The sequence below is a fragment of the Pseudomonas sp. S3_B11 genome, from assembly GCF_054667715.1.
The window spans coordinates 1,428,210-1,485,880 of the sequence record NZ_CP162749.1 but is presented as its reverse complement, the minus strand read 5'-3'; the positions used below and the strand labels follow the sequence as shown (position 1 = coordinate 1,485,880).

Below are 57,671 nucleotides of genomic sequence, written 5' to 3'. Positions count from 1 at the left end.
GCCGATTCGCCGGAGCAACCGCCCAACATGAACAAAATGATCAAGCACACCAGGATGGCGGCGGTCACCAGGGATTTGGCGAATAATTTGGTCGACATAAATGCCTCTGCAGGACGGATGGTTCAAGCCAGGCGCCATACTGCGAGGCAAATGTGCAGGAAAATTGAAGATTGCCCGCCACCCTTGAATCTTCATCGCACCAGGGCCTAAATGGTCGGGCCATTCATCGAACTGCCCGAGCCCATGAAACTGAGCATCTCCACCAAACTGTTTATTGCCGTCATGGCCAGCGTGCTGTTTGTCATCCTGAGCATGGGGGTGGCCAACGGCTGGAGCTTTGGCAACGGTTTTCTCGACTACCTCAACGAACAGGCACTGTTGCGCATGAAGCCGGTGCTACCCCGCCTGGCCAGTGCCTACGAACGCGAAGGCAACTGGGAGTTCCTGCGCAACCAGCCGGATCGCTGGTTCGAACTCCTGCGTCCGGAGCCGGGGGAAAACACCACCTACCCGGAACGGCCGCCCATGTCGATGTCCGACCTGACCGGGGCTGTGTTTCGCATCGCCCTGCTCGACCAACAAAAGCAATTGGTCATGGGCTACTCGGCGATTGCCGACGACGCGCTGATGCGCCCGATCGAGGTTGCCGGCAAAACCGTCGGCTGGCTGGCAGTGACGCCGTTCCAGAACGTGACCGAAGCTGGCGGTGAACGCTTTCGTCAGTATTTGGTGCGCACCAGCCTGGCCGTGGGCGTGCTCTCGTTGCTGTTGGCGATGCTGATTGCCTGGTGGATCGCCCGTACCCTGCTTGACCCGGTCAAGCGGGTGGCCGCCGCCACGCACCGCTTGGCCGCTGGGGAATACAGCAACCGCGTGTCGGTGGCCTCCAATGACGAAGTCGGTCAGTTGGCCCGAGACTTCAACCAACTGGCGTATACCCTGGAACGCAACGAAAAAATGCGCCGGGAATTCATGGCCGATGTGTCCCACGAACTGCGCACCCCGTTGTCGGTATTGCGCGGCGAGCTGGAAGCCATCGAAGACGGCGTGCGCACCCTCGACCCTTCCTCGATGAAATCGCTGCAAGGCGAAGTCAGCATGCTCAGCAAACTGGTGGATGATCTCTACGAACTGTCCCTGGCCGATGTCGGCGCGCTGACCTACCGCAAGAGCGAATGCGACCTCAACGACTTGCTGGACGGTTGCGTGGCGATGTTCCAGGAGCGCTGCAATGCCCGGCATCTGCGTTTGGAGCTGGAACTGCCGACAACACCGCTGCAGGTCGAAGCCGACCCCAAGCGTTTGCAACAACTGTTCAGCAATCTGTTGGAAAACGCGGTGCGCTATACCGATGAAGGCGGTGTGCTGCGCATTCGTGCCGCCAGCGAGGACGACGTCGTGCGCATCGACTTTCTCGACTCCGGCCCCGGGGTCGATGCGGATCAACTGCCGCGACTGTTCGAGCGCTTTTACCGCGGCGAAACCTCACGCAATCGCGCCAGTGGCGGCGCCGGCCTGGGACTGGCCATCTGTCACAGCATCGCCCTGGCCCATGGCGGCAGCCTCAGCGCCGATCACTCGCCGCTGGGCGGCCTTTGGCTGACCCTGCGCCTGCCACGGAATGCCTGAACATGACCCCTGACAGCCCAATCCTTATTGTCGAAGACGAACCCAAACTGGCTGCTTTGATGCGCGACTACCTGATTGCCGCCGGCTACGCGACCCAATGCCTGGACAATGGCCTTCAAGTGGTGCCGGCGGTACGGGCCAGCGAGCCACGGTTGATCCTGCTCGACCTCATGCTGCCGGGGCGCGACGGCCTGCAAGTCTGCCAGGAGCTGCGCAGCTTCAGTGCCGTGCCAATCATCATGATCACTGCCCGCGTGGAGGAAGTGGATCGCCTGCTCGGGTTGGACCTGGGGGCCGACGACTACATCTGCAAGCCCTTCAGCCCGCGTGAAGTGGTGGCCAGGGTCAAGGCGATCCTGCGGCGCAGCCCGCAACTACTCGTCACCGCGCCAGCCCGCCTGCTGATTGATGAAGACCGCTACCAGGCGTCACTCGATGGCGTCGCCCTGGACCTGACGCCCTTGGAACTGCGCCTGCTCAGCACGCTGGCCCAGTCCCCCGGGCGGGTGTTTTCCCGGGATCAGTTGCTCGACCGGATCTATTCCGATCATCGGGTGGTTACCGATCGTACGGTTGACAGCCATATCCGTAATCTGCGGCGCAAGCTTGAGCAGGCCTGCCCGGCGGAGAATCCTATCGAGTCGTTGTATGGGGTGGGTTATCGGTTTCAGCTTGCTGACGTTTGAAGCGTGGCTAAAACGGTGCGTCATGGTGAAAGGGAGGATGGGTACATATCCGTTTTTTCGGTAACGGCGGCTTAGGGTTCCGCCGAATAGATAATGGTTTGCGCACTACCCCCCGCAGCAGGCCGGCGAGTGAAATAGGTGTCGCCTTCGTCTGTCTGGATCTCGTAGTCGGCCTTGCTGGCGACCCGGCTCGCTGCATCGGTGTGCTTGATGATTTTCAGCACCCGCTGGAACTTCACGCCTTGCGTGCCGTTCTGGGCGGGGCCGGTGAGTACATTGACTTTCTGGAACCAACCTTCCTGCTTTTTGTTCGACACCAAGGTGCCGCTCAGTGCTTCAAAACGCTCAAGACGGGTAAATCCCCAGAGTGTCTGTTCCTCGACCACCTTGCCCGGGGTGGCGGAACCGGTGAAGACGAACAGGTTAAGGCTCGGATTGTCTTCGCAGAAGAAGTCATAAGGCACCAGACCGTCGACCATTCTCTTGCCGGGAACGAAACCCTTCTTATGAACCAGAAACATGAGCACCTCCACGCTGAAACACCAGCAAACGCTGAGTAAGTTTGAGCGCAAAGTCTACTGAGGCGGGGCGTACAGGGCCGTCAAGCCAATGTAATATCGTGTAAAGATCACGCCCTACGAGGCAAGCTGATTTCCACGGTCAGCCCACCGGACGGCTCGTTGTGCGCCAGGATGGAGCCGCCGTGTATTTCCACGGCCCTTGAGGCAATGGCCAGGCCCAGGCCGAAGCCGGCACTGGCTTCGTTCAAGCCACGTTCGAACGGGTTGAAGATGCTCTGTAGCCGCGAATGTTCAACACCCGGGCCCTGATCGCGGATCTGCACCGTCAGGCCGTCTGCGGCGCCATTGACCTCGGCCACGACCATCACCGTGGTGTTTGGCCGGGTATGGCGCACCGCGTTTCGAATGACGTTCTCGAAACACCGATACAACAGCTCACCGCTGACCCGACTGACAAACGCCGGGCATGCCTGCAAGGTGACCTGGCAGCCTTTCATTTGTGCTTCGAATCGGGCGTCCTCGACGATCACCGACAGCAACTCGACGACATCGATTGGCTCGCGCTCGATACTCTCCGGTCGCCCCTGCAGGCGTGCCAGGGTCAACAGCGCTTCGATCAGCGTGTCCATGCGCACCGACTCACGGTCGATGCGTTCCACCATTTCCAGGCGAGCCGGATCTTGCTGCAGCAGCCCGATGGCCGCTTGCATGCGGGTCAGCGGTGAGCGCAGTTCGTGGGAGATGTCGTGCAACAAGTGTTGCTGGGCGTCTACCAACAGCTTCAACTGGTTGGCCATTCGATCGCAGTCTTCGGCCAGATCGACGATTTCATCACGTCGCGCGCCCATGATCGGCTTGACCCGGGTCTCGAAGCGCCCCTGGGCCACGTCACTCATGGCGCGCCGAAGATAGGCCAGCGGCCATGCCAGGTAGAACGCCATGTAGCCGCTGAACAGCGCACTCATGACCGTGCCAATGATCAACGGCGTCCAGTGGCTGGGCCCTCTGTCGCCTTTCTTGCCCAGGGGATGGGTTGACTTGAGCGACAGCACGATGCCGTCCTTGCCGATGATCGATCGCTCGTAGGCCGGTTGCCGCACCGGCGTGCCGGCCAACAGCTGACCGGCGCTGTCATAGACGCCAACGGCCTGGTCATCCGGGTGTTCCCACACCGCCAGCAGTTGCCGGCCCGACTCGATGCCAAACTGTCGCAATAGCTGCTCTTCCGTGGCAAGGATCGTTTCCAGATGAGGATCACCAGGCCTGGAACTGCCCATGACGAAGAGACCCAACCCCACCAGAAACGTCAAGCTGGTGGCGAGCCAGAACGCCAGGAACAGTTTCCAGAACAGTCGGCTAGGCTTCATCATTCGGCGATCAACAGGTAACCGAGGCCCCGCACGCTCTGGATCCAGGCCTTGGCATCGGGGCGCGGTCCCAGCTTGTGGCGAATGCTGCTGATGTGCACATCGATGCGCCGGTCATAGCGAGTCAAGGGGCAGCCCAGGGCATTGAGCGACAGGTTCTGTTTACTCACCACCTGCCCGGCACAGCGGGCCAGTTCCTCGAGCAAACTGAACTCGGTGCTGGTCACCCCCAGTTCGCGCCCCTGCCAGAGCGCCTGGCGCTTGCCGGGCCACAGGACCAGCGGCCCGGTCCTGATTACTTCACTGGTGGACTGATCCACTGGCTGCACCCGGCGCATGATCGCCCGCAAACGCGCCACCAGCTCCCCCGGCGAACTGGGCTTGGGCACATAGTCATCGGCGCCCAGCTCCAGGCCGGTGATCTTGTCGATGTTGTCGCCACGAGCCGTCAGCAACACCACCGGCACCTGGCTCACGGCCCGAATGCGCCTGAGCACCTCGATACCCGACAATCGCGGCAGCATCACGTCCAGCACCACGATGCTGTAGCGACCGGACAGCGCTTGCACTTCGCCCTCCTCCCCCGTGTGCACGGCAGTCGCCTCAAAGCCTTCGCGCTCCAGGTATTGGCTGAGCATTCCCGTCAGTTCCTGGTCATCGTCGACTAGCAATACAGAGATCATGGGGCGCTCTTGAGTAGGTGTCGGTCCATTATCGCCCGTGCGCCGCGCACCGTCATCGCCGCAGGCCAACCTTTACCTAACTTGACATTGGGTTAACCGCACCAAACGCAGCGAACTTTTATGCTTGCTCGCCACCAGCCCGCTCGCTCCCGCGGTGACTCGTCTTGCGGTGAGATATCCGCGTCCACCTACACCACCTGTCGATGTGTCCTGGATAAGATCTTGATGAATTTTTCGCGCCTGCTCTGCTCGGCTGCACTGCTGCTCAATGTCACACTTGCCCACGCCCAAGGCTTCAAGATTTCCGATATTCGTATCAACGGCCTCCAGCGCGTTTCCGCAGGCAGTGTCTTCGGTGCCTTGCCATTGAACGTCGGTGATAACGCGGATGAGCGGCGCCTGGTGGAGTCCACGCGTGCGCTGTTCAAGACCGGTTTTTTCCAGGATATCCAACTGGGACACGACGGTGATGTGCTGGTCATTACCGTTGTCGAGCGTCCCTCTATCGCCAGTATCGAGATCGAAGGCAACAAGGCGATCTCCACTGAAGACCTGATGAAAGGCCTCAAGCAATCCGGCCTGGCCGAAGGCGAGATCTTCCAGCGCGCCACCCTCGAAGGTGTACGTAACGAGCTGCAACGCCAGTACGTTGCCCAGGGCCGCTACTCGGCCACCGTCGACACCGAAGTGGTGCCGCAGCCGCGCAACCGCGTCGGCCTGAAGGTCAACATCAACGAAGGCACCGTGGCAGCCATCCAGCACATCAACGTGGTGGGCAACACGGTTTTCCCTGATGAAGACCTGATCGACCTGTTCGAGCTCAAGACCACCAACTGGCTGTCGTTCTTCAAGAACGACGACAAGTACGCCCGTGAAAAACTCTCCGGTGACCTGGAGCGCCTGCGTTCCTACTACCTGGACCGCGGCTACATCAACATGGACATCGCCTCGACCCAGGTGTCCATCACCCCGGACAAGAAGCACGTCTACATCACCGTCAACGTCAACGAAGGCGAGAAGTACACCGTTCGTGACGTCAAGCTCAGCGGCGACCTGAAAGTGCCTGAAGACCAGGTCAAGTCGCTGCTGCTGGTGCAGAAGGGCCAGGTGTTCTCGCGCAAGCTGATGACCACCACGTCCGAGCTGATCACCCGTCGCCTGGGTAACGAGGGCTACACTTTCGCCAACGTCAACGGCGTGCCACAGCCGCACGATGAAGACCACACCGTCGACATCACCTTCGCCGTGGACCCGGGCAAGCGTGCCTACGTCAACCGCATCAACTTCCGTGGCAACACCAAGTCCGAAGACGAAGTGCTGCGCCGTGAAATGCGCCAGATGGAAGGTGGCTGGGCCTCGACCTACCTGATCGACCAGTCCAAGACCCGCCTGGAGCGCCTGGGCTTCTTCAAGGAAGTCAACGTCGAGACCCCGGCCGTACCGGGCGTCGATGACCAGGTCGATGTGAACTACAGCGTCGAAGAGCAGGCTTCCGGCTCGATCAGCGCCAGCGTCGGTTTCTCGCAAAGCGCCGGTCTGATCCTGGGCGGCTCGATCACCCAGAACAACTTTCTCGGCACCGGCAACTACGCCAGCCTGGGCCTGACCCGCTCGTCCTACCAAAGCAAGTACAACATCGGCTTTACCGACCCCTACTTCACGCCGGACGGCGTGAGCCTGGGTTACAACGCGTTCTATAACGCCACCGACTACAACGAATACTACGATGACGATAATTCGTACTATTCCATCAACAGCTACGGCGCCGGCACCTCCCTCGGCTACCCGATCAATGAAACCTCACGATTGAATTTCGGCGTGACGGTGCAACATGACAGCATCGAACCGGGGACCTACAGCGCCGATGAGATCTACGATTTCATCGAGCGTGAAGGCAAGGACTTCACCAACTTCAAGGCCAACCTCGGCTGGTCGGAATCGACCCTGAACAAGGGCGTGCTGGCCACCCGTGGGCATTCGCAAAGCCTGAACCTGATGGCGACGGTGCCCGGCAGCGACCTGAGCTTCTACAAGATCGACTACACCGGGCAGACGTTCCTGCCGGTCAGCGACGCGACCTCGCTGCGCTTGCACACCAAGCTCGGCTACGGCAACAGCTACGGTTCGACCGACGGCCTGCCGTTCTATGAAAACTACACCGCCGGTGGCGAAGGCTCGGTGCGTGGTTTTGAAAGCGGCACTCTCGGCCCGCGCAACACACCGGCCACCGGCACCTATGCCAGTGCCGGCCAAGCGTACTACTCCGACCGGGACACCGAGTCACTGGGCGGCAACATACTCATCACCGGCGGCGTGGAATACCTGTTCCCACTGCCCTTCATCAAAGACAACAAATCACTGCGCACCTCGGTGTTCTGGGACGTGGGCAGCGTCTATTCCGACAAGTGCTATCTGAGCACCACCCAGGGATGCGACGGGGTCGATCTCAGCCAGATGGCCAGCTCGGTGGGGGTCGGGGTGACCTGGTATAGCCCGCTGGGCCCATTGAGCGCCAACGTGGCCTTTCCGGTCCGAACGCCGGATAACGCTGATACGCAGGTGTTTCAGTTTTCCTTGGGACAAACGTTCTGAAAGCGCTGGCCGGAACTGGTCGTAGGGCACGGATCTGCTATCTTGGATACAGACCTGAGTAGTTGCGATCCCATACGTATCCAGGTTTGAGCAATGGAGTGATGAAGTTGGAAGCAGTGGAACTGCTCGTTATTGATGAATGGGGCACATCATCTCTACGTGGCGAGTGTGATGTGATCATCGTCAATTACAATGCCGGTGAACTTTTGTTGGCGTGTGTAAGGTCGGCGTTTGCCGCCGGCGCTTCCAGCGTGATCGTGGTGGACAACGATTCCCACGACGATAGCCTGATGCTGGTGGAGCGAACCCACGCTGTCGGCGACTCGCTTCAAATCGTACGCAATGCCGCCAACCTCGGCTTCGCCGTGGCGTGCAACCAAGGTGCCCGCCTGTCAGCGGCTCCCAATTTATTTTTCTTGAACCCGGACACCGTACTGGCCGCCGATGCCATAGACCGCTTGCTGCTGGCGCTGCATAGCGCACCGGAGATCGGCATGGTCGGAGGGTTCCTGTGCAACCCGGACGGCAGCGAGCAAGCCGGTGGGCGCCGGGTATTTCCAACGCCCAGACGCGCCTTCATGCGGGCTTTCGGACTTTCGCGGCTCTCAGCACTTTTCCCATCACTGTTGTCCGACTTTTTATTGCACAAGGAGCCGCTACCCGGCACCCCCATTGTCGTTGAGGCCATTTCCGGGGCTTGCATGCTGGTCAAGCGCGAAGCGATCGAGAGTGTCGGGTTATGGGACGAAGACTATTTCCTTCATTGCGAGGACCTGGACTGGTGCATGCGCTTCCATCAGGCCGGCTGGCGCGTGCTGTTCGTGCCAGATGCCCAGGTGATGCATGTATTCGGTGGCTGCAGTCACCAGCGTCCCTATTTCGTCGAATGGCACAAACACCTGGGGATCCTGCGTTTCTATCGCAAGTTTTTCCGCCGCAAATACCCTGCCGTGCTATGGGTCAGCGTGGTGATCGGGGTCTGGTTTCGATTCAGCCTGATGGTCCTTCGTCACGCGGCTACCCGGTTTAAACATGCATGGAACCTACGATAAGAGACCCCAATTGCGGATAGGAATATTGGGCGGCTCCAGCCTCTTGGGCGAGCACGCCTTGCCATTGCTGGCACAAACCGGTCTCCCGACAAACGCCTTCACTCGAAGCCTGCCCACGGTGTCCTGCCCCGGTGTGACGTGGCGAAATGCTGACGACTGGCACGGACTGACGCTGGACACCTTCCTGTCATTCGCCCCTGTCTGGGTGTTACCCGACTATCTGGAACGCCTGGCCAGCACCCACGTCAAACGCGTTGTCGTGCTGTCCTCCACAAGCCGTTTTGCCAAGCAAACATCGCCCGATGCTCGGGAACGGGACGTGGCGCAACGCTTGATACGCGCAGAAGAACAGCTCGAGCAGTGGGCGATCGAACGGCAAGTCGAATGGGTGATCCTGCGGCCGACCATGATCTATGGCTTTGGTCGCGACAAGAACATCTCGCAAATAGCACGTTTCATTCAACGCTTCGGATTTTTCCCGCTTATCGGGGGCGGAACCGGACTGCGCCAGCCGGTGCATGCTGGTGACGTGATCCAGGCGTGCCTGTCCGCCATGAGCACGCCTGGCCTGCCCAGTGGCGGCTATAACCTCTCAGGGGGGAAGTCTTGCCGTATCACACGATGGTGAGGCGAATATTCCAGGCCATGGGGCGTCCGGAGCGAACGCTGCCCCTCCCTGCCCAGGTATTAAGCCGGGGCGTTTCGATCATGCGGTGTCTGCCGCGCTATCGACATCTTTCAAGTGCGCTGGTGGCGCGGATGAACGAGGACTTGGTGTTTGACCATTCGCCCGCCAGTGATTGGCTTGGTTTTGCTCCCAGGGCGTTTCATCTGATGGGTGAGGATTTGCCTGGTCGATAGGTGGGATGGTTTGGGTCTGGATTGCTTAGGGAAAAATGTGCTTCTCTGGGGCGGGGTGTATATCCGTTGCTGCGGTAACGGCGGCTTAGGGTTCCGCCCTTACGGCGGGTCACTTTTGGAAAAGCGCCAAAAGTAACCAAAAACGCTTTGCCCCACCACTCGGTGCCTCGCCTAGGCTCGGCATGCCTGAACGAAGGCATCGCTCCGTGGGCCGCCGCGAAGGGCCATCCATGGCCCAGCGCGGCTAACCCGGCATCCATGCCGGGTTGCCCACTGCGCAATACCTTCGTTCAGCCAGCGTGGTTAACGGGGCGCCCGAGATCAACGTCCACGCCGAGGCGGCCTAGTAGCCGACCTGGCTCTCCCGGTCGTACACCCATCAGAACTGTGGGAGCAAAGCTTGCTCGCGACGGCGGAGTCACCGTCGACGAGGATGTTGAAGGTCATGGCCTTGTCGCGATCTAGCCCTTGTCCCCTGTCTCCACGCCAGGCTCGTCGCGATGAACGTGGGCTTGCCAAGCGCCCCATTTGCTTTCGAAGTACGCCTGGTTTTTGTCCCAGAGGGCCTGGTACTCACCGCTGGCGATCAGCTTCCTGAACGAAGCCTGCCCGTAATGATGGATAAACGCGTCTTCGGCGCAGACCGTCCGGTAGCCAGCCGCCTGCACGCGACGGCTGTAGTCGTCGTCCTCGAACATTCCGATACCGAATGCTTCATCCAGATACCCCACCTCTTCGAGAATGCATCGGCGAAAGGCGACACAAAACATGGCGAGCATCGAGATATCGAACGACTGCCCCTTGTGTGCTTTGGTATAGCAGTCTGAAAAATCCTGCATCTGTTGAATGTCGGTGTAGGAAACTTCGATTTTCGCTTCGTTTCCTACCGCATTCGTGACCGGTCCGACCAAGCCGATACTAGGGTCTCTCAAATGCCGGACCAGCGGATCCAGCCAGCCGTCTGGCACTACCGTGTCGTTATTGAGCAACAGCAGTATGTCACCGTCGGCTTCTCGCAAGCCCTGGTTATTGGCCGCAGCGAAGCCTCGGTTGTCCGGGTTGAGGATGACCTTCGCGGTCGGCACTTCCTGGCGCAGGCGCTCGAGATAATCGCCCGTACCATCCTCCGAGCCGTTGTCGACGACAATGAGCTGGTAATTGGGCCAGGTGGTATTGCGCAGAATGCTGTTTACACATTGAATCGTCAGACTGAGGTTGTTGTACGTCACGAGCACGATGGAGACTTTTTCATACAGCCCGACGATAGCCAGTTGCATGCTATCGAATCGATCTTTCCAATCATTGGCCCGGGCAAGTTCTACGCGTCGTTTGTACAGGGCCAGGTCGCGCTCGGCCAAGGCACGCTCGATCTGCTCGATGAACTCATCGACTCCGGTTGCGAAGTACAACAGGTCTTTGTAAATGCTCATCTCCGCCAAAGGCGTGGAGATCACCGGCTTGCCTGCACTGATGTACTCGTAGAACTTCACAGGATCGACCGCGTGCGTCACGTTGTAGAGCCTGAAAGGAATCAGGCAGGCATCGAAATGATCCAGGTAAAGCGGCATTTGAGAGTAAGGCTTCCTGCCTAAAAACTGGACATTGGGCTTGTGCTCAAGACCCGCCAGATCGTCGACAAAAATATCCCCCACCAGAATGAAGTTCCACTCTGGCCGCCTGTCCGCCAACGCCGCCAGCAAGGGATAATCAAGCCATTGGGCCAGGGCGCCGTAGTAACCAATGACAGGCCCGGCAAGCCCGCTCAGCACATCATTGGTAAAGCAGTGCTGCCGAAAAAAAGCGAAATCCACCGCGTTTCGCACCAGTACGCAGCGTGGGTTATGGGCGCACCACTTGTGGTAAAGCAACGCGGCGGAAACGGTCACCAGGTCGGCCTGGACAATCAGGGTCTTTTCCTCGCTCAGCAGCTGTTCGCCGATGTTCGGGAAACCATCCCAGTCATCCATGCAGTCATAGAGAATGCGCCAGCCATGCATGGTTCGCAGGCTGAGTGCCACGGGGCTCCAGTAAGCAATATGCACCACCGAGAGGGCGGTTCTGATCTGCATATCGGCGACCAGTGCGGCCATGGCGAGCAGCAAAGCCTGATGATTCTCAGGCGTCACCACTTTTTCGTAATACGCCTCTTGCACATCACGCTGCAGCGCCACTTCAAAAATATTGGGCGCCACTGAGGTCAACCGATAGAGCTGTCCCTGTTCCGGCACGCTGGAGGGGACGATATAAAACACCCGGTAACCATTGCTCGCAAACTGGTTCATCAACTGCTGCGGTCGCTGGAAGCGTGCAGCCCACTCAATGTTGGCGAAGCAGAGAATATCCAGGCGCCCTTTCGTGGTGAAATCCGGGGCGACGTCAGGGTTCGGCAACGGCTGTGGTGCGGCCGGATAGACGATTGCAGCGGCCGTCTCGGGGAATTCCTGCGTGGCGCTAAAACCATAACGCATCAACCGGAAAAGCGAGCGCAGTGGTCGGGTGAAACGCCACGAACGGGTGTTTTGCAGGAAGTCGACTTTTGCCAAGGCAATATCGCGCTCATTGATGGCCGCATCTCTTTGAGCCAAGGCGGCGTCGCGGTCGATCAAGGTGCTGTCGAGCTTAAGCACGTGGGTATCCATGCAGTGGAGTGCTGTCGCCCGGCGGCCACATGGAGCTGAGGGACCCCGGTCGGTAGAACGTCGCCGTCAGGCTGCGGCGTGAGGAATGGCAGCCGCTCACCACGGGCGTGACAGCATGCCAGGAGTTATCCGAACGCACCAGGATCGCCGAGTTGCCCACCAGGGGCTCGATCTCGGCCGCCACGGCAGTGGGATCGTTGCGGTGCAGGATGTTCAGGCACCCGCCGTCGTTGCGGTCCCAGGACTCATTGAAATACAGGATATGGGTGACCAGTTTATCGGGCAGGTCCGGATGCGCCCCCAGGCTCGCGCCAGGACCGTAATGAAAAACGTTGACCTCCATCGGCACGCTGCGCAGATCAATCCCGGCCAGCTCCGACATGGCCTCTCGATAGCCGGCCGAGCCAAGATCCTGCGCCAGCCTCAACCACGCCTCGCTCAGTTCTTCGGGGAAAGCGATGGTATGGGTGCCCATGTCTACCAGGGCGCGGGCCTCATAGTCATAGTTTTTTTCACCACCATAACCACTCACCGTCTTGAAGTGATCATGAGGGAAGGTCGCCGCCAACGCAGCGGCATCCTCGGCCGAATACAGACTGTCAATTTCAGCCCATGAGAACGGGTGAGACTTTAGCGCCGCTGGCGTGAGACGAGAGAGATCTAGCATTGTCTGTTCTTGTTCGCTGTCAGGTTTCTGATACCACGGGCGATGGAACGCAGTGGTGCGGTCATTCGGAATGAATTGGAATTCTGCAACTCAAGCATCCTGGCGTCACTGAGGGCCAGTTGCTGACTGAGCTGGGCAATCCGTTGCTGCTGGGCAAGCGTCTCTACTGCCGGCTCCGGCGCCGGTTCGATGACCTCAGGCTCCGGCACGGCGGGGCTTACCGGACATTCAGCCGGCAATGGATCACGCCCCTCGGCCGCGGCTTCGAGCAGGTTGGGTAGATGCTGTAGAAAAGCGCCCAACACCGGCTGGGACGAGGTTTTGCCCTGGCGGATGATCGCCGCGACCCGGTCCCAGTGCTCGACCAACCGATCCGCCGCCGCACGCGCCGCAGGCGATGGCCGGGTCTTGCCCACGCGCGCGAGGAACCATTGTGGATCGACCGTCACCGCGTCCGGCAACGCATGGAGTGAATCGAACTCCGCCAGCGCCGTGTACTTGCCCGTGGTCAGATCCGCCGAGCAGAACACCGGGACGCCAAACGCCAGAGCGGTGATTGCCAGGTGATAGCTATGGCCGATCACCGCTTGGGCCTGGCTGAGAATTTCCGCCATCAGCAACGGCTCTGGCCAGAACGACAAGGTGATGGCCTGGGGCAGGCGCGCCGCAATGACCGACGGATCGTCACCCAGGACAGGGCCAATCGGCACCACCAGGAACTGATAGCCCTGGAACGCCTCGGCGTGGTCTTCGAACAGTTTTACAAAAGATTCCACCACATGAATGGCGTGGATCACGATGTAGGGCCCGGTCAGCCCGGCCTGCTCGCGCAGGCGAACGAACTCGGCGCCAGGCTGCTGCTCATCGATCAGGCGGGGCAAGCCGAACGCGGTGTCGGGCAGCACTTCGATCTCGGCCTGCTGGGTGAGCGCGCCGAGGGCATCGCGCGACAGCGCATCACGGACTCGCACGTACTGGCTCTGCTCAAGAGCCATCGTCAACAACGGCCTGGCCCAGTCGGGAATACTGTTGCAATGCATCCCGGGGGCATTCCACATGACCGGAACCCCGTGCTGCTGCGCGATGAGTGCAGGGGTCAGCCAATAACCGGTAGGGTGATGGATATTGGCGGTTGTCGGACCATAGCCGTGGGCAACGACTTTATCGAAGCGGATCAGGAAGCCACCGCCGATCAAAACACCATCCAGGCTGGCCGCTACATGAGGCAACTGCGTCAACGACGTCACCGCATAGGGCCATTCAGATCGGGTTTTCCCGTGATAGGAAAACCGATGCAGGTTGACTGAACCCAAGCGCCGGGCCAGCTCCGCCTCGGCAATGATCGGAAACAGCAGGTCACCGTAGTTTTCTACATCAAAGGTTCCGAATATAGCGACCTGCCACGTGCGCTCGTCCAGGTGTTGCGTCAAAACCTTCTCTCCTTGAGTCCCGCAGGCCTTGGCAAGCGCCTCGACTGGTCGAGGGTCGATCCTCTGCAAGCCCAGGTCAACCATGCCCAGGAAATTCTTGTGGTTCGGCAACATGTCGAACGCCAAGGGCGCCACCTGTTTCTCGATCAGTTGCGAGGTATCTTCCGTCGCGCCATGCAACAGCTTGAGCGTGACATGATAGCGCCCCTCGGCGAGGTTGGCCGGGAAGCGCACCGTGATCGCTGTGCGCCGCCAGCCATTCTCGGCCGGGCCTGGTTGCAGTGCGAAGTTGCCCCCGCCGATCACCAGCAGCCTGGCTTCCTGGATGGTGAAGCTGATGTTGGGTTGCGTGATCGACTCATGGAGCAACGCCTCGACGCGGATCTCGATGTCGTCGCCATACAGGTAACTGGAGGAGAGCTGCCGGGTGTTGGTGAAGCAGGCAGCGCTGATGTGCCCCTCTTCGGTCCCAAAGGCCATCCCCTCCCGCCCGCCCATGAATGACTTGCGCGTAACCGGTATGACCCCGCCACTGGCCCAGCGGCGTTGCTCGTCGCGCATATCGAGCAAATGCAGCTCGGCCATTTCATCGGGCGAACCACTGGCAACGACCCGGCCTGCGCGCAGGTAGATGACCCGGTGGCAGAAGCGCTTGACCATGCTCATGTCATGGGAGACGAACAGCAGCGTCGTGCCTTTGGCCGCCAGTTCTTCCAGCCGATTCAGGCATTTGAATTGAAACGAGGCATCGCCGACGGACAGGGCTTCATCGACGATCAGGATCTCGGGCTCGACACAGACCGAAACGGCGAAGGCCAGCCGTACCAGCATCCCGCTGGAATAGATTTTGGTGGGCTGGTCGATAAAGTCGCCGATATTGGCAAAGGCGAGGATATCTTCGAAGCGGGCGTCGATTTCCGCGCGACTCAAGCCCAGCACCGCCGCATTCACATAGACGTTTTCCCGGCCGGTGAACTCCGGATTGAAACCGGACCCCAGCTCGAGCAACGCGGCAATCCGGCCATGCCCCTGGACACTGCCCCGGGTTGGCATCAACGTTCCGCAGATCAGTTGCAACAGGGTGGATTTACCACTGCCATTACGGCCGATGATACCGACGGTCTCCCCCCTTGCGATGGTCAGGGAAACATCGTCCAGGGCCCAGAACTCGCGATAGAAACGCTTCCTGCCGCGTACCAGCATCTGCAACAGGCGGTCCTTGGGGGCATCGTAAATCTGATAACACTTGCTCAGGTTTTCGGCGCAGATGGCCACTTCAAACGACATCGGTAAAACCCTTTCATGAATCACGGCCATTATTGCGGTGTTACTGAGTCAGTCCTTCGCCGGGGGCTGCGGATGAGTTAAGCACAGATGGGATAAAAAACTGCGAATGAATCTACACTAGGCCTACCCTCCGTGAGGATGCGACTCAAGGAGCATCCGATATTGTCTTAGGATCAAGCACCGATGCAGTCGTTCAGCACGTCCCCTGCCGCCATGGTCAAGAGTGTCCTGATCAATCGAATATTGATCTACGTGTTGATCCGCAGAGAAGTCATCGGTCGCTACAAAGGCTCGATGCTCGGTATTTTGTGGTCGTTCTTCACGCCGGTTTTCATGCTGGTGGTCTACACGTTCGTGTTCAGCGTCGTGTTCAAGGCCCGCTGGTCTGGCGGCGGTGAATCCAAGAGCGAATTCGCCCTGGTGCTATTCGCCGGCCTGCTGGTGTTCAACCTGTTTTCCGAATGCGTGAACCGCGCGCCGGGCCTGGTGCTGGCCAATACCAACTACGTCAAGAAAATTGTGTTCCCACTGGAAACCCTGCCCCTGGTGGCGCTCGGCGCAGCGCTGTTCCACATGGGTGTCAGCGTCCTCGCCTGGCTGGTCTTCTATATCGTCCTGTTCGGTACCCCTCCGGTAACGGCTCTTCTGCTGCCGGTGGTGCTGTTCCCATTGGTGTTGCTGACGCTGGGAATCTCCTGGTTTCTCGCCTCGATAAGCGTCTACCTGCGCGATATAGGCCAGTTCATCGGCATTATCATCACGGCGATGCTGTTCCTCTCACCGATTTTCTATCCACTTTCGACACTGCCCCAAAGCTACCAGGCCATCTTGCAGGCAAACCCCCTGACGCTGCCGGTAGAAATGGTTCGCGATGTCCTGTTCTGGGGCAAGGCGCCGCAATGGGAGCACCTGGCCGCTTATTCGGCGATTTCCGTGCTGGTTGCCTGCTCAGGGTTTGCCTGGTTCCAGAGGACACGCAAAGGCTTTGCCGACGTCATATGACGTTTGTATACGTGGCGCCCCGTCCAGCAGCCGCTATGATGATTGATGGCACGGCTGGAGCCTGGGCCAGCCTGGTGATTGAAACCAACGTCGATCCTGCAAGACCGAGTATGCATTGCCGTATTGAACAAAGGATCAGAAAACCGCATGGACCAGATCAACCGTCTTGTTGATTGCATTGAAAAATTGACTCGCTCAACACAATCCAGATCCATTGAAGCCTTGCAACTGGTCAAGGAAATCGAGAATCGAGATCGGCTTATCAAACAACTGAACCTTGATTCAAAAGCGCTTCGCACCCGCGTGTCACTTCAAGAAGGTGAGACCGGGCGACTGCGCGAGCAACTGCGGGCTGCTGAAAAGCGCCTCAAAGAGGTCGAGACACTACTCCAGACAAAAGAAAGCGAAGCTGTCGCGCTGTCCGATTGGGCGGTGGATTTGCGCGCCCAACTGGCGGCAAAGCAGGCTGAGCTGTTCAAGCTTTCGGACTGGGGCAACGCCATCGAACGCGCTCCGCTGCGTTATTCGATACGCAAGCAGTTGTACAAGCTATCGCGCCGGGTCTACGCCTGGCTGCCACTCACCGCCCAGCAGAAAAGCAAGCTGGCGCACCGGATTCGAAGCTGGTTGAAGCGCCGCAAGGCAACGCCGGGCGAATCAGCGGCGCCAGCAAGCCTCACCCCGTTGCAACACCTGCCACCGCCCGTAAACCTTGAAGTACCGTCTTGCCCCGGGCAACCCATGATCCTGATGTTCGGCGTGATTGACTGGCACTTCCGCATCCAGCGCCCGCAGAACCTGGCCAAGGAGTTGGCCCGGGCGGGACAAACGACATTTTATATCTCGAACCATTTTATCGACGATGAGGCCCCCGGCTTCGAAGTGGAACCCTTGCAAGGCTCCAACCGGCTGTTCCAGATCCGGTTCAAGGTGCTCGACGCACCGGCCATTTATCAAGCTCCACCGTCAGCGGCCGCGATCCGCCAGTTGTGCCAAGGCCTGGCCATGCTTCTGCAATGGGCGAACGTCGGTGCCGCGGATTGCATCGTCCAGCATGCCTACTGGTTCCCGCTGGCAAGGCGCATCCCCAACTCCACATTGGTCTATGACTGCATGGATCACCATGAAGGCTTTGGCAACGTTGCCCAGGAACTGCTTGACCTCGAGATAGCCCTGATGCGCAGGGCCGATCTGCTGGTAGCGACATCCGACTGGATCGAACAACACGGCAAGCGAGAAAACCGCAACGTCGAGGTGATCCGCAACGCCTGCGAGTTCAGCTTCTTCAGCCAACGTCCCGACAAAATCTATCGGGACCCCGCCAACAGAAAAATCATCGGCTACTACGGCGTCATTGCCGAATGGTTCGACCTGGACCTGGTCAAGCAAGTCGCCCAGTCGTTCCCGCAACACCTGATCCTGTTGATCGGCAGCGATACCGTCCAGGCGAAAAAACACTTCAAGTCCTGCCCGAATGTGGTCCTGGAAGGCGAAGTCCCGTATGCCACCCTGCCCTACTATCTCCACGCCATGGACGTTTGCCTGCTGCCGTTCAAGGTCATGCCGTTGACCCTCGCCACCAATCCGGTCAAGGTCTATGAATACCTGAGCGCGGGCAAACCGGTGGTGTCGGTGAAACTGCCAGAGTTGAGCCAGTTCGGCGAACTGGTCTGGGCGGTTGAAGAGCCGACTGGATTCATCTCGGCCATACGCGATGTGCTGGACGCGTTGCCAGAGGCCAGCACTGCGTCGAAGGCACGTCAATCGTTCGCCCGGGGCCAGACCTGGCAGCATCGGGCCGTCAGCCTGCGCAAGGCCATCGCGACGTTGTCCCTGCCCAAAGTCAGCGTCGTGGTGTTGACCTACAACAACCTCGAACTGACCAAGGCCTGCCTCGACAGCCTATTGACCCAGAGCCAATACCCGAACCTTGAAATCATCGTTGTCGATAACCACTCCAGCGACCAGACCCCGGCCTACCTCACCGCCTGGGCCAAGGGACATCCAGACCGGATCGTCATCCTCAACCCGGACAACAAGGGATTCGCCGCCGGTAACAACCTGGGCCTCGCGGCAGCCAGTGGCGACTATCTGATTGTCCTGAACAACGACACGGTCGTCACCGCCGGCTGGATCAAAGGCTTGATCCGCCACCTGCAGGACAACAAGGAAATCGGCATCATCGGCCCGATCACCAACAACATCGGCAATGAGGCCAAAGTCAGCACCGGCTATGACCGGTTAGAAGACATGCCCGCCGAAGCCGCGCAAATGACCCGCGCGCGCATGGGTGAGTGGTTCGAGATCAACACCCTGGCCTTTTTCTGCGTGATGTTCCCGCGTTCGACCTACGAGCAGATCGGTGGCCTGTGCGAAGAGTATGGCCTGGGGTTCTTCGAGGATGACGATTACTGCCGTCGCGTGCAGCGGCGTGGCATGCGCGCGGCCTGTGCCGAGGACGTCTTCGTTCACCACCACCTGTCCGCCTCGTTCGACACCTTGGGTGCCAAGAAAAAACAGGCACTTTTCGAAAAGAACCGGGCGATCTACGAAAGCAAGTGGGGATCCTGGGTCCCGCACACCTACCGAGACGTATAAGCACCCTTTTGCATGGCACCGAGGTGCTGAACAGCCGAGACGATATTTTGCCCAGATCCAGTCTGAAATACGCAGTGGTGTTGTTGGTTTTACTGGCGAGTGCGGTGGTCGGCGTATACGGTTTTTCGACGCTTGAACTGGCGTCCATGAACAGCGGCACCCGAACGATATTGCTGTCACTGGCAGGCCTGGCCGCCCTCACCGTCTTCACTCGCAAGCCACCGATCATTCTTTGCCTGGGTCTGCTGGCGTGCCTGTCCATTGTCTGCGCACAGATTTGGCCGGTGATGGTCGTCGCGGTGTTCGCACTGTCTTCGACCGTGCTCGGCAGGTGGCTGCTCAGGCAGGACGCCTTGGACGACTGGAGCGTCCACCTGCTGGTGGGAGCCGGTACGTTCGGCACACTGACAGGCCTGGCGGCCTACTTGCCGATCAACTACCCCTGGCTGTATGGCGCGCTGCTGTTGTTGCCGCTTGTATTGGGTCACAGGCACGTCACATCGATAGGTCGTGAACTGTTGCGGCAAATCCGGGCCAGCCGCTCAGCACAAACACCCCTCCAGACGGGGCTCGACGTACTGATCTGCAGCTTCGCCTGCCTCTACGTGTTGGTCGCCTTCATGCCGGAGGTCGGGCATGACGCGTTGGCCGTGCACCTCTTTGTCCCGTCACACCTGGCCCAACAGCATCAATGGAAGTTCGATGCAAACACCTACGTGTGGGCGGTCATGCCCATGCTGGCCGACTGGATCTACAGCATTGTCTATATGCTGGCCGGTGAAACAGCCTCGCGCCTGAGCAACAGCGCGTTCACCCTGCTGCTGGCCTGGCAAATCCGCAACATGACCCTCTGGGCCGGTGGCTCCGCCACAAGCGCCCGCTGGGCCAGCCTGATCTTTCTGTCAACGCCCCTCGCCTTCGCTGAAAGCAGCAGCCTGCACATCGAATCGGCGTGGACCGCCTTCATGATGGCCGGGACGCTGGCGATCCTGAAGGTCTCAAGCTTCACACCGGAGCCCAGGGAGCGCCTGTCGCAATTGCTCCTGGCGGGCCTCCTGCTGGGCTTCGCCATGGCGACCAAGGCCGTGACCTTGAGCGTCCTGCCGGTCCTGCTGGTAATCCTCTTGCTGCACTACAAGGCCTGGGTTGTCCCAGGAATCGTCAAGACACTCCTGTTGGGCAGTGCCGGCCTGATACTGGCCGGTGCTACCCCTACGTCTCTGCCGGATACTTGACCGGCAACCCCGTGTTCCCGTTTTTCAATGCCATTTTCCATTCACCGCTCTGGCCGGACATCAACTTCGAACCACCGGCCATTTTCGGTACCGGGGTGACCTGGGACACCCTCTATCGAATGATCTTCAAGTCGCCTCAGTTCATCGAGGGGCGGGTTGGCGCGGCGGGCTTTCAATGGCTGCTGCTGCCCACGGCGGCCGTCGCCGTGCTGTTGAGCGGCAACAAGAAAGCCCTGTGCATCCTCCTGGTCGGCGCCGGCGCGATGTTCATGACGTTCCACTCAACAGCCTACCTGCGTTATGTGTTCCCCTCCTTCGCGCTGTTCTCAGTGATCCTGGCCCTGCCCTTTTCCGACGCCAGGATCTTCCCGCGCAGCCTGGCCATCGTGGCCGGTGCCGTGTTGGTCCTGACCAATACCCGTTTCATCCAGGCCGCGACTTACTATGGCGAAATCAAACCTTCTGCACTGTTGAGCATGGCAGGTCGGGACGCCTATCTATTGGAACGCCTGCCCATCCGAAAAATGGTCGACACCGTCAATGCCTTGAATACCGGGCATCAGCCCGTAGCGGTCTTTGCGTCGCCCTTGATGGCGGGTTTGCATGGCGATGCCCTTTACGCGTCGTGGTACAACCTGAAATGGAAAAGCGAGTTCGACGCGGCGGCCTCGCCATCAGAACTTGCCCAGCGCTTGCGCCGGCGCCAGGTGAGCTGGCTGGTGATCGACCTCAAGTCCCTTCCCCAGGCACCACTCGATCGGCTGCTCACGGTGTCCACGTCGTATGCCAGACTGGGTGACATGGAACTGCGCAAGCTCAATGACACGCACTACGAGCACCTGCTCAACCCAGAGCTGTCCAGCCTTGAGGGCTGGAGCCTGACGTCACCCTCGACCTACGACGCCGCGCGCAAGATCCTGACCGTCAGTGTCAAGACACCGGCAACCCAGCGTGTCGACGTGACGCCGGGGCTGACGTACATCAACAGCGTGTCGGCACGCTGCGCAACGACAGCCACGGCCGGAAGAATCCAGGCCAATTGGATGGACGAACAAGGCGACTTCATTACCACCAGCATCGAGACGTTTGACTGCACCACGCAATGGGAGACCCATGAGATGAACGTCGTTGCCCCTGCCAATGCCACATCCGTGATCATTTACGCATCCGGGCATACCGACACTCCCCTGGAGTTCAAGTCACTTTCATTCAGGCAATAGTTGGCGATATCGATGAACTCAAAAACAGCGCTTTTCACGGACGAGCAACGCGTCGCCGTCGTCATCCCCAGCTATCGGGTCACCGCTCATATAGGCGCCGTCATAGCGGCCATAGGGCCGGAGGTCTGGCGCATCTACGTGATCGACGATGCCTGCCCGGACGGTTCAGGCGGGCATGTCCTGGCCTCCTGTAACGACCCTCGGGTCAAGGTGCTGCCCCATGACGTCAACAAAGGCGTGGGCGGTGCGGTCATGACCGGTTATCGAGCCGCCCTCGACGACGGCGCGAGTATCATCGTCAAAGTCGACGGGGACGGTCAGATGGACCCGACCCTGATCCCGCTGTTCATCGAGCCGATCCTGGCGGGAGAAGCCGACTACACCAAGGGCAATCGGTTTTTCGATCTGGAAGAAGTCCAATCGATGCCGCGCATTCGCCTTTTCGGCAACGCCGTGTTGTCGCTGATGGCCAAACTGTCGACGGGTTACTGGGATCTGTTCGACCCCACCAACGGCTACACGGCGATTCACCGTGACGTCGCCAGGCTGTTACCCCTGGACAAGGTCAGCCAACGCTACTTTTTCGAGACCGACATTCTGTTCCGCCTGAACACCGTGCGCGCCGTCGTGGTGGATATTCCAATGGAAGCCCGGTACGGCGACGAGGTCAGTCACCTCAAGATCTCGAAAATCGTCGGTGAATTCCTGTTCAAACACCTGCGCAATTTCACCAAGCGCGTGCTCTACAACTATTATCTGCGCGACATGTCCCTGGCTTCGATCGAACTGCCGATCGGGATTCTCATGTTCCTGTTCGGCATCTTTTTCGGCAGTTATCACTGGTATGAATCGGCGCAGAATGGCATCGCGACGCCGGCCGGAACCGTGATGCTCAGCGCACTGCCCATGCTCATGGGGTTGCAACTGATCATGGCGTTCCTCGGTTATGACATCGCCTCCGTACCCAGCAGGCCACGGCAATCCAGGCGTGGTAGAGCTACCTCATTGCGGGAAGAAAACTCATTAAAGCGCTGAGAGAGATTTTATCGGACCCGTCGCTCAAGACATTGGATGTCGATGGCAGCGAACGCCTGGAACTTCACGGCAAAGTGCTTGAACGCAAGCGAATGCTTCGGGAAGTATTCGTGGAGTTCCACCACGCGTTTCATCGCCTGGCAGACCGCTATTTCAAGGTCGAAGGTCTTGAGGTGGAGTTGGGGGCAGGCATCGCGCCCATGCGCAATTCGTACCCTGAAGTATTGGCGACGGACATTGTCGCCACCGAGCAACTGGACATGGCGCTCAATGCCGAGGCAATGAGCCTGGACGATCATTCGGCCAGAGTATTTTACGGCCAGAACTGTTTTCACCACTTCCCTCATCCCGATCGTTTCTTCACGGAGCTGGAAAGAACCCTCAAGGTCGGCGGCGGCGCCATATTGATCGAACCCTTCCACGGCCCCTTTGCCGCTTTTCTCTATAAGCGCCTGTTCAAGTCCGAAGGCTTCGATATGCACTTCCCGTCTTGGGAAACCCCGTCGACCGGGCCCATGAACGGCGCCAACCAGGCCCTCAGCTACATCGTCTTCGTTCGCGACAGGCAGGCGTTCGAGCGCAAGCACCCGGGCCTGGAAATCGTCCACCAGGAAATCTGCGGCAATTATCTGCGCTACCTGATTTCCGGTGGCTTGAACTTTCGCCAGTTGCTGCCCGACGCGCTGATCCCTGTGCTCAAGGTCGTTGAAAAACTGCTGTATCCGTTGAGACGGGTATTGGCGCTGCACCACATCGTGGTCATCCGGAGGAAGTCTTGACCTTTATCCGGTACGGCGCCATCCAACTCGTGGCTTATGCGTTGGACATGGGAACCTTTTTGCTGTTGATGGCCTTGTTCAACGATCAACCCGTCCTGGCCAACATCGCCGGTAAAGGCGTCGCCGGTGTGTTCGCGTTCTTTTTGCATAGGCACTTCACGTTCCAGTCGACCGGGGGCAGCAGCAAGGTTCAAGCGGTGCGCTATTTCTCATTGCTTGCCATCAATATTCCGCTCGCTTCGGCGCTGTTCAGCGTGGGGCTGTATTTCGTCAATAGCCCTGCCCCGGTGAAATTCGTCTCCGACGTGGTCTGTGTGGCCCTGACCTACTGGATCAGCAAACTGTTCGTGTTCCATTCCGCTGCGCGCCCGCCTGTTCCCGCTGACCGCGGCGAAGGCGCATGACGATGAAGCTACTGATTACCGGCGCGACAGGCTACATCGGACAACGCTTGTCTGCCCTCGCGGCGGCAAGCGGACACGAGGTCGTGTGCGCCACGCGCCAGCCGTGCCCCGCCACCTATACTTGGCTCCCTTATGACCTGCGGGGTCCGGCGCCCGAGTTTCCGGCGGGCACCCAGGTGTTGATCCATTTGGCGGCCGACACATCGACAAGCGCCGACGCCGACGCGGACGACGAAATAAAGGCGGCCCAGGCACTGATCCGTTGCGCCCAACAAGGCTCGGCCAGGTTCATCTTCATCTCCAGTCAAACCGCCGAGGCCACGGCCCCTGGCATTTATGGCCGGACAAAATGGCGTATCGAACAACACGTGCTGGCCGCCGGGGGCAGCGTGATCCGTCCCGGCCAAGTGTATGGTGGCCCCGAACGCGGGCTCTTTGGCCTGTTGTCAGGGCTGGTGCGCCGAAGCCCGTTTATTCCGATCCTGATGCCGGCGCCTGGCGTACAACCTATTCATGTCGACGACCTGGCAGCCTCGATACTGGCGGTCGTCGAGCGGGATGACCTTCACGCCGAAATCCTCAATCTGGGCGCCGTGCAGCCGATTGCCTTTGGCCGCTTCCTGATGTCGATTGCCGCGCACCGGGTGCGCGCCGCTCGCCTGCCTGTCCCTCTGCCGGTGGCATTGCTCAGGCTATTACGCCTGTCACTCGGACAATCCTTGAGCGCCAAACTGGGCCTTGAACGGATTTTTTCCCTCATCCACCTGCCGCCCATGGACAGCGAACGTTCCTTGCAGAAACTCGGCATCCAGTTGCGCCCCCTTGCCCACGGCATGCATCGCTCCGGCCATGGGCAACGTCGTGGGCTTCTGCAAGAAGCCACGGTGCTCTTGCACTACCTGCTCAAACGCCCGCCGCAAAAAAGCCTGGTCAGTCGCTACGCCAGGGCGTTGGAACGTGCGGGCAAAACCCGATCCATCATTCATTCACGCTTGCTGATGCGCTGGCCGATATTCCTGGCGCTCCTGGACAATCCCGGTGTCCTGTACAAGCCCGACGGCCAGGAACTGGCCTGGCGCCTGCAGATTGCACTCGGTATTGCCGAAGCCAGCCCCCAGGGGGCGCAGGTGTTTCTCGGCACCCAACAGCCGCGCAGCCTGGTCGCCACGCTGGTTGCGCTGGGACTCACCTCGGTCAAAGCGCTGGCGTGGAAGATAGCGGCGCTGTTGGGCCGCCCCTTTGCCCGCCAGTTGTTGCTTGGAAGTGAAGCCCACCGTGAAGCCTGAATTTGATGTGATCATTGTCGGCAGCGGCCCGGCCGGGACTTCGGCGGCCTATCCGCTGGTCAAGGCGGGCCTGAACGTCCTGATGGTCGATGCCCAGGCCGATACAGGCTCAGCGACGCCGCCGACGCGTCCATTTCTCAGCGCCAGGGCAAACGATGAGCATCAGTGGAAATGGATGATCGGCGAAAACTTCCACGCCTTGAACCAACTGGATGCGGTATCGCCCAAGCTGAAGACGCCGACCCACGCCCATGTCTTCGAAGGGTTCAGCGCCCGCAATCGCATCGAGACCGACAACTTTATCGGCATCGGTTCACTGGCCACCGGAGGCCTGTCCAATGCCTGGGGTTGCGGCGTGGCAACGCTCGGGGCCGGCGACTTTGCCGGGCTGCCCATCGATTGTTCCGAGATGCAGGCGTCCTATGAAACGGTAACTCGCCGAATCGGTATCAGTGGCCGGATCGACGACGATCTCTCAAGCTACTTCGGCCTCGATGAATGGTCGCAACCGCCCCTGCCATTGGACACACTGCACCAGCGCCTGCTCGATCAGTACACCCGGCACCGATCGGTGTTTCCCGAACTGGGGTTTCGCCTTGGCCGCTCCAGGGTCGCCGTCTTGAGCCAGCCACTGGACGAACGCAAGGCCTGCGACCTGTCTGGAAACTGCTTGTGGGGCTGTCAGAACCTGGCCTTGTACAGCGCCTCGCAAGAACTGCAAAAACTCAAGCAATACCCCGGGTTCCAGCACGTCCAGGACTTCCTCGTGGAGGATCTGCAGAAACTGGACGGTGCATGGGCGATCACCGACCATCGCTCCGCCCGGCGCTTCTGCGGTACGCGCCTGCTGCTGGCGGCGGGGACCCTGGCCACGACCCGGCTCGCCCTCAAGGGCCTGAACCATTCGGCCCCGATACCGCTGCTGTCATCACCGACGGCCGCCTTCCTGCTGTGGCTGCCAAAAATGCTCGGAACCCCAAGGGGGTCGACATTCGGCCTGGGCCAGCTATCGTTCGCCTTGGCGCTGACGGCCGGTACCACGGCTTTCGGTTCGACGTTCAGCACCACAGGTTTGCCGATGACCGAGTTTGTCAGCCGGATCCCCATGAGCAAACGCTACAGCATCGAACTGCTGAAAAACCTGCTCAGCGCTTGCCTCGTCGGGAACATCTTCCTTCCCGGGCACCTGTCCAACAACACCGCGGTCTTGCGCCCCGACGGTACGTTGCGCATCGACGGCCAAGTGCATTCCGAGCTTCCCGGGCTCATGAAAACTGCCGAGGCAACGCTGCGCCGGATCTACTGGAAAATGGGCGCGCTGTTGATGCCCATGAGCTTCACCGTCGGCAAGCCGGGGGCGGATATCCATTATGCGGGAACCCTGCCCATGCACTCGACGCCCAGGATCGGGCAGACCGATTGCCTTGGCGAAGTCGCGGGCCTTGGCGGTGTGCATATCGTCGACGGCGCCTGCTTGCCCAGCCTTACCGAGAAATCCCACACGCTGACCCTCATGGCCAACGCGGACCGGATAGCACGCTCACTCGTAACAATGATAGGAAATCAAAAGGCATGACCCGCAAGGTACTCTGCATCGTCGGTACGCGTCCGGAGGCCATCAAAATGGCACCGGTGATCAAGGCGCTCCAGGCCCAAGACAATATCGTTTGTCGGGTACTCGCCACTGCCCAGCACCGAGACCTGCTGGACCAGGTGCTTGAGGGCTTCGCAATCACCGCCGACCTGGACCTGGACATCATGCGCCCCAACCAGTCATTGGCGGCGCTGACCTCACGCTTGCTGCTTGGACTCGACGGCGTACTGCAAGCCGAGAAACCGGATGTCGTGCTGGCTCAAGGCGACACGACCACGGTCATGAGTGCTGCACTGGCGTGTTTCTACCTGCGGATTCCCTTTGGCCATGTCGAAGCGGGCCTGCGTACCGGGGACCTCGGCAATCCGTTCCCCGAAGAAGCCAACCGGGTGATCGCCGGCAAGCTGACCCGCTGGCATTTCGCGCCCACCCAGCAGGCCGTGGACAACTTGCTGCGTGAGGGTGTCGCCACCAGCGATATCACCCTGACCGGCAATACCGTAATCGATGCCTTGCTGATGACGGCCGCACAAGACTCCACTTTGGCTATCCCACTGGATGCCAGCAAACGCCTGGTGCTGGTGACCGCCCATCGCCGGGAAAACTTCGGCGAACCGTTCCAGAATATCTGCCAGGCACTCAAGCACCTGGCCGAACGGAATCCGGACATCCAGATCCTCTATCCCGTCCATCCCAACCCGAACGTCAAGGATGTCGCGCACCAACTGCTCGGGCGGACCCCGAACATCATCCTCTGCGCACCGCTGGATTACGCGCCGTTTATCGCGGCAATGAAGCGCTCGTACCTGATCATCAGTGACTCCGGGGGCGTGCAGGAAGAGGCCCCGGCCCTGGGCAAACCGGTGCTGGTCCTTCGAGAGGAAACTGAACGCCCGGAGGCGGTCGACCTCGGCGTGGTCAAGCTGGTCGGCACCAACCGGGACACCATCGTCGAAGCAGCACAGCGGCTGCTCGATGATCCACAGGCCTATCAGGCCATGGCACGTGGGGTTTCCCCCTATGGCGACGGCAAGGCCGCCGCGCGCATCGTCGACGTGTTAAGGCAGCACTTCCAGCCATGCGCATGATCTACCTGTCCCCGCTGCCATGGGCCAGCTTCAGCCAACGCCCCCATCACTTCGTCAATTGGTTCCACAACCAGACCGGGGCGCCGGTCCTCTGGATCGATCCTTACCCGACGCGTTTACCCACGCTGAACGATTTCAGGTGCCAGCCGCCTGTTGCCGACCAGCAAAGCGTCGCCGTTCCACCCTGGTTGCAGGTCTGCAAACCCCGGAGCTTACCCATCGAACCCCTTCCAGGCTCGGCCATGCTCCTCAAGCGACTGTGGCGCAACCTGTTCAAAGAGGCCGCGGCATTTTCCGCAGAAGGCCCATGCATGATCTGTGTCGGAAAACCTTCCGCACTGGCCCTGCAGCTGCTCACCCTCATCCCTGGAAGCCATGCTGTCTACGATGCCATGGATGATTTCCCGGCCTTTTATCAGGGCCTGTCACGCAGATCCATGGAGCGTCGCCAGGCGCAGCTCATTCGACGGGTGGACACAGTACTGGCATCCTCCAACCCGCTTCGCGACAAACTCCTGGGCATGACCGACCAGGTAGCGCTGGCCCTCAACGCCTGTGACATGCACGCACTGGCGCCGGTCGAAAGCCTGGACCTCGGTGCCAAACAACAGGTACTTGGCTACGTTGGCACGCTGGGGCGTTGGTTCGATTGGGATCTGGTCATCGCGCTGGCGCAGGCCAATCCTGGAAACCGCATCCGGCTGATCGGTCCCCTCTTCACACCGTCGCCCAGCATATTGCCCGCCAATATCGAGCTGCTCGCCGAATGCTCCCACGCCAGTGCAATCGCAGCCATGGCAACGTTTTCGGTGGGCTTGATCCCGTTCAAGCTCAACCGCCTGACCGCCTCGGTCGATCCGATCAAATACTACGAATACCGCGCCCTCGGCCTGCCCGTCATTTCCAGTCGCTTCGGTGAAATGGCCCTGCGCGACCGGGAAACGGGCGTCTGGATCGTGGATGAAGGCACTGATCTGCGTAAAACCGTCGTGCAAGCGCTCGCCAGCCAAAGCGACCGCTCGACTGTTCATCAATTTCGTCAGGCGCACCTTTGGGCTCAGCGTTTTTCTGCAATCAATCTCAAAAACGGCAAATAGCGGCCGATACCCAGGATAAGACCCCGCGACTGGGGCACAGGACAAAACGGTAGGCCAGTCATGACAGAGATTTATTTGCTAATAGCGCACGGCACGGATCAGGGCGAAGCTTATGTCCTGGGCTGGTTTGACGACCGGAGCAAAGCCCGGGAAGTGGCTGAGCAGAAAGAATGGGAAGCGTACCGCGCCAGCCTGAAGGCGGAGCATCCATGGTCGAGCCACAAACCGCTGGCGCCGGACCAGACGGACTATCGCCGTTACTGGATCAAGACCATTTCAAAATTCGAGCATGTGCCGGTGCCAAGGTCCTTTGCAGTTCATTGATCACCACGAATGAATATTCAACGAAACGAGCGTTATCGGTAGCGGTCTAGACGATTAATCCCATCCGATGAGAGCGTTCTTATGTTGAAATTCCTTGGCGGTACCGTAGGCATCATTTTCCTGATTGGCTTGATCGTGGTGATTGCGCTGTTCAAGTTCATTTTCTGAGCGTGGCGGCGGCGACCATTGGCTTGGTGTTCCACCTCCCTGGAGAGCAGATCGCAATAACATGACAATCACAGGGACGGATAAGGCTGACTGGGAGCTGCTGCAGCTTGAATGGCATCAAGGTTTCGCCTTCGTCGACGGTGTGCTGCTGGGCGACGGGCAAGTGCCTGATGTGTACATCATGCTCAACCCTCAAGGCGCACGACCCGACGAGTTAGCACAATCTGCCAGCGCCGGGCACTATCCGCCCTCGCCCTTGCTGGCGGATCAGCCGGTTTGGCGACATCGACGCAACCCTTGGATCTTGCGCGACACGCTGCGCGATTACTACCTGCTTCCAGTCTACCGGGAGCGCCATGGCTACCACGTGCTGCAGGCCCTGCCGTTTCGTTTCGACAAGGGCCTGGAAAGCCTCGGCCACCAGTACTGGCGTGACGCAACCGGCGCCTATTGGTTAGGCGACTACGCGATCACCCAAATCCCCGAGGCACGCCCCGACAGCCTGGCCCTGTTGCCAGCGTCGCCAGCCTCGGTGACGTCAGCGTCTGCCCTGTTCAGCGATGGTGTGCATCTCTTCCTGCAAGGGCTATTTATCGCCAATGCCACGGCGCGAGTGCGGTATTGCAACCACTCGTCCTATCGAGTGATCAACGATCAGGTCTACAAGGGCTTCAAGCCCCTGCACCAGAAGGACGGCACGCCGCTGCCGATCGCAAACCCGGACGCCTTCCAGATGCTCGCCCATCGCTGGGGCACCGATGGGCAGTCGATCATCGTGCAAGCGCAGCAAGGTTCGAGCATTTCATATGAATACTTCTACCGCATCGACAATGCCGACCTGGCGACCTTCAGCGTGCTTAACGAGCGCTACGCCAAAGACCGACACCGCGCCTATTACCTGACCGGCAAGAGCATTCGCTACGTTGGCGATTTCCACCTGCTCAAATGCTGGCAGCCAGTGTTTGATGAGTGCGGCCGCGTGGTCAGCGCCAGCGAACGCGAGCATGATTATTTTGCCGTGGACGACACATTCGTCTACGCCGCCGGAACCCGCTTGCGTGATGCCCACGGTCCGAGCTTTCGCCACTTGGGGTTCGACTATTACCGTGATCATCAGCACGTCTACAGGCGCCAGAAACGCCTTGATGTCGACGTGGAAAGCTTCGTAGTAACCCAGCTCTATCGCAATGACCAGGATTACTCGCCCGTGCTGGTCGGTGACAAGCACGGCCCGCTGGGCTCAGGCGGGATCATTGATGCGGCCATGCAAGGAGCGTGGGCTCCTTACTTCAAGGCCCATCCGCAGTTGGAGGGATATTGGTGGCACCGTCTACAGGCGGCCTTGCCTGAAGCATCGCAAACGCCTGCAGAAACCCTGCCCTTGCGTGCCATCGGGCAGGGTTTCGAGCTGGGCCGCCAAGTGTATTTCCATGGACGCGTGATCAACGGACTGGACGCGGCGAGTTTCAAACTGCTGGACACGCACTTGTGCGGCGATGCCCAGGGCTTGTATCTGATCCCGTTTCATAACGCCGAATCCGAGGTGCCTGAACGGTTTTCCCAGGAGCCCGCGGAGCATTTCCGCTCACTGGGTGCGCCCTACCTGACTGACGGTAAGACGGTGTTCTGTCACCGGATTTTTTACCATCCCCCGGAGCCGATTCGTAAGGCGCAAGCGGCCACGTTCGAGTCCTGCGGTCATGGTTGGGCCAAGGATCGGGATTCGGTGTATTACTACGGCGAGGCGAAAAAGCGGCTACATCCCTCGGATACCCGCATTCTCGGCACTTATGCCATCAGCCCTACCCTGATCTTCTCGGAAGGCAAGCCGCTGGATGTGGCGTTCACCCCCGATGAAGTCCGCGTGCCCCATCCCGACTTCCTGCAACTGGGCACGCGCAAGTTGTTCTGCCACCGACGCCCGCTGAGCGCCAAGCGGATCGACCTGACGACCCTCCAATTCCTGAATGAGCGCTACGCCCGTGACCAACATCGCATCTATCACTACGACGGTTATGCAACCCTGACCGAGGTCGACGAAGCGCATTATCGGGAATCGCTCGGCCAGCCGACGGCGAACGCCTAGAACTGCGTCACGACCGTCACCCCTGCCGTGTCAAACAGATCCATGTTCATGAGCGCATCAATGGATTGTTCGAGGCTGATGGTCTTGCCGACCAGTTTTTCAGGCGCCAGTTTGCCGGACGTGATCATCTCCATCATCGCGCCGTAACGGTGGGCCTGCATGCCATGGCTGCCACAGATCTCCAGCTCGTAGGCTATGACCTTGCTCATGGGGATTGCCGGCGTGCTGTGGTCGGCCAGCATCAAACCGACCTGCACATGCCTGCCGCGCCGTCTCAGATTATTGATGGAGTTGAAGCAGGTCGTTGGATGGCCCAGGGCATCCAGCGAAACGTGAGCGCCGCCCTTCGTAATCTCGAGCACTGCCCCGGTGACATCCGCCACTCGGCGTGCGTTGACTGTCGCGACAGCACCGAGCGACTGGGCAAGCTTGAGCTTATCGTCGGAGATATCGATGGCGATAACGTTCGCCCCGATAGCGTTGGCGATCATCACCGCGGACAACCCCACCCCGCCACAGCCATGAACCGCCACCCACTGGCCCGCCGAAACCTTGCCTTGATCGACAACCGCGCGGAACGAGGTGACGAACCGACAGCCCAGGCTCGCCGCCGTGGCGAAATCCATGTTTTCAGACAGCGCGACCAGGTTCAAATCCGCCTTGTGAATCCCCACATACTCAGCGAAAGAGCCCCAATGGGTGAAGCCCGGCTGAAACTGGCTGTGGCACACCTGCTGGTTGCCGCTATTGCATTCCGGGCACCCCCCACAGCCACCGACAAAAGGCACGGTGACGCGATCGCCCACCTTCCACCGAGTGACATCCCGCCCCACCTCCGCCACGATCCCTGCCAATTCGTGACCGGGCACGTGGGGCAGCCGGATGTCAGGATCATGACCTTTCCAGCCATGCCAGTCGCTTCGGCATACGCCCGTGCCCAGCACTTGAACCACGACACCATGAGGCTCAGGCGTTGGGTCTTCGACCGTCATCAAACGTGGGGGTTGGGAAAAGGCTTCGTAAACTACGGTTTTCATGAGGTTCCCTCTACTTTAGAAAAGCGCTATGCCTGAATCCGGGTTCGCGGACGGGCCTGGCCGCGAACCAACGCCAACAGTAACCACAAATCCCCCGATACGTAAAAATCTCTGTCGCTTAGAGGTTGCAGCTGTACCGGTATTCGAAGGGGAAGAATACGGTATCGACCACCAATGAAAACGGCGCGTCGATAAGCAAGAATGGGATCAGCTTTCCCTTGGACGTGCCCACCAGCCACCAGTCAAACCGCAGGCCAATGTAGGGGCATCGGTGCTTGTCGTAATCCATCCGCATCGCGGTGGCCATGCAGCCGTTGCAATCCCCATTCATCAACCCAGCGATCATGGCCCGGGGTAATACACTGGTCGCCAACCTCACCGCCTATATAGAAGCCTGTCTGCCCCATCCTCCCAGCGTTCCGAGCCTTGCGGCGTACGTGGGCATGTCTGAGCGAACGCTGTCCCGGCACCTTCGAAAAGCAACCGGCCTTTCAACCCAATATTTGATCCAGCGTGTGCAGCTGAACAGGGCCCGCGTGCTACTGGAAACCAGCAGACACTCCGTTGAATCCATCGCCGAGCAGGTGGGATACCAGGATGCCACGGCCCTGCGGCGACTTATGCGCCGCCTGTTGAACGCATCCCCAAGACAACTGCGCCAGTAAGATCCAGTTTTAACTCTCAAAAGCGAAAACCGCAGACATGAAAAAGCCCGACGCAGAACGCTCGCCGGGCTTTTTCGTCATTGCTCGGCAATGACGGTGTATCGGGTTTAAGGCAAAGGATCGAACTTCAAGCTGCTGAGGCTCTGCACTTTATCCTCGCGAACCATTTTGTACTCGGTGTTCGGGCCGATCCAGCGATCCCAGATCGCGTCGATCTCCCCGGCTGTTTCCATTGCCGCCAATGACTCGTTGACCTTGGCGAGGAATGCTGGCTCATCCCTGCGCATGCCCGCGCCAATCGGTTCGAGCGCCATCGGCTCCTTGGCAAGCGCCAGTTCCACGCCACTGGCCTTGGCTTGATTGACCAGTTTCAAAGCGGTCATGGTGTTGGTCACCAGGCCCACGACCTTGTTTTGCTGCAAGGCCATATAGGCCGAGCCGGTGTCCTGGAATGTTACCGGCGTGGCCCCGGCGATACGGATCGACTGCTCGGACGTCGAGCCTTTGGTGGAGCTGATGCGCTTGTCCTTGAAGAAGCTTTTCGGTTGACCGGCGTTGACCGCGCGCACCACCAGGGTTTCCTTGGCGATGTAGTACGGATCGCTGAACTGGATCTGTTCGGCGCGGGTCTTGGTGTAGGCCAGGTTGGCGAAGATCACATCGACGCGGCCCATCTTCACTTCAGGAATCCGTGCTTCAACAGACAGCGGTTTGAGCTCCAGTTCCACCCCCATTGTCTTGGCCAGGGCCTTGCACAAATCGACGTCCATCCCCACCAGTTCGCGGGTTTTCGGATCGGGTGCGGAAAAAGGCGGCACGTCAGCATACACACCGCAGCTCATGGACTTCTTGGCCATGATGTCGCTCAATTGATCGGCCTGGGCAACCGCAACAGCCAAAGGACCTAACGCCAGCGTGACAAACAGATGCTTCATACGCATGGAAAAACTCCTGGGATTGAAAAGTCTGATGGCAGAGGTAACAAAACCGCTGTGGCTCAATGGGCGCGCAGATCGGCGATAAATCGTTGCGCTCGGGGGTGCGAGGGTTGGTTGAAGAAACTCTCGGGCGTGCTCTTCTCCAGAATCTGACCCGCGTCCATGAACCAGATGGTGTCAGCCACTTCACGGGCAAAATTCATCTCGTGAGTCACGCACATCATGGTCATTCCATCCTTGGCCAAACTCTTCATGACGTTCAGCACCTCCCCGACCATTTCCGGGTCGAGTGCACTGGTGGGTTCATCGAACAGCATTACCGGCGGCTCCATCGCCAGTGCCCGAGCAATCGCCACCCGTTGCTGTTGACCGCCGGACAACTGCGCCGGATAGGCGCCAGCCTTGTGCGCCAGCCCTACCCGTTCAAGCAATGTCATGGCCTGCTGCTTCGCGGCCGAGCCTTTCAGACCGCGAATTTTGCTCGGCGCCAAAGTGATGTTTTCCAACACCGACAGGTGCGGAAAAAGGTTGAAACTCTGGAACACGAAACCCACCCGACTGCGCAGCCGGTTGATGTGCGCGTCAGTGCCATGCACGTCCTGACCGTCGAACAGGATCTGGCCCTTCTGAATGTCTTCCAGGCGGTTGACCGTGCGGATCAGCGTCGACTTGCCGGACCCTGACGGACCACACAACACCACCACCTCGCCGGGTTTCACCTCGGCGGTGATGTCGGTCAGTGCGTGGTACTCGCCGTACCATTTGTTGATGTTCGAAAACATGATCATTGGATGCATGGACGCAACCCTCTTCAATTATCGATGGCCAGCAAGGGGTCGGCAGCCACGGCCGGACCACCGTTGCCCAGACGCTTGCGAGCGATACGGCGCTCCACCCAGCCGGCCAGATGGGTCAGGCCAAAACAGAGCAGGTAGTAGATGATCGCCAGGATAAAAAACACCTGGAACGGCTTGGTCAGTAGCTGGTTATTGACCTGGTTGGCAGCGAAGGTCACTTCCTGGACGTTGATCACGTAGCCCAGCGAGGTTTCCTTGATGATCGAGATGAATTGGCTGATCAGGCTCGGCAGCGCGTTGTAGAGGGCTTGCGGCAGGATCACCCAGATCGTCGTACGCAGGTAACCAAGACCCAGTGCCCGGGACGCTTCGTACTGACCCGCCGGCAGCGCCTGAATGCCGCCACGAATGATTTCGCACAGGTAGGCGCTCTGGTAAATCACCAACGTGCAGAGCATGGTCACGAACCCGGTGATGTTGTGGCCGATCAACAACGGCACCAGGAAGTAGGTCCAGAAAATCACCATCAGCAGCGGAATACCGCGTAGTACATAGACCCACACCGTGGCCGTCCAACGCAGGCCCTTCCACGGCGAAACCCGTGCCAGCGCCAGCAGCAAACCGAACGGGAATGCCAACAACAGTGCCAGCGCCGCCAGGATCAAGGTGCTGGCCAAACCGCCCAAGGGGCCATGCGGGTATTGGCCGATCAGGAACAGCGTCCAGCTGTTTTGCACAATCGAGAAAAGATCGAACATGCTCATCTACCTCGCCAGCGCTTTGTTGAAGCGCCGCGCCAACAATGCGCCGAGCCCCATCAACAGCAGTGAAAAGACCAGGTAGAACACCGTGGCAACCAGGTAGGACTCGAACGTGCGGAAGGTGTAATTCTCGACTTCGCGGGTGGCGTAGGTCAGTTCGACCACGCCGATGGCCATGGCCAGGCTGGTGTTCTTGAACAACAGCACGGTGTGGTTGATCAGCGAGGGCAGGCAATTACGCACGCTCTGCGGCAGGATCACGTAGCGCATCGAACGCACATAACCCAGCCCCAGTGCTCGGGATGCTTCGGTCTGCCCCGCCGGAATGGCACGCAAGCCACTGCGGATGTCTTCACAAAAATACGCGGCCTGACACAACCCCAAGGCAATCACCGAGAACAGGTATTCAGTGCTGTAGTTGGCCAGCCACAACTGAGTGGATTCGCTCAGCAGCGTCGGCACACCGAAGTACCACAGCATCAATTGCACCAGCGTCGGCACGTTTCGGTGATAAGACACGTAACCGGCCACCAGACGATCAGCGAGCTTGTCGCCGGTCAGGCGAACGGTCACCAGCAACAGCGCCAGGGCCATTGCCAGCAGCCAGGCGAACAGCGCCAGTTGTAGAGTCGTTTCGATGCCCTTGACGATCAGCTCGGCATATTCGCCTTGCAGAACCGCGGCCAAATCGAAGTCATGCTTCATGATCAATCCCTACGGGCATTGGGCTAGGGCAGAATTGATAAGCGTCTGGCGAGCCATGACGTGAGTACCGCGTGACGGATTGATCCGTTCTTCTGGGGGGCGTCCGTTGCCAGGAAATCTCAGCCCTGGTAATCCTGTGGGCGAGCCGTGGACAGACCGCCGGGCACTTGCAGGGTCGGGGTGATTTCCATGTGCCCGACGTTCACCGCAACCGGGGCGGCGATGGCAAACGCGATGGCATCGGCGATGTCCTTGGCCTGGGGCAGCTCGAAGCCTTCGACGAAGCGCTTGTAGGTCTCTTCGGAGTCGCCATGGACATGGGCAAAAATGTCGGTGGCCACGCGGCCCGGGCAGATCTCGGTGACCCGCACCCGCTTGCCGAAGGCGTCGATACGCAGTTGCCGCGAGAGCATGCTCACGGCGGCTTTCGTCGCGTGGTACGTGGAGTTGCCGCCGAAGTTGTATGCGCCGGCAATCGAACTGATGTTGATGATATGGCCGCAATCACGCTCGACCATCCCCGGCAGCGCCAGGCGTGCCAGGTGCAGGACCGCCCGCAGGTTGACGTCGATCAGCAAGTCGATGCCTTCGGCGTCCGCCTTGAGAATCGAGCCCGGTTTATCGACACCGGCGTTGTTCACCAGAATGTCGAACTGCTGGGTTTCGAACAAACGGGTCAGCCCGGCCAGGTCAGTGACATCGATGGCGTGCGCGATACAGCCGGTCTTGGCCGCCAGTTCTTGCAGCTTGTCGGCGCTGCGGGCCAATGCGTGTACCTGCACGTCTTCCTGACACAGGCGTTCGACGACGGCGGCGCCGATCCCGGAAGAAGCACCGGTCACCAGCGCGGTTTTGTAATCTGAAAATGGCATGAAGTTGTCCTCGTATTACGTGTGCGGATCACTCGGTGATCGCGATGACTTCGACTCTATCCAGCCCTGAAGCCGTGGACCAAGACGGAATGACTGTGTGGCAATAAGCCCTGCTTATGACCGTGCAACCGTTACGCCAACAGCTGCGAAATGGGTGTGATGCAACCACCCGCCAGCTCGATTTCTCGACGGATGGTGCGGGCCAGTTCGACGGCGCCAGGCGTATCGCCGTGCAACAGGATCGAATGCGCCGTCACCGCGATGTGCTTGCCGTTGAGTGTGGTCACGGTACCCTCCTCCAGCAACTGTCGAACCCGCTGCAGCACGTCTGCCGGTTCCTTGATCACCGAGCCCGGCACCTTGCGCGGCACCAGCAGGCAGTCATCGTCATAGGCGCGGTCGGCCAGAAACGTGGTGGCGACCCGCAACCCACATTTGTCAGCAGCGTGTTCGATGGCCCGACTGCTCGACGAGCTGATAATCAGCGTCGGATCGAACGCCTCCACCGCACGGACCAGGGGCTCAGCCAGTGCCGCGTCGGCTGCGACCATATTGCCCAGCGCGCCGTGAAAGCTCATGTGGGTCATACGATGGCCATTGACCGCCGCCATCCCGGCCAGCGCGCCAAGCTGATAAACCACATAGGTCGCCAGCTCCTTGAGCTCGATGTTCATCTGCCGCCGGCCGAAGCCCATCAAATCGGGGAAGCCCACATGAGCCCCCAGATCGATGCCCCCGGCCTTCGCCAGACGTACGGTGTTGTCCATGATCAGCGGGTCGCCGGCATGGAAACCACACGCCACGTTGGCCGATGAGATCAGGCTCATCAACGCTTCATCTTCCCCCATGCGCCACGGACCGAAACCCTCGCCCAGGTCAGCGTTCAAATCGATTTTCATCACTTGCCCTCGCTCGTCATGCCGCATCCAGGCGCATGAACGCCTCTCCATAACCGACGGTCGTGCCACACGCCGTCAACACCGCAGCCAGCCGTCCGGTCTTCTGGCTGCGGACCGGCAACAGCAGATCGCCGACTTGCAACAACGCCACCAGCTGCCCTTGCTCCACTCGACTGCCGACCGATACCAGCACCTCGTTCTGTTGCGGATGCGTTAGCAACAACTGGCCCAGGCCGGGGCTCTTCAACAACAATTCATCTGTAACCTTTGGCGCCATGGGTGTTGCGATTTGAATGGGCGCTACCACCTCGTCGACGCAGCGCTTGAGCAGTAGACGCAGCCCCGGACGGCGGATTTCTGCGCCGGCCAGGTGGGTCTCCTTGAGCCACACCGCCAACTGGCGGATTTCCTGATTTGTCATGGTCGAATGTCCTTAACGCGAGGCCATCCCGTGAAGATCGACCAAGCGGCTGACCTCCGCGAGATAGCGCGAATTATCTTCCAAGGCCGCAACGGCTTCGGCATAGCTGCACTCGATAAACCGCACCTTGCTGCCAATCGGCGCCTGACCCAAGCGCCACAGATCGGCCTCGATCACCGTGCCGAATTTCGGGTAACCGCCGCTCGGTTGCGCGTCACGCATCTGAATGATCGGCTGGCCACCGTGGGGCACCTGAATCACGCCGGGGACGATGCCGTGGGAACGGACTTCCATCGGCACCTTGGGCAAGATCGGCGCGCCTTCGAGCCGGTAGCCGTAGCGGTTGCTCTGGGTCGTGACCTTCCACTCGCCCGCCCAGAACGCCACACGGGATTCGTCCAGAAAACACTCGTATTCGGCCGCAGGCAGGACGCGCATGGCCGGTAATCCATCGAGTTGCAACGCCAGCGCCTGATTCGGGGACACGACGCCGAAATCCGTAGGCAGTGCACTCAGGCCTGGACGCAGCGCTGCAACCCGGTCGCCCTGCTGCAAGGCTCGCCCCTGTAAGCCTCCGAATTCACCGCGTAATTGAGTGCTGCGCGAACCCAGCACCTGCGGCACGTCGACACCGCCAGCCAGGCATAGATAAGCGCGGCTGCCGGAGGTCGGAAAGCCGAGGTTCAACACCTGGCCTTCCCGCGCCTGCGTCACCCAGGATGGCGGCAATGGCTGGCCGTCGAGGGAGGCCTCGCAAGCCGCGCCGGTCACCGCAAAGGCGCAGTCTTGAACAAACCGCACATCGAATGGGAACAGCGGGATTTCGATGGCCGCTGCGCCCTCGGGATTGCCCAGCAGCAGATTGCCCAACGCCAGCGCCAAATGGTCCATCGCACCGGAGGTTCCCACCCCGTAACCGAGGCTGCCAAAGCGGCCGAAGTCCTGCACCGTGGCCAGGGCGGTGGCCGATAAAATCTCGATCATCGAATGATCCTCTCGATGCGCAAGCGCAACATGTCGCCCGGCCTGAGCATCGCCGGAGGGTTTTGAGTCGGGTCAAAAAACACCATCTCGGTGCGGCCGATGGTGTTCCAGCCACTGGGGCCGGCGGAGGCGGAGACGCCGGTCTGCACCCCGCCAATCGATACCGAGCCGGCGGCTATGCTGATCACCGGCACTTGGCGTCGTGGCGTGGCCAGGCGCGAATCCATGCCGCCGAGGTAGCAGTAACCGGGATGGCTGCCCAAGGCATATACCGGGTACAACGGCTCGCAATGCAGATTGGCGATGGTCTCGATGTCCAGCCCGGTGTGCGCCACCACATCATTGATGTGCGGGCCGAACTCGCCACCGTAGACCACCGGCAATTCAACGATTCGACCTTCCAGTGGCAATGGCCGACTGGCCTCCCACGCCTCCTGCAATCGCTCGCACAACCCATTGATGTCGCGTGGCGGCTTGATGAACGTCAGCATCAGGTTGTTCATGCCCGGAACCGCTTCGTGGATCTCGGCCCACTCCCCGGCCTGCAAAGCCAAGCTCCAGATGCGTTGTTGCGGCGCTAGATCGAGTTCGCCCGGCGCCTCGAATAGCAAGGCCGTGGACCCCAGCAGGCTGATGTGCGGACGCGGCGATACAGATGCTGTGTTCATGTCGTACTCCGTTGTTGCAACCAGCGCTCCAGGTGATGAATGTCCACGCCGCCAGCACAGAAGGCCGGGTCGTCAAGAATGTCCCGGTGCAAGGGAACATTGGTCGAGATGCCCTCCACCACCAGCTCACTCAAGGCCAGGCGCATGCGGGCCATGGCCTCATCGCGCGTCGCGCCGTGGGTAATGACCTTGGCCACCATCGAGTCGTAATACGGTGGCACCCAATACCCGGTGGTGACGTGGGAGTCGACCCGCACACCGAAGCCACCGGGAACTTCCCAGCGCTGGATCAACCCCGGCGTGGGCATAAAGGTGATCGGGTCTTCAGCGTTGATCCGGCATTCCAGTGAGTGGCCATTGAGCTGGACGTCTTGCTGGCGCAGCTCCAGCACTTCGCCACGGGCCATGCGCAATTGCTGTTGGACAATATCGATGCCAGTGGTCATCTCCGTCACCGGGTGTTCGACTTGCAGCCGGGTGTTCATCTCGATGAAGAAGAACGCGCCGTCCTCGTACAAAAATTCGAACGTGCCGACGCCGCGATAGCCGATCTGTCGGCACGCGGCGGCACAACGTTCACCGACCCTGGCGATCAGTTCCGGATCGATCCCGGGGGCCGGCGCTTCTTCCAGGACTTTCTGGTGCCGGCGCTGCAACGAACAATCGCGGCAACCCAGCCAGATCGCATGCCCATGGGCATCGCACAACACCTGGATTTCCACGTGCCGTGGATGGCCAAGGAACTTCTCGATGTAGAGTTCCGGATTGCCGAAGGCCAGCCGTGCTTCTTCGCGGGTCAGGGCGATGGCATCGAGCAGTTCGCCCTCTTCTTTCACCACGCGCATGCCGCGACCACCGCCACCGCCGGCCGCCTTGACGATAACCGGGTAACCGATTTCCCGAGCGATGGCGAGGATGCTCGCATCGTCGGTGGGCATCACTGAATCCGGTCCGGGTACGCAGGGAACACCGGCTTCACGCATCGCCCGTTTGGCCGCGACCTTGTCGCCCATCGTGCGAATGCACGCCGCGCCAGGGCCGATGAAAGTCAGTCCTGCGTTTTCTATACGCTCGGCGAACCCGGCGTTCTCTGACAGAAAACCGTAACCCGGATGAATCGCCTGAGCGCCGCTGACCTTGGCCGCGAACAGCAGCGCCGTCTGGTTCAGATAACTCTGGCTCGGTGACGCCGGTCCGATGCACAGGGCCTGGTCAGCGCTTTGCACATACTGGGCGTGACGATCAGCCTCAGAGTGCACGACCACGGTTTGTATCCCCAGGCCATGGCAGGCTCGCTGAATGCGCAGGGCGATTTCGCCACGGTTGGCGATCAGCACTTTGTCGAACATTGAATTCACCTGAAAGAGGATGGGCTTGGGATCAGTCGAGACGGAACAGCGACTGTCCGGCTTCGACTTCGTCGCCACTGTGGGCAAGGATCGCGGTGACCCGACCGCCGATTTTTGCCTTGACCGGATGGAACATTTTCATCGCTTCGAGGACCGCCAGGGTTTGCCCTGGTTCGACCTGATCGCCGACCGCGACAAACGGTGCCTCTCCTGCTGCGGGCGTCAGGTGCAGGACGCCATACAGGCTGGCCCTGATCTCGGTGGCGGCCATCGCCAGGGTGCCTGGTTTGGGCAAATCCGCGGTCGGTGTCGGCCAAGGCTCTGCCGTCGACTCGGTCGTCACGACCTTCCCTGCCTGTTTGAAAAGGCGAATCGTACTGTCGCCTTCAGTCAGACTCAGTTCGAGCAGATCGGATTCGGCGAGCAAATCGATCAACCCCTTGATGCGTTCTGAATCCATGCGTGAGCCCCTGCCTGTCGAGCATGTCTTAAGTGGATAGGGTCAATGTAGCGAGCCCTTCCAGCGGCGACCAAGACGCTTTGGCTTTGGGGTGATAAGCCGTCCTTATGACCGTTCAGATCAAGCTGCCGCGCATCTCCGCGACCAGTTCCAGCAGGATTGCCTTGACCGCTTGAGCCGGCACCGACAACGGCAGGTGCCCGGACAGACACAGCGCCAGGGGCGCCTCGATTTCAGGCTCGACAATTCGGCACATGTGCACCGACGTGGCCGCGACCATCACCCGCGCCGAGGATTCGGGCAGGATGGTCGAGCCAAAGTGCTCGGCGACGGCGGCGGTCAACGTGATCGATGATTCGATTTCCGCCACCACCCGCGCGCTCAGGCCAATGCGCTGGAAAGCTTCATCCGCCAGTCGCCGCATGACGTTGTATGGACGCGGCAGGAGCATGTCCATGTCCGCCAGTTCGGCCAGTGGGATCTCTTCGAGAGAGCTGATCGAAGGATCGGCACTCACCAGATAGAGGTGCTCGCGCAGCAGCGAGACGAAGCTCAAGCCATGGACTTCGCGCCCGCCATAGAGCACGGCCATGTCCATCCGGCCGTTCATGATCAACTCGCTCAAGGTGGTGCCGAAGTTTTCGTTGAGGTACAGCAGAATGCCCGGATGGCGTTCGCGCACCCTGCGCAGCAGCGGCAGCGACAGCGTCGATGCCGCAGTGCCTGGCGCCAGGCCGACCGAGACCTGCCCGGACAACGCCTGCCCCGTGGCGTTGATGTCACTCTGCGCCTGTTCGCATTGACGCAGAATGATCTGGGCATGCCCATAGAGCACCTTGCCTGCTTCAGTCGGGGTGACGCCGCGCTTGGTCCGAATCAGCAATTGTTGCTGCAGCTCCGCTTCCAGCGTAGCCAGTTGCTGACTGAGTGCCGGTTGCGCGACATGCAGCACATCGGCGGCCTGGGTCATGCTGCCAATATCGACGAGTTTCACGAAATACTTCAAACGGCGCAGGTTCACGTTGGCGGTGCTCTTGCTCGAAAAAGGAAGACAGCCCATAGGCTTTAGCAAGAGCCAGGCCAGCCCCGACACGTCGCGCGCGGGGTTAACGGCAAGACCCAAACCATAAGCCTTTGCTATGGCTGGATCGTAGTGGCCGTGAATGACACCCGCCACGGGCAGCCAGGCTTGATCGCACCGCCTTGGTGCAACGGCTGTTCAGTTCCAGCCATAAGCGATGCCTATCCGACCAGAACGATCTCATCTTATGGCTGCCCGTGTAGCGACTCGTACTGTAGGGCCTCGTCAACGTCATCAACGAGGAACGACACGTGACCGCCTCTCGCATCGCCGCCCGTGTGCTACGCATCAAGCCGTCCCCAAGCAGCGCCGCTTCCGACCGCGCAAACGAACTTCGCCGGCAGGGCAAATCCATCATCAATCTGGTGGTCGGCGAGCCGGATTTCGATACCCCGGCGAACATTCGGCAAGCAGCCAACGTCGCCATCGAACGTGGCGAAACCCGTTACACGCAAAATGCTGGCACCCCGGAACTGCGGCAGGCCATCGTCGGCAAGCTGGCACGGGAAAACGGCCTGACTTACGCGGCGAATCAAATCCTGGTCACCAGCGGCGCGAAGAGTGCGATCTTCAATGCCTTCGCCGCCACCCTTGGTGCGGGTGATGAAGTGCTGATTCCGGCACCGTACTGGGTGTCGTACCCGGACATGGTGCTGGCCTGCGAAGGTGAACCGGTCACCCTCGCCTGCCCGGAGGAGCACGCTTTCAAGCTGACCCCGGAGCAACTGCGCGGCGCGATCACCGAGCGTACTCGCTGGCTGCTGCTCAATTCACCGAGCAACCCGACCGGCGCCAGCTACAGCGCTGCCGAACTGCGCGCCCTGGCCGATGTGCTGCTCGACTATCCGCAAGTGTTGCTGATGACCGACGACATCTACGAACACATCCGCTACGAAGGCCTGGACAACCCGCATATCCTCGCCATCGAACCGACGTTGACCGAGCGCACCCTGGTGGTCAACGGTGTGTCCAAGACCTATGCCATGACCGGTTGGCGAATCGGCTACGCGGCTGGCCCGGCCGACCTGATCGGCGCCATGGCGACCCTGCAATCGCAATCGACCAGCAACGCTTGCTCGGTCAGCCAGGCCGCCGCGGTCGAAGCGCTCAACGGCGACCAGACTTTCGTCAAGTACAGCGTGGCGGTTTACCAGCAACGTCGGGATCGCTGCCTGGACCTGCTCAACGCCATCGATGGCCTGAGTTGCCGCAAGCCCGATGGCGCGTTCTATCTCTATGTGAACTGCTCCGGGCTGCTGGGCAAATCACCCCCTCAAGGCAAGCGCCTGGACACCGACTACGACGTGGTCATGTACCTGCTGGAAAGCCAAGGTGTGGCGGTGGTAGCAGGTACCGCGTATGGCCTGGCGCCGTTCTTCCGGATGTCGATTGCCACCGACATCAAGACCCTCGACGAAGGTTGCTCGCGCATTGCTGCTGCCGTTGCAGCGTTGAGCTGAGGACCGACGATGGCCGTGGCGACCCACCCTCCCCCTGAGCTTCAAACAGGCCCTGCTGGCGATGCTCGGCATCTCGTTGGTGCTGATGCTCTCGGCGCTCGACCAGACGGTGATCGGCAACGCCTTGCCAAGCATCGTCGCCGAGCTCAAGGGCTTCGAGCTCTACGCCTGGGTTGCCACGGGCTACATGCTGGCATCAATCGTCACTATCCCGATCTTCGGTCGATTAGGGGATTACTACGGGCGCAAGCCCTTCGTGATCGCCGCCACGCTGATCTTCACCCTGGCGTCACTGGCCTGCGCGTTGGCCAGTGGCATGCTGTTGCTGGTGATCGGCCGCGCCTTGCAGGGTGTCGGGGGTGGCATGCTGATCGGCACGGCGTTCGCCTGCATCCCGGAACTGTTTCCCGACACCCGACAACGCCTGCGCTGGCAAATGTTGCTGAGTGCCCTGTTCAGTGTGGTCAACGCTATTGGCCCCGGATTGGGCGGCTATCTCACCGGAGCGTTTGGCTGGCGCTCGGTGTTCTATCTCAATCTGCCGCTGGGTTGTCTGGCGCTGTTCTTCGCCTGGCGCTACCTGCCTTACTACCGCCCTCAACAACCGACAAAAATCAGCCTCGACTGGCCCGGAGCATTGCTGATTGCCCTGGCGCTGGGAAGCCTGCAACTGTTCGTCGAATGGCTGGGGCATTCCAGCCTGATGTTGAGTGTGGCGCTGGGCTTGTCCTGCTTGGCTGCAATCGGTGCATTGTGGTTTTGGGAGCGACGCTGCCAGCACGCACTGCTGCCCTCGGCATTGCTCAGACTACCGAGCATGCGCCTGCTGTTTCTGCTGTCGGTGGCGGCCGGGGCGATCATGTTTTCGCTGCTGTTCTATCTGCCGTTGTTACTGCAAGGCAGCTATGGCTACTCGCCGCAGGATGCAGGGCTGTTGATCACCCCACTGGCACTGAGTATCACGCTGGGGGCGATCGTCAACAGTCGCATCGTCACTCGCCTGCACAATCCAAACTGGTTGCCGCTGGGAGGGTTCGTCGCGCTGTTGCTGGCTTGCCTCAGCCTTGCCATTGCCGGACGCGACGCATCTTTCAACCTGTTGCTCGGTTTGATCCTGCTGGCAGGTCTTGGCTTGGGTTTCATTCTGCTTAACCTGACCGTCTTCACCCAGACCCTCGCCGAGCGGCAGTTTCTGGGGATCGCCACGGCGCTGACGCAATCCTTGCGACTGGTGGGTGGACTGCTCGGAACCGCCTCGATGGGCGTGCTGGTCAACCTGCTTTACAGCACCAACCTGCAACGACTTTTTATCGCCCAAGGGCACGCTGACGGGCTGGCGTTGTATGCCGACCCGCAGGTCCTTTTACGCCCCAATGCCGCCCTGCTCGAACATCCGCAATGGCTGAACCTGGCCCGTGATGCCCTGGCCCAGTCGGTAGGCGTCGGCCTGCTGCTGTGCGCCAGCATCGGCGTGCTGGCGCTGTTCATTCTGTACCGCTTGCCGCCCGTGAGGCTGAACGTCTTGCCGGCCACCGTCGCTCCTGAAAAACAATAAAAACCTTTACTGCCGCCTTTGACTGCCTCTCACAACATTCGACAACTCATGGGGATGACTCCGATGGAGCTTTTCAATCGCGCACCTAAAGTAGTGGCCGGCATTTGTGGCCTGATCATCGCTCAACAGGGTTTTGCCGCAGGCCTGATAGAAGACAGCAAGCTGAGCGTGCTGGCCCGCAACTTTTTCAGTAATGCCGACAACCGCAGCGGCGCCGCCGACCCCAACTACACCCAGGAATGGGGCCAGGGTTTCATCGCCAACTTTCAGTCCGGCTACACCCAAGGCTCGGTCGGCTTCGGCGTAGATGCCATTGGCATGTTCGGGGTCCGCCTCGACTCCGGTAAAGGCCGGCACTACAACCCTGAAAGCAGCGCCTTCAACGGCAACATCTTCCCGACCGACAGCGATGGCCGTGCGGTCGATGAGTTCGGCAGCCTGGGCCTGACAGCCAAAGCCAAGTTCTCCAACACCGAACTGAAATACGGCACCCTGGTCCCGATGTTGCCGGTGGTGATGTCCACCGACCGCATGCTGCAACAAACCTTCAACGGCGGGCAGATCCAGTCCAAAGACCTGGAGAACTTCACCTTCATCCTCGGCCAGTTGGAGCATGTGAAAGGTCGCGGTTCAAGCAACCAGATGGGCATGTCCATCCCCGGTGCAAACAACGCGCAGACGGGCGAGTTCGTCAACAAGTTCTATTACGGCGGTGTGGACTACAAGCCAACCAAAGACCTGACCTTGCAGTACTACTACGGCAACCTGCAGGACTTCTACAAACAGAACTTTCTGGGCCTCAAATACGACTGGCAGGTCGGCCCCGGCACCCTGCGTACCGACCTGCGCCACTTCGACAACCGCTCCGATGGCGCCAACGGTCATGACCCTGACTTCTACACCTTCGGCTACTACGGCGACGGGGTCACCAAAGGCAAGGTCGACAGTCGCCTGAGCAGCGCGCAATTCACCTACCTGGTGAACGGTCATACCTTCGCTGCCGGCCTGCAGCAAGTCAGCGGCGACAGTGATGCAGTCTGGTTGAACCAGGGTGACGGTTCTACCGCCTACTTCATGACGGAGTCGATGATCGGTAAGTTCCAGCGCGCCGGAGAAACCACCTGGCAGGTTCGCTACGGCTATGATTTCGCCAAGGTTGGGGTTCCTGGCTTGAGTTTCCTGGGCATGTACGAAAGCGGCTCGAACATCCGTACCCCCACCGGCGACAAGAACGAGTGGGAGCGCAACCTGACGGTGAGTTATGTGATCCAGCAAGGACCGCTCAAGGATCTGAGTATTGCCTTGCGCCACGCCTCACTGCGCACCGAAGTGTCCACCCAGCGTGACAGCGACGAGCATCGGGTGATCATCAGCTACCCGATGAACATTCTGTAAAAGCCAACACGCTGGGTGATGCGCATCGTCACCCAGCGTAGTGCGACAGCGATTCCCGAGGCTATAGCATCAGACCGCAATCCGGTGCCGTCTCTTACGACAATGGAACAACCGTGAGCCTGTTTGATTCGACCGTCGCAGTCATCTGCATTGCCTGCGGATAAGCCAGCAAACACTCAGCGATGGCAGGCTCCAGCTCGACCCGCACTCGCCTTGTGAGGGCCCGAGCACCAAAGCGTGGGTCATGCTTTCGGCACAACCAGTCGCTTGCCGCAACGTCCAGGACCAGCGTACGGCGATGCTGACCGAGCCGTTGGTTGAGTTTGTTCAGTTCGATCTGCAACAACGCTTCCAGCCATTGGCTTTCGATGCGTTGGAAAACCAGGATGCGATCAATACGGTTTAGAAATTCCGGTTCGAACCAGGCATGCAATGCTAGCTCCAACATAGCCTGCTCACCTTGCGGGGCGATGCCGAGCCAGCGCCGCCAACCGCGTGAAAAACGTTCCCTGTAGGTGGTCGCTTGCCGGGCTCCAACGTTGCTGGTCATGAAGATCAGGCTATTGCGAAAATCCAGCGTTCGGCTACCGCCAGCCAAGGTCAGTTGGCCGTTCTCAAGAATGCCCAACAAGCTGCGCACCACTTCCTTGCTGGCCTTTTCCAATTCATCGAACAGCACGATGCCTGGGCGACTGAAGGTACCTTGAATCAATTCGCTATTGAACAGACTGACGCCCTCTTTACTCCCCACATAACCAGGTGGCGCTCCGGTGAGCGCCGCCGAGTAATGCTCCTGGGCCAAGGTGTGCATGTCGATGCGACAAAAAGCATCGGCGCGACCGTGTATGGCCAGTGCCAGCAGACGGACGATTTCGGTCTTGCCGACACCGGTCGGCCCCATGAACAGGCTCACCGTCAACGGCCTCTCACGTTCACCAATATCGACCTTAACCACGTTCAGCAACGCCTCGACCGCGCTCATGGCTTGTTCTTGGCCGACAATTCGACTGCGCAACAACGCCATGACTTGGGCGGGATTGAAGACGAAGCGTGAGGTCAACAAATCTGCTGGCGGTGATGCGCTGGTCAGGCTGGGCTGTGGGTGGTTTGGGTCGATGCGATCGTTCACGAAAGGCATGGTTTAGCCTGCGTGTTTTTCTTTACCGTCGTGGGGAATCTCTCCCACCGGGCAATGAGCCACGCCGACGGTGCTACGGGTCAGTTTTTCGACGTTTTCCCGGGCTTTCTGCGCGTCCAGTACCCAGGTGCGGTAAAAGTCGAACGGGCAGTCAGCCACTCCCTTGTCGCCATCCCCGGAGTTGTAGACCCCGGTGTAACCGCGATGCAGCAGCTTGAACAAATGATTCTGTGATTGGTCGTTCGCTCGCGCATCGCGGATTTGCGAAACGGATAATTGTGCGTACTGAATGCCCATTTCCTCTTCACCGCATTCGCCCAGAGTGCGACCGTCGAAGCCAATGATCGCCGAGTGACCAAAGTAGGAATAAACCCCATCGAAGCCTGCCGCATTAGCCACTGCCACATAGCAATTATTGGCCCAGGCCATGCTTTTGGACATCATCACCTGCTGCTCTTTGGCCGGGTACATATAGCCCTGGCAACGGACGATCAACTCCGCTCCTTTCATTGCACAGTCGCGCCAGATCTCCGGGTAGTTGCCGTCATCACAAATGATCAAGCTGATTTGCAGGCCCTTGGGACCCTCGCAGACATAGGTCCGGTCACCCGGATACCAGCCTTCAATGGGGCACCAGGGAATGCACTTGCGGTACTTCTGGACGATTTCGCCCTGGTTATTGATCAACACCAACGTGTTGTACGGGGCTTTGTGGGGATGTTCCTCATGCCGCTCACCGGTCAGTGAAAACACCCCCCACGTGTCAGCCGCACGGCACGCGGCGGAAAAGATCGCCGTCTCTTCGCCTGGAATGCTGGCGGCAGTCGCCATCATCTCATCGTGGTCGTACATGATGCCCATGGTGCTGTATTCAGGAAACACCACCAGGTCCATGCCGGGGAGACCGCTTTTCATACCGGTGATGATGTCGGCAATCTTGCGGGCGTTTTCAATGACCTCGGCTTTTGTATGCAGCCGCGGCATTTTGTAATTGACGACCGCGACACCCACGGTGTCCGGGCTGCTGGAAATATCACCATGACGCATGAAATTTACCTCTGTTAATGGCTGATCATCCAAGGTCTGGAGCCGGTTTTACTCTTGAGCCCCTGTGGATTCTCTTTGGTCGGGGCCAGCGGTTTGCTCGGTGCGCAACAACTGCACCCACTGGGATGACGACGGTTCTGCTGGTACTCGCCAAGCGTCTGCGGCACGTGGGCACTTCGCTCGTTGGTCGCCATGGCCTGGCGTTGACTGCTCGACAACGTCGTCAGTGCCGGCGCAGACAACAGCAACCGCCCTCCTGGGCCCGCACAAGACGGGCACTGGCACGACTCGTGCCGTTGGGCCATGGGCCGCAACATTGTGAAAGAGCCACAGGTTTGGCATTCGTACTCATAAGTCGGCATGGCACTCTCCAGACATTGATCGAGCTCGGGCGTGTCTCACAGGTCCGGGGCAATCGGCAGATCGATACTGCCGTCGAGGTGTTTGATGGGGCCGTTGGCGTTGGGGTTGATGTCGAACTCGAAGATTTCGGTGGGTAACCAGAGGGTCGCGCAGGCGTTGGGGATGTCGACCACGCCGCTGATATGCCCTTGCACCGGCGCAGAGCCCAACAGTGCATAGCCTTGGGCGGGCGAATAACCAAACTTGGTCAAGTAGTTGATCGCATTCAGACAGGCCTGGCGATACGCGATATTCACGTCCAGGTAGTGCTGTTTTCCGGCTTCATCCACCGAGATACCTTCAAAGATCAGGTAGTTCTGGTAGGTCGGGATAATCGGGCTGGGTTTGAACACCGGGTTCTTGATCCCGTACTTGGCCATGCCGCCCTTGATCAGCTCGACTTTCATATGCACCCAGCCGGCCATCTCGATAGCACCGCAAAAGGTGATCTCGCCGTCGCCCTGACTGAAGTGCAGATCCCCCACCGACAACCCGGCGCCTTTGACGTACACCGGGAAGAAAATCTTCGAGCCCCGGGACAGGTCCTTGATATCGCAGTTACCGCCATGTTCGCGCGGTGGCACGGTGCGTGCGCCGGTGGCCGCAGCATCATCCCGGGCCTGGCCCTTGAGCTTGCCCATGTGCGCGGTGGCGGCCAGCGGCGCGTTGGCCAAGGGCGGCACGCGGGTCGGGTGGGTGTCGATCAGCTCCTGCTCGCGGCGGTTCCAGTCGCCGAGCATTACCGGGTCGGGCAGGCAACCGATCAATCCGGGGTGGATCAGGCCGGCAAAGTTGACCCCGGGAATGTGCCGCGAGCTGGTGAACATGCCTTTGAAATCCCAGATGGCTTTCTGTGCGCTGGGAAAGTGATCCGTGAGGAATCCGCCACCGTTCTGCCGCGAGAAGAAACCGTTGAAACCCCACATCGATTCGGCCTTGGCGCCGATGTCCAGCAGGTCGACCACCAGCAGATCCCCCGGCTCGGCGCCACGCACGCCCACCGGACCGGACAGGTAGTGCACGGTGGACAGGTCGACGTCACGCACATCCGAGGCGTCGTCGTTGTTCTTGATCGCGCCGGCGGTCCAGTCATAGGTCTCGAGAATAAAATCATCCCCCGGCTTGACCCAGCAGGCCATGGGAATGTCCGGATGCCAGCGGTTGTGGATCTGTTCGTTCTCGGTGGCGGGCTGGTTGAGGTCGACTTTGATCAAGGTATCGGTCATGGCGAAGCTCCTGAACATTAGGGATGTACCGCGTTGGAACCAGTCTCGAATGGCGGCACGAATCGGCCAATACGTTGGATGACGTACCCCTTTGAGCTGGCTTTCCAGTTGCTACAAAAGGGGCCTATAAACCATCGCGCCGCCCGATCGCGCCTACACGGAGAGGTAGCGACTGATGGTGGCTTCGTCGACCTTGTCGCGGGTCTCCTCAATCACGAAGCGACCCTTCTCGATCACCAGGAAGCGGTCGGCGATTTCCAGGGTGAATGACAGCACCTGCTCGGAGACCACAATGGTCAGGTCGCGCAGGTGGCGGATCTCTTTCAAAGTGCGGGCGATGTCCTTGATGATCGACGGCTGGATGCCCTCAGTGGGTTCATCGAGCAACAACACCTTGGGATTGGTCGCCAGCGCCCGGGCAATGGCCAGTTGCTGCTGTTGCCCGCCTGAAAGGTTGCCACCCTTGCGCGAGCGCATGTCGTGGAGTACCGGAAACAACGCATAAAGGTCTTCGGGCACCTGGCCCCGGGCCGATGCCGGCAGGCCGGTCTGAATGTTTTCCAACACCGTCATGCTGGGGAAAATCATCCGCCCCTGAGGCACATAGGCGATGCCGTGCTCCACCCGCTCGTGGGTTTCCAGGTTCGAGACTTCCTGGCCATCGACGCAGACCTGCCCCCGCCACTGCGGAAGGATGCCCATCAAGCTCTTGAACAGCGTGGTCTTGCCCATACCGTTGCGTCCCATCACGGCGACGATTTCGCGTTTGGCCACGGCCAGGTCGAGGTCGTGGAGGATCTGGCTCTGGCCGTAACCACAGGACAGCTTGTCTACGTTGAACATGCCTGCTTCCTCAATGGCCTAAATAGACTTCGATGACTTTCGGGTTGTTCTGCACCGACTCCATGCTGCCCTCGGCCAGGACCTTGCCCTGATGCAGCACCGTGACCTTATGGGCGATGCTCTTGACGAACTCCATGTCGTGTTCGATCACCAGCACCGAGCGTCCCTGGCTGATGCGCTTGAGCAGTTCCGCAGTCTGTACGCGCTCGTTGACGCTCATCCCGGCGACCGGTTCATCGAGCATCAACAGGTCAGGGTTCTGCATCAGCAGCATGCCGATCTCCAGCCACTGCTTCTGGCCGTGGGACAGCAGGTCGGCCTGTTGCTGCAACAGCTCGCCGAGAAAGATCTCCCGCGCCACCTCTTCAACCCGGGCAATCACTGCGGCACTGCGTTTGAAAAACAACGCGCCAAACACCTTGCGCCCCGCCGGGTAGGACATCTCCAGGTTCTCGAACACCGTGAGGTTTTCGTAGATCGACGGGTTCTGGAATTTGCGCCCGACGCCGGCACGGACGATGTTGTACTCGCGCATCTTGGTCAGTTCCTTTCCATCGAACTGGATGCTGCCGCTGGTGGCGCGGGTCTTGCCACAGATCAGGTCGAGTACCGTGGTCTTGCCTGCGCCGTTGGGCCCGATCACCACCCGCACTTCATTGCGGTCGATGTACAGGTTGAGGTTGTCCACGGCCTTGAAACCGTCGAAGGACACCGTCAGCCCCTCGATAACCAGCACCGGCTTGTTCATTTGAAAACCCACGGCGGTCATGGCTGCGTCTCCAGCGAAGGACGTTCAGGAGCCGGGGCCGGCGGCGCAGTGCGCGACGTCTCCGGCAGGGGCGCGGCAACGGCGGCTTGCTGCGGGGTACGCCGTAATAAACGGCCAAGGGTCTGGCGGCCATGGCTGTCCCAGAGTCCGGCCAAGCCATTGGGAAAGTACATGACCACGGCAATGAACAGCCCGCCCATCAGGTACAGCCATAGCTCGGGGAAGGACTCGGAGAAATAGGTCTTGCCGTAGTTCACCAGCAAGGCCCCATACACCGCGCCGAGCAGCGACATGCGCCCGCCGACGGCGGCAAAGATCACCATCTCGATGGACGGCACGATGCCGACGAACGAAGGCGACATGAAGCCCACCTGCAAGGCGAACATGGCGCCGCCAATGGCCGAGAAGGCAGCGGCGATGCAGAACACGAAAATCTTGAAACTGGCCACGTCATAACCGGAGAAGCGCACCCGCTCCTCTTTGTCGCGCATCGCCATCAGCAGCCGCCCGAGCTTCGACGCGAGGACGAAACGGCCGATGAAAATGCAGCCGAACAGCAAAGCCGCGTTAATGAAGTACAAAAGCAACTTGGCGCTGTCGCTGCGCAGGTCCCAGCCGAGCAGCGTCTTGAGATCGGTGATGCCGTTGACCCCGCCAGTCAGGCCCTGCTGGCCGACGATCAGCACCGTGAGAATCAGCGCGATGGCCTGGCTGACGATGGAGAAATAAACATCCCCCACCCGCCGCTTGAACAGCGCCATGCCAATGATGAAGGCCAGCACTACCGGCACCAGGATCACCGCCAACAGGGTGAAGCTGAAGCTGTGGAACGGCACCCAGAGCCACGGCAGTTCGGTGATCTGGTTCCAATCCATGAAATCCGGAATGCCCGGCGTCGACTGGATTTTGGTGCTCTGCGGGTCGGAGGCTTCGAGCTTGAGGAACATCGCCATGCAGTAGCCGCCGACGCCGAAGAACACCCCCTGCCCGAGGCTGAGAATGCCGCCATAGCCCCAACACAACACCAGGCCGACAGCGACGAAGGCATAGGTCAGGTACTTGCCCACCATGTTCAGGCGAAAGGCATCCAGGGTCAGCGGGAAGACCACGAAGATCAGCAGCGCCAACAGGCCCACGCCCAACAGGTTCTGCTTGCCCGCCAGCATCTTGTCTAAAAGCTTCATTGGCTCGCCTCTACTTGCGCACTTTGATGGAGAACAACCCTTGAGGGCGCAACATCAGGATCAGGATCACCCCGGACAGGGTCAGTACCTTGGCCATCGAACCACTGAGGAAAAACTCCGAGATCGATTGGGTCTGGGCAATGACGAACGCCGACGCAATAGTGCCGAACAGGCTTTGTGCGCCGCCGAAGACCACCACCAGGAAGGTGTCGACTATGTACTGCGAGCCCGCGGTGGGCCCGGTGGAGCCAATGGTGGTAAAGGCCGCGCCGGCCACCCCCGCGACACCGCAACCGAGGGCAAAGGTCATGCGGTCGACCTTGCGCGTATTGATGCCCACGGCACGGCTCATCAGCCGGTTTTGCACCGTGGCCCGCACTTGCAGGCCCCAGCGTGAGCGGTAGAGCAAGAGAAAAATGGCCCCGGTGAGCAGCAGGGTCAGGGCCATCATGAACAAACCGTTGCGCGGAATCTCGATGGACTCGGTGAAGTTGAACGAGCCCATCAGCCACTCCGGCGGCGTGGCGCTGACTTCACGGGCGCCGAACACCGAACGGAAGGTCTGTTGCATCACCAGGGACAGCCCCCACGTCGCCAGCAGCGTGTCCAGCGGACGTTTGTAGAGCCGACTGATCATCGCCCACTCCACCAGCCAGCCAATGGCCCCAGCCACCAGAAACGACAGGGCGATGGCGATGAAAAAATAATAGGGTTGAAACCATGGGGCGAAATGACTGGTCAGGCTCGAACAGACATAGGTGGTGTAGGCGCCGATCGTGAGGAACTCGCCGTGGGCCATGTTGATGACCCCCATCTGGCCGAAAATGATCGCCAGCCCCAATGCCATCAACAGCAGCACGCAGAACACGGACAAGCCGTTGAACCCCTGCATCGCCGCGATGGCACCAAATTCCGATAGCCATTCCATGATGATGGACTCCTGCTTGGAGGGAGGATGTGGAAAACCGTTGGGCCCCCCATCGCCAGCAAGCCAGCTCCTACAGAGTGTTGGAGTCGGCTTGCCGCGATGGCCCAGCCCTTACTGGTAGCCTTTAGGGAAAGGATTCGGTTCGATCAGATCAGACTCGTAAACCACCTTGAACTGACCATCGGGCTGTACTTCACCGATGCGGGTCTTGCTCCACAGGTGATGGTTTTCATGCACTTTGACGTAGCCTTCAGGCGCGGTTTTCAGCTCGATGCCCGACGAGGCTGCAACCACTTTGTCGACATCGAAACTGCCGGCTTTTTCCACCGCAGCCTTCCACAACCATGGGCCCAGATACGCGGCCTGAGTCACGTCGCCGATCACCGAATCCTTGCCGTACTTGGCCTTGAAGGCGTCGACGAAGGCCTTGTTGTTGGGGTTGTCCAGGCTCTGGAAGTACTTCATCGAGGCGTAGAAACCGGCCATGTTCTCGCCGCCGATGCCCAGCAATTCATCTTCGGTGACCGAGAGCGTGAGCAAAGTCTGCTTGGCCGAATTGACGCCCGCCGCATTGAGTTGTTTGTAAAAGGCCACGTTGGAGCCACCCACCACTGCGGCGAACACGACGTCGGGTTTCTTCAGCTTGACCTTGTTGATCAGCGAACCGAACTGGGTGTTGCCCAAGGGGTAGTAGTCTTCGCCGACCACGGTACCGTGCAGCACGTTTTCAATGTGCTTGCGGGCGATCTTCATCGAGGTGCGTGGCCAGATATAGTCCGACCCCACCAGGTAGAAGGTTTTGGCGCCTTTGGTCTTGGCGATCCAGTCGAGGCTGGCGAGGATCTGCTGGGTGGCTTCCTGGCCCGTGTAGATCACGTTCTTCGACTGCTCCAGCCCCTCGTAGAAAGTCGGGTAGTACAGCAGACCGTTTTCCTTCTCGAAGATCGGCAGCACAGCCTTGCGCGAGGCCGAGGTCCAGCAGCCGAACACCGTGGCCACCTTGTCGTTGACCAGGAGCTTCTTGGCCTTCTCGGCGAAGGTCGGCCAGTCGGAGGCGCCGTCTTCCTGGATCACCTTGATCTGCCGACCGAGGATGCCGCCTGAAGCGTTGATCTGCTCGATGGCCAAGCGTTCGGCCTGGATCGAACCGGTCTCGGAAATCGCCATGGTGCCGGTGGCCGAGTGCAACTGGCCGACCGTGACTTCAGTGGCGGTCACCGCCAGGCCGGTGCTGTTGGCCTCGTCCGCCCATACACCCTGGCTGAACACACTGGCAGCCAGTAACGACAGGGCCGCCGCCCCTAGCGCCAAGCGGCGCGGCAACAGGCCTTTAGTCCGGATCAATGGTGGTTGCATGCTGCTACTCCTCTGCGGTGACGCTGGTGGTACGCCCTATGGCGGCCAGCAACGGTGGTGGTATCAGCATGGAGGGGCGTCTCGACGACGGGTATACGCAGCCTGACGTAAGCGCATACGTCATTTGACGTAGGGAAAAATGCACCAAGGCGGCGCAGGCTATTGCTCCAGGTCCCGACCGACCGGCACTGCGCGGACGCGCGCGCAGGCACCAGCTGGCGCGGCAAGACGGCGTGGTGCAGGGCATGAAAATTGCTCGGCTATCCGCCACGGGCACACCCGCCAGGCACGGAGCGCCTTGACCCCAGGAGTCTTTCACCGTGCTTCCACCTGGCACCCAGCGCATCGCCAAGATCCGTCGCGACTACAACAGCTGGGTCGCCGACGAAACCATGGAAGACTACGCCCTGCGTTACACACCAAAGTCCTTTCGCAAGTGGTCGGAACTGCGCATCGCCAACACCGCCCTGGGCGCGGTGTCGTTCCTGGCCCTGGAGGCGATTGGCGGGGTGCTGGCCCTGAGCTACGGCTTCACCAACACCTTCTGGGCAATCCTCGCCGTGAGCCTGATCATCTTCCTCACCGGCCTGCCCGTCAGCTACTACGCAGCCCGCTACGGCGTCGATATGGATCTGTTGACCCGCGGTGCCGGCTTCGGCTACATCGGCTCGACCATCACCTCGCTGATCTACGCCAGCTTCACCTTTCTGTTCTTCGCCCTGGAAGCAGCGATCATGGCCCTGGCCTTGGAGCTGTACTTCCATATCCCATTGGCCTTTGCCTATGTGATCTGCTCTGTGCTGGTGATCCCCCTGGTGGCCTATGGGGTGACCCTGATCAGCCGCCTGCAACTCTGGACCCAACCGTTGTGGCTGGCGCTGCTGGTGCTGCCCTACCTGTTTGTACTGCTGAAAAACCCCGAGGCCTTCAGCGACTGGACCAGTTTTCAGGGCCGTGATACCGGCGGCGGCGATTTCAATCTACTGGCGTTTTGCGCGGCCTGTACCGTGGCCCTGTCCCTGGTGACGCAGATCGGCGAACAGGTCGACTACCTGCGCTTCCTGCCGGAAAAAACCGCGGCCAACCGCAGGCGCTGGTGGGCCGCCCTACTCTGCGCCGGCCCCGGCTGGATCCTGCCCGGCGCCCTGAAAATGTTCGCTGGCGCCTTCCTGGCGTTTCTCGCCCTGCAACACGAGATCCCCATCGAACGCGCTACAGAACCGACCCAGATGTACCTGGTGGCCTTCGGTTATGTGTTCGCCTCACCGGAATGGGCCCTGGCGGCCATGGTGCTGTTCGTCTTCGTCTCGCAGATGAAGATCAACCTGACCAACGCCTACGCCGGCTCCCTGGCCTGGTCGAACTTTTTCGCCCGGGTCACCCACAGTCACCCCGGCCGCG

General features: G+C 60.0%; 52 protein-coding genes and 3 pseudogenes (2 of these 55 cut by a window edge). 24 read left to right on the top strand and 31 right to left on the bottom strand.

What is annotated here, in order from left to right:
- A protein-coding gene (locus AB4O22_RS07000; RefSeq protein WP_223472620.1) for an efflux RND transporter periplasmic adaptor subunit crosses the window boundary here: on the bottom strand, positions 1 to 98 show its beginning. The gene continues 1,096 nt to the left of window position 1, outside the view; only the first 98 of its 1,194 coding nucleotides appear in the window; it begins with the start codon at positions 96 to 98; its stop codon lies off the left edge, out of view.
- Between the two features lie 112 nt (positions 99 to 210).
- On the opposite strand from AB4O22_RS07000, the gene baeS reads away from it, so the two are divergent.
- Together baeS and AB4O22_RS06990 are read left to right on the top strand one after the other, a co-directional pair.
- Positions 211 to 1,629 carry a sensor histidine kinase efflux regulator BaeS gene (gene baeS, locus AB4O22_RS06995; protein ID WP_003203492.1) on the top strand — a complete coding sequence of 473 codons (1,419 nt, stop codon included), beginning with the start codon at positions 211 to 213 and terminating at the stop codon, positions 1,627 to 1,629.
- A gap of 2 nt (positions 1,630 to 1,631) precedes the next feature.
- Positions 1,632 to 2,315, top strand: a complete 684-nt coding sequence (locus AB4O22_RS06990; protein WP_003203494.1) for a response regulator — start codon at positions 1,632 to 1,634, stop codon at positions 2,313 to 2,315.
- A 71-nt stretch (positions 2,316 to 2,386) separates the two neighbouring features.
- Here the strand turns inward: AB4O22_RS06990 and AB4O22_RS06985 are convergent, their stop codons facing one another.
- From AB4O22_RS06985 to AB4O22_RS06975, 3 genes are all read right to left on the bottom strand, one after another.
- Positions 2,387 to 2,836: a hypothetical protein gene (locus tag AB4O22_RS06985; RefSeq protein ID WP_003203497.1), complete on the bottom strand. Its 450-nt coding sequence runs from the start codon at positions 2,834 to 2,836 to the stop codon at positions 2,387 to 2,389.
- Positions 2,837 to 2,943: 107 nt separating this feature from the next.
- Positions 2,944 to 4,206, bottom strand: coding sequence for a HAMP domain-containing sensor histidine kinase (locus tag AB4O22_RS06980; RefSeq protein WP_003203499.1), 1,263 nt, complete (start codon positions 4,204 to 4,206; stop codon positions 2,944 to 2,946).
- On the bottom strand, positions 4,203 to 4,886 hold the full coding sequence (locus tag AB4O22_RS06975; protein ID WP_003203501.1) for a response regulator transcription factor: 684 nt from the start codon (positions 4,884 to 4,886) through the stop codon (positions 4,203 to 4,205). The genes AB4O22_RS06980 and AB4O22_RS06975 overlap by 4 nt, the downstream gene beginning before the upstream one ends.
- Before the next feature lie 225 nt (positions 4,887 to 5,111).
- Between AB4O22_RS06975 and bamA the strand changes: the two genes are divergently transcribed.
- The 3 genes from bamA (at position 5,112) to AB4O22_RS06960 (ending at position 9,158) form a co-directional block, all read left to right on the top strand.
- Positions 5,112 to 7,478, top strand: a complete 2,367-nt coding sequence (gene bamA / locus AB4O22_RS06970; RefSeq protein WP_039012472.1) for an outer membrane protein assembly factor BamA — start codon at positions 5,112 to 5,114, stop codon at positions 7,476 to 7,478.
- A gap of 107 nt (positions 7,479 to 7,585) precedes the next feature.
- Positions 7,586 to 8,530 (top strand): glycosyltransferase family 2 protein, encoded by a 945-nt coding sequence (locus tag AB4O22_RS06965; RefSeq protein WP_003203505.1) that lies wholly within the window; start codon positions 7,586 to 7,588, stop codon positions 8,528 to 8,530.
- A gap of 25 nt (positions 8,531 to 8,555) precedes the next feature.
- A complete protein-coding gene (locus AB4O22_RS06960) occupies positions 8,556 to 9,158 on the top strand; it encodes an NAD-dependent epimerase/dehydratase family protein (protein ID WP_460087996.1) in 603 nt (200 codons plus the stop codon).
- Between the two features lie 694 nt (positions 9,159 to 9,852).
- Here the strand turns inward: AB4O22_RS06960 and AB4O22_RS06955 are convergent.
- The 4 genes and pseudogenes from AB4O22_RS06955 to AB4O22_RS06940 form a co-directional block, all read right to left on the bottom strand.
- Positions 9,853 to 12,018 (bottom strand): glycosyltransferase, encoded by a 2,166-nt coding sequence (locus AB4O22_RS06955; RefSeq protein ID WP_460106086.1) that lies wholly within the window; start codon positions 12,016 to 12,018, stop codon positions 9,853 to 9,855.
- A complete protein-coding gene (locus AB4O22_RS06950) occupies positions 12,011 to 12,697 on the bottom strand; it encodes a 2OG-Fe(II) oxygenase (protein WP_003203512.1) in 687 nt (228 codons plus the stop codon). The genes AB4O22_RS06955 and AB4O22_RS06950 overlap by 8 nt, the downstream gene beginning before the upstream one ends.
- Positions 12,691 to 14,052 (bottom strand): annotated as a pseudogene (locus tag AB4O22_RS06945) (polysaccharide pyruvyl transferase family protein); the annotation flags it as partial. The pseudogene AB4O22_RS06945 and the gene AB4O22_RS06950, both read right to left, overlap by 7 nt.
- Before the next feature lie 138 nt (positions 14,053 to 14,190).
- Positions 14,191 to 15,414, bottom strand: a pseudogene (locus AB4O22_RS06940) (ABC transporter ATP-binding protein); the annotation flags it as partial.
- A gap of 183 nt (positions 15,415 to 15,597) precedes the next feature.
- Between AB4O22_RS06940 and AB4O22_RS06935 the strand changes: the two are divergent.
- From AB4O22_RS06935 to AB4O22_RS06870, 14 genes are all read left to right on the top strand, one after another.
- Positions 15,598 to 16,416, top strand: a complete 819-nt coding sequence (locus AB4O22_RS06935; protein WP_223472189.1) for an ABC transporter permease — start codon at positions 15,598 to 15,600, stop codon at positions 16,414 to 16,416.
- A gap of 303 nt (positions 16,417 to 16,719) precedes the next feature.
- A complete protein-coding gene (locus AB4O22_RS06930; RefSeq protein WP_460096029.1) occupies positions 16,720 to 19,014 on the top strand; it encodes a glycosyltransferase in 2,295 nt (764 codons plus the stop codon).
- Positions 19,015 to 19,061: 47 nt separating this feature from the next.
- The gene (locus AB4O22_RS06925; protein WP_460158241.1) at positions 19,062 to 20,249 is read left to right on the top strand and encodes a phospholipid carrier-dependent glycosyltransferase; all 1,188 of its coding nucleotides are present in this window, start codon (positions 19,062 to 19,064) and stop codon (positions 20,247 to 20,249) included.
- An 11-nt stretch (positions 20,250 to 20,260) separates the two neighbouring features.
- On the top strand, positions 20,261 to 21,469 hold the full coding sequence (locus AB4O22_RS06920) for a hypothetical protein (protein ID WP_460158240.1): 1,209 nt from the start codon (positions 20,261 to 20,263) through the stop codon (positions 21,467 to 21,469).
- A 12-nt stretch (positions 21,470 to 21,481) separates the two neighbouring features.
- Positions 21,482 to 22,504 carry a glycosyltransferase family 2 protein gene (locus AB4O22_RS06915; RefSeq protein WP_003203521.1) on the top strand — a complete coding sequence of 341 codons (1,023 nt, stop codon included), beginning with the start codon at positions 21,482 to 21,484 and terminating at the stop codon, positions 22,502 to 22,504.
- A gap of 110 nt (positions 22,505 to 22,614) precedes the next feature.
- Positions 22,615 to 23,283: a class I SAM-dependent methyltransferase gene (locus tag AB4O22_RS06910; protein ID WP_223472192.1), complete on the top strand. Its 669-nt coding sequence runs from the start codon at positions 22,615 to 22,617 to the stop codon at positions 23,281 to 23,283.
- Positions 23,280 to 23,687, top strand: a complete 408-nt coding sequence (locus AB4O22_RS06905) for a GtrA family protein (protein WP_003203525.1) — start codon at positions 23,280 to 23,282, stop codon at positions 23,685 to 23,687. Before AB4O22_RS06910 ends, AB4O22_RS06905 begins: the two co-directional genes overlap by 4 nt.
- A 2-nt stretch (positions 23,688 to 23,689) precedes the next feature.
- Positions 23,690 to 24,973: an NAD-dependent epimerase/dehydratase family protein gene (locus AB4O22_RS06900; protein WP_460096028.1), complete on the top strand. Its 1,284-nt coding sequence runs from the start codon at positions 23,690 to 23,692 to the stop codon at positions 24,971 to 24,973.
- Positions 24,963 to 26,549 (top strand): FAD-dependent oxidoreductase, encoded by a 1,587-nt coding sequence (locus AB4O22_RS06895; protein WP_460096027.1) that lies wholly within the window; start codon positions 24,963 to 24,965, stop codon positions 26,547 to 26,549. Before AB4O22_RS06900 ends, AB4O22_RS06895 begins: the two co-directional genes overlap by 11 nt.
- Positions 26,546 to 27,655: a non-hydrolyzing UDP-N-acetylglucosamine 2-epimerase gene (gene wecB, locus AB4O22_RS06890; RefSeq protein ID WP_460096026.1), complete on the top strand. Its 1,110-nt coding sequence runs from the start codon at positions 26,546 to 26,548 to the stop codon at positions 27,653 to 27,655. Before AB4O22_RS06895 ends, wecB begins: the two co-directional genes overlap by 4 nt.
- Entirely contained in the window at positions 27,646 to 28,752 is a 1,107-nt protein-coding gene (locus tag AB4O22_RS06885; RefSeq protein WP_223472196.1) for a glycosyltransferase family protein, read from the top strand. The genes wecB and AB4O22_RS06885 overlap by 10 nt, the downstream gene beginning before the upstream one ends.
- Before the next feature lie 60 nt (positions 28,753 to 28,812).
- Positions 28,813 to 29,076, top strand: coding sequence for a hypothetical protein (locus AB4O22_RS06880; protein ID WP_223472197.1), 264 nt, complete (start codon positions 28,813 to 28,815; stop codon positions 29,074 to 29,076).
- Between the two features lie 81 nt (positions 29,077 to 29,157).
- On the top strand, positions 29,158 to 29,244 hold the full coding sequence (locus AB4O22_RS06875) for a small membrane protein YohP (protein WP_442087941.1): 87 nt from the start codon (positions 29,158 to 29,160) through the stop codon (positions 29,242 to 29,244).
- Positions 29,245 to 29,305: 61 nt separating this feature from the next.
- Positions 29,306 to 31,330, top strand: a complete 2,025-nt coding sequence (locus tag AB4O22_RS06870) for a DKNYY domain-containing protein (RefSeq protein ID WP_460096025.1) — start codon at positions 29,306 to 29,308, stop codon at positions 31,328 to 31,330.
- Here AB4O22_RS06870 and AB4O22_RS06865 read toward each other — a convergent pair.
- Both AB4O22_RS06865 and AB4O22_RS06860 read right to left on the bottom strand, forming a co-directional pair.
- Complete coding sequence (locus AB4O22_RS06865) at positions 31,327 to 32,367, bottom strand: zinc-dependent alcohol dehydrogenase family protein (protein WP_460096024.1); 1,041 nt, start codon at positions 32,365 to 32,367, stop codon at positions 31,327 to 31,329. The genes AB4O22_RS06870 and AB4O22_RS06865 overlap by 4 nt on opposite strands.
- Positions 32,368 to 32,485: 118 nt before the next feature.
- Positions 32,486 to 32,674, bottom strand: coding sequence for a YceK/YidQ family lipoprotein (locus AB4O22_RS06860; protein ID WP_460096023.1), 189 nt, complete (start codon positions 32,672 to 32,674; stop codon positions 32,486 to 32,488).
- A gap of 7 nt (positions 32,675 to 32,681) precedes the next feature.
- Between AB4O22_RS06860 and AB4O22_RS06855 the strand changes: the two are divergent.
- Positions 32,682 to 33,032, top strand: a pseudogene (locus AB4O22_RS06855) (helix-turn-helix domain-containing protein); the annotation flags it as partial.
- A 107-nt stretch (positions 33,033 to 33,139) separates the two neighbouring features.
- On the opposite strand, the gene AB4O22_RS06850 reads toward AB4O22_RS06855, so the two are convergent.
- From AB4O22_RS06850 to nac, 12 genes are all read right to left on the bottom strand, one after another.
- Positions 33,140 to 33,973 (bottom strand): ABC transporter substrate-binding protein, encoded by an 834-nt coding sequence (locus AB4O22_RS06850; protein WP_043042313.1) that lies wholly within the window; start codon positions 33,971 to 33,973, stop codon positions 33,140 to 33,142.
- A 56-nt stretch (positions 33,974 to 34,029) separates the two neighbouring features.
- Positions 34,030 to 34,758: an amino acid ABC transporter ATP-binding protein gene (locus AB4O22_RS06845; protein ID WP_172831559.1), complete on the bottom strand. Its 729-nt coding sequence runs from the start codon at positions 34,756 to 34,758 to the stop codon at positions 34,030 to 34,032.
- Between the two features lie 23 nt (positions 34,759 to 34,781).
- Positions 34,782 to 35,525, bottom strand: coding sequence for an amino acid ABC transporter permease (locus AB4O22_RS06840; RefSeq protein ID WP_460096022.1), 744 nt, complete (start codon positions 35,523 to 35,525; stop codon positions 34,782 to 34,784).
- 6 nt (positions 35,526 to 35,531) lie between these two features.
- Positions 35,532 to 36,233, bottom strand: coding sequence for an amino acid ABC transporter permease (locus tag AB4O22_RS06835; RefSeq protein ID WP_223472202.1), 702 nt, complete (start codon positions 36,231 to 36,233; stop codon positions 35,532 to 35,534).
- A 119-nt stretch (positions 36,234 to 36,352) separates the two neighbouring features.
- The gene (locus AB4O22_RS06830; RefSeq protein ID WP_460096021.1) at positions 36,353 to 37,105 is read right to left on the bottom strand and encodes an SDR family oxidoreductase; all 753 of its coding nucleotides are present in this window, start codon (positions 37,103 to 37,105) and stop codon (positions 36,353 to 36,355) included.
- 131 nt (positions 37,106 to 37,236) lie between these two features.
- Positions 37,237 to 38,004, bottom strand: a complete 768-nt coding sequence (locus AB4O22_RS06825; protein ID WP_460096020.1) for a LamB/YcsF family protein — start codon at positions 38,002 to 38,004, stop codon at positions 37,237 to 37,239.
- A 16-nt stretch (positions 38,005 to 38,020) separates the two neighbouring features.
- Positions 38,021 to 38,425, bottom strand: a complete 405-nt coding sequence (locus AB4O22_RS06820; RefSeq protein WP_223472204.1) for a biotin/lipoyl-containing protein — start codon at positions 38,423 to 38,425, stop codon at positions 38,021 to 38,023.
- Between the two features lie 12 nt (positions 38,426 to 38,437).
- Positions 38,438 to 39,409 carry a 5-oxoprolinase subunit C family protein gene (locus AB4O22_RS06815; protein WP_214510663.1) on the bottom strand — a complete coding sequence of 324 codons (972 nt, stop codon included), beginning with the start codon at positions 39,407 to 39,409 and terminating at the stop codon, positions 38,438 to 38,440.
- The gene (gene pxpB, locus AB4O22_RS06810) at positions 39,406 to 40,077 is read right to left on the bottom strand and encodes a 5-oxoprolinase subunit PxpB (RefSeq protein ID WP_223472205.1); all 672 of its coding nucleotides are present in this window, start codon (positions 40,075 to 40,077) and stop codon (positions 39,406 to 39,408) included. The genes AB4O22_RS06815 and pxpB overlap by 4 nt, the downstream gene beginning before the upstream one ends.
- A complete protein-coding gene (gene accC, locus AB4O22_RS06805) occupies positions 40,074 to 41,426 on the bottom strand; it encodes an acetyl-CoA carboxylase biotin carboxylase subunit (protein ID WP_460096019.1) in 1,353 nt (450 codons plus the stop codon). Before accC ends, pxpB begins: the two co-directional genes overlap by 4 nt.
- Positions 41,427 to 41,457: 31 nt before the next feature.
- Positions 41,458 to 41,886, bottom strand: coding sequence for an acetyl-CoA carboxylase biotin carboxyl carrier protein (locus AB4O22_RS06800; RefSeq protein WP_223472207.1), 429 nt, complete (start codon positions 41,884 to 41,886; stop codon positions 41,458 to 41,460).
- 115 nt (positions 41,887 to 42,001) lie between these two features.
- Positions 42,002 to 42,907 carry a nitrogen assimilation transcriptional regulator NAC gene (gene nac, locus AB4O22_RS06795; RefSeq protein ID WP_018609099.1) on the bottom strand — a complete coding sequence of 302 codons (906 nt, stop codon included), beginning with the start codon at positions 42,905 to 42,907 and terminating at the stop codon, positions 42,002 to 42,004.
- 311 nt (positions 42,908 to 43,218) lie between these two features.
- Here nac and AB4O22_RS06790 point away from each other — a divergent pair, with 311 nt between their 5' ends.
- From AB4O22_RS06790 to AB4O22_RS06780, 3 genes are all read left to right on the top strand, one after another.
- A complete protein-coding gene (locus AB4O22_RS06790; RefSeq protein WP_460096018.1) occupies positions 43,219 to 44,427 on the top strand; it encodes an aspartate transaminase in 1,209 nt (402 codons plus the stop codon).
- 61 nt (positions 44,428 to 44,488) lie between these two features.
- Positions 44,489 to 45,982 (top strand): MFS transporter, encoded by a 1,494-nt coding sequence (locus tag AB4O22_RS06785; RefSeq protein WP_460106092.1) that lies wholly within the window; start codon positions 44,489 to 44,491, stop codon positions 45,980 to 45,982.
- A 63-nt stretch (positions 45,983 to 46,045) separates the two neighbouring features.
- Positions 46,046 to 47,377, top strand: coding sequence for an OprD family porin (locus AB4O22_RS06780; RefSeq protein ID WP_043042298.1), 1,332 nt, complete (start codon positions 46,046 to 46,048; stop codon positions 47,375 to 47,377).
- 94 nt (positions 47,378 to 47,471) lie between these two features.
- Here AB4O22_RS06780 and AB4O22_RS06775 read toward each other — a convergent pair whose 3' ends face one another.
- The 9 genes from AB4O22_RS06775 to urtA form a co-directional block, all read right to left on the bottom strand.
- Positions 47,472 to 48,515, bottom strand: a complete 1,044-nt coding sequence (locus AB4O22_RS06775) for an AAA family ATPase (RefSeq protein ID WP_460096015.1) — start codon at positions 48,513 to 48,515, stop codon at positions 47,472 to 47,474.
- A 3-nt stretch (positions 48,516 to 48,518) separates the two neighbouring features.
- Positions 48,519 to 49,562, bottom strand: coding sequence for an aliphatic amidase (locus AB4O22_RS06770; protein ID WP_003203574.1), 1,044 nt, complete (start codon positions 49,560 to 49,562; stop codon positions 48,519 to 48,521).
- Positions 49,563 to 49,576: 14 nt separating this feature from the next.
- Positions 49,577 to 49,924 carry an FmdB family zinc ribbon protein gene (locus AB4O22_RS06765; RefSeq protein WP_003203576.1) on the bottom strand — a complete coding sequence of 116 codons (348 nt, stop codon included), beginning with the start codon at positions 49,922 to 49,924 and terminating at the stop codon, positions 49,577 to 49,579.
- Between the two features lie 36 nt (positions 49,925 to 49,960).
- Positions 49,961 to 51,190: a formamidase gene (fmdA, locus tag AB4O22_RS06760; protein WP_223472211.1), complete on the bottom strand. Its 1,230-nt coding sequence runs from the start codon at positions 51,188 to 51,190 to the stop codon at positions 49,961 to 49,963.
- 153 nt (positions 51,191 to 51,343) lie between these two features.
- Positions 51,344 to 52,033, bottom strand: a complete 690-nt coding sequence (gene urtE / locus AB4O22_RS06755; protein WP_003203579.1) for an urea ABC transporter ATP-binding subunit UrtE — start codon at positions 52,031 to 52,033, stop codon at positions 51,344 to 51,346.
- Between the two features lie 10 nt (positions 52,034 to 52,043).
- A complete protein-coding gene (gene urtD, locus AB4O22_RS06750) occupies positions 52,044 to 52,802 on the bottom strand; it encodes an urea ABC transporter ATP-binding protein UrtD (protein ID WP_003203582.1) in 759 nt (252 codons plus the stop codon).
- Positions 52,799 to 53,986, bottom strand: a complete 1,188-nt coding sequence (gene urtC, locus AB4O22_RS06745; RefSeq protein ID WP_460096014.1) for an urea ABC transporter permease subunit UrtC — start codon at positions 53,984 to 53,986, stop codon at positions 52,799 to 52,801. The genes urtD and urtC overlap by 4 nt, the downstream gene beginning before the upstream one ends.
- Positions 53,987 to 53,996: 10 nt before the next feature.
- On the bottom strand, positions 53,997 to 54,914 hold the full coding sequence (urtB, locus tag AB4O22_RS06740) for an urea ABC transporter permease subunit UrtB (RefSeq protein WP_057448796.1): 918 nt from the start codon (positions 54,912 to 54,914) through the stop codon (positions 53,997 to 53,999).
- 111 nt (positions 54,915 to 55,025) lie between these two features.
- Entirely contained in the window at positions 55,026 to 56,270 is a 1,245-nt protein-coding gene (urtA, locus tag AB4O22_RS06735; protein ID WP_460096013.1) for an urea ABC transporter substrate-binding protein, read from the bottom strand.
- 320 nt (positions 56,271 to 56,590) lie between these two features.
- Between urtA and AB4O22_RS06730 the strand changes: the two genes are divergently transcribed.
- Positions 56,591 to 57,671: the 5' portion of an ATP-binding protein gene (locus AB4O22_RS06730; protein WP_028236800.1), read on the top strand. Its footprint extends 2,315 nt past the window's final position; the window shows 1,081 of its 3,396 coding nt (coding positions 1–1,081); its start codon is at positions 56,591 to 56,593; the stop codon falls past the right edge of the window.

What these genes read in the sequence shown, in the direction of transcription:
- baeS (WP_003203492.1), top strand. Translation starts at nt 211, where the DNA reads ATGGTCGGGCCATTCATCGAACTGCCCGAGCCCATGAAACTGAGCATC.
- AB4O22_RS06990 (WP_003203494.1), top strand. Translation starts at nt 1,632, where the DNA reads ATGACCCCTGACAGCCCAATCCTTATTGTCGAAGACGAACCCAAACTG.
- AB4O22_RS06985 (WP_003203497.1), bottom strand. Translation starts at nt 2,836, where the DNA reads ATGTTTCTGGTTCATAAGAAGGGTTTCGTTCCCGGCAAGAGAATGGTC.
- AB4O22_RS06980 (WP_003203499.1), bottom strand. Translation starts at nt 4,206, where the DNA reads ATGATGAAGCCTAGCCGACTGTTCTGGAAACTGTTCCTGGCGTTCTGG.
- AB4O22_RS06975 (WP_003203501.1), bottom strand. Translation starts at nt 4,886, where the DNA reads ATGATCTCTGTATTGCTAGTCGACGATGACCAGGAACTGACGGGAATG.
- bamA (WP_039012472.1), top strand. Translation starts at nt 5,112, where the DNA reads ATGAATTTTTCGCGCCTGCTCTGCTCGGCTGCACTGCTGCTCAATGTC.
- AB4O22_RS06950 (WP_003203512.1), bottom strand. Translation starts at nt 12,697, where the DNA reads ATGCTAGATCTCTCTCGTCTCACGCCAGCGGCGCTAAAGTCTCACCCG.
- AB4O22_RS06935 (WP_223472189.1), top strand. Translation starts at nt 15,598, where the DNA reads ATGCAGTCGTTCAGCACGTCCCCTGCCGCCATGGTCAAGAGTGTCCTG.
- AB4O22_RS06915 (WP_003203521.1), top strand. Translation starts at nt 21,482, where the DNA reads ATGAACTCAAAAACAGCGCTTTTCACGGACGAGCAACGCGTCGCCGTC.
- AB4O22_RS06900 (WP_460096028.1), top strand. Translation starts at nt 23,690, where the DNA reads ATGAAGCTACTGATTACCGGCGCGACAGGCTACATCGGACAACGCTTG.
- wecB (WP_460096026.1), top strand. Translation starts at nt 26,546, where the DNA reads ATGACCCGCAAGGTACTCTGCATCGTCGGTACGCGTCCGGAGGCCATC.
- AB4O22_RS06885 (WP_223472196.1), top strand. Translation starts at nt 27,646, where the DNA reads ATGCGCATGATCTACCTGTCCCCGCTGCCATGGGCCAGCTTCAGCCAA.
- AB4O22_RS06880 (WP_223472197.1), top strand. Translation starts at nt 28,813, where the DNA reads ATGACAGAGATTTATTTGCTAATAGCGCACGGCACGGATCAGGGCGAA.
- AB4O22_RS06875 (WP_442087941.1), top strand. Translation starts at nt 29,158, where the DNA reads ATGTTGAAATTCCTTGGCGGTACCGTAGGCATCATTTTCCTGATTGGC.
- AB4O22_RS06870 (WP_460096025.1), top strand. Translation starts at nt 29,306, where the DNA reads ATGACAATCACAGGGACGGATAAGGCTGACTGGGAGCTGCTGCAGCTT.
- AB4O22_RS06865 (WP_460096024.1), bottom strand. Translation starts at nt 32,367, where the DNA reads ATGAAAACCGTAGTTTACGAAGCCTTTTCCCAACCCCCACGTTTGATG.
- AB4O22_RS06860 (WP_460096023.1), bottom strand. Translation starts at nt 32,674, where the DNA reads ATGGCCACCGCGATGCGGATGGATTACGACAAGCACCGATGCCCCTAC.
- AB4O22_RS06850 (WP_043042313.1), bottom strand. Translation starts at nt 33,973, where the DNA reads ATGCGTATGAAGCATCTGTTTGTCACGCTGGCGTTAGGTCCTTTGGCT.
- AB4O22_RS06845 (WP_172831559.1), bottom strand. Translation starts at nt 34,758, where the DNA reads ATGATCATGTTTTCGAACATCAACAAATGGTACGGCGAGTACCACGCA.
- AB4O22_RS06840 (WP_460096022.1), bottom strand. Translation starts at nt 35,525, where the DNA reads ATGTTCGATCTTTTCTCGATTGTGCAAAACAGCTGGACGCTGTTCCTG.
- AB4O22_RS06835 (WP_223472202.1), bottom strand. Translation starts at nt 36,233, where the DNA reads ATGAAGCATGACTTCGATTTGGCCGCGGTTCTGCAAGGCGAATATGCC.
- AB4O22_RS06830 (WP_460096021.1), bottom strand. Translation starts at nt 37,105, where the DNA reads ATGCCATTTTCAGATTACAAAACCGCGCTGGTGACCGGTGCTTCTTCC.
- AB4O22_RS06825 (WP_460096020.1), bottom strand. Translation starts at nt 38,004, where the DNA reads ATGAAAATCGATTTGAACGCTGACCTGGGCGAGGGTTTCGGTCCGTGG.
- AB4O22_RS06820 (WP_223472204.1), bottom strand. Translation starts at nt 38,425, where the DNA reads ATGACAAATCAGGAAATCCGCCAGTTGGCGGTGTGGCTCAAGGAGACC.
- AB4O22_RS06815 (WP_214510663.1), bottom strand. Translation starts at nt 39,409, where the DNA reads ATGATCGAGATTTTATCGGCCACCGCCCTGGCCACGGTGCAGGACTTC.
- pxpB (WP_223472205.1), bottom strand. Translation starts at nt 40,077, where the DNA reads ATGAACACAGCATCTGTATCGCCGCGTCCGCACATCAGCCTGCTGGGG.
- accC (WP_460096019.1), bottom strand. Translation starts at nt 41,426, where the DNA reads ATGTTCGACAAAGTGCTGATCGCCAACCGTGGCGAAATCGCCCTGCGC.
- AB4O22_RS06800 (WP_223472207.1), bottom strand. Translation starts at nt 41,886, where the DNA reads ATGGATTCAGAACGCATCAAGGGGTTGATCGATTTGCTCGCCGAATCC.
- AB4O22_RS06785 (WP_460106092.1), top strand. Translation starts at nt 44,489, where the DNA reads ATGCTCGGCATCTCGTTGGTGCTGATGCTCTCGGCGCTCGACCAGACG.
- AB4O22_RS06780 (WP_043042298.1), top strand. Translation starts at nt 46,046, where the DNA reads ATGGAGCTTTTCAATCGCGCACCTAAAGTAGTGGCCGGCATTTGTGGC.
- AB4O22_RS06775 (WP_460096015.1), bottom strand. Translation starts at nt 48,515, where the DNA reads ATGCCTTTCGTGAACGATCGCATCGACCCAAACCACCCACAGCCCAGC.
- AB4O22_RS06770 (WP_003203574.1), bottom strand. Translation starts at nt 49,562, where the DNA reads ATGCGTCATGGTGATATTTCCAGCAGCCCGGACACCGTGGGTGTCGCG.
- AB4O22_RS06765 (WP_003203576.1), bottom strand. Translation starts at nt 49,924, where the DNA reads ATGCCGACTTATGAGTACGAATGCCAAACCTGTGGCTCTTTCACAATG.
- fmdA (WP_223472211.1), bottom strand. Translation starts at nt 51,190, where the DNA reads ATGACCGATACCTTGATCAAAGTCGACCTCAACCAGCCCGCCACCGAG.
- urtE (WP_003203579.1), bottom strand. Translation starts at nt 52,033, where the DNA reads ATGTTCAACGTAGACAAGCTGTCCTGTGGTTACGGCCAGAGCCAGATC.
- urtD (WP_003203582.1), bottom strand. Translation starts at nt 52,802, where the DNA reads ATGACCGCCGTGGGTTTTCAAATGAACAAGCCGGTGCTGGTTATCGAG.
- urtC (WP_460096014.1), bottom strand. Translation starts at nt 53,986, where the DNA reads ATGAAGCTTTTAGACAAGATGCTGGCGGGCAAGCAGAACCTGTTGGGC.
- urtB (WP_057448796.1), bottom strand. Translation starts at nt 54,914, where the DNA reads ATGGAATGGCTATCGGAATTTGGTGCCATCGCGGCGATGCAGGGGTTC.
- urtA (WP_460096013.1), bottom strand. Translation starts at nt 56,270, where the DNA reads ATGCAACCACCATTGATCCGGACTAAAGGCCTGTTGCCGCGCCGCTTG.